Origin of the sequence: Shewanella sp. M-Br (assembly GCF_036245925.1) — a bacterium.
GTDB lineage: Bacteria > Pseudomonadota > Gammaproteobacteria > Enterobacterales > Shewanellaceae > Shewanella > Shewanella oncorhynchi.
On record NZ_BJBV01000029.1, the window covers coordinates 1 to 50,999 of the forward strand.

The window sequence follows — 50,999 nt, forward strand, 5'->3', positions numbered from 1 at the left end:
TCAGATGAAACTCTTCCGATTAGCCGCATTGGCGACACTTTGCTTACCAATACTTCCAATATCCACCTTTGCAGCCAATAGCTCCAACGCGAATGCGTTATCGCAAGCACAGTTATTCAGCAAAGGTGATGAGTACTCGGATGTAAAAATATCACCTACTGGTAAATATTTAAGCGCTATCACAAGTGTCGAAGGTAAAAACGTTCTCTTAGTCTTAGATACCCAAACCAAAAAACTCCTCAATGCGATACGTTTTCCCGATAATGCTCAAGTCGGCGACTATGAATGGGCCAACAGTGAGCGACTGGTACTGGCAAAAGAATACCTAAAAGGCTGGCAAGACACACCTATCTACTACGGTGAATTGATGGCGGTAAATGCCGATGGTTCACGAAAAGCGTATTTATTCGGCTTCGAGAGTGGCGAGCAACAAACAGGTTCAAATATCAAGAAAAATACCCCTATGCGGGCGAGCGCGTTTATCCTCGATCCTCTGCCAGATGATGAACGCTACATGTTAGTTAATGCTATTCCATGGAATGATAGGATCAATCTTGACTTTGAACTATCACAAGATGTCTATCGCGTAGACTTGTTCAATGGCACACGTAAACGCATCACAGGCTCACCTATCGGCAGAGCCCGTTTTATGACAGACCATGATGGAGAGGTTCGCTTCGTTGCAGGTGAAGACAATAAAAACATTACTAAAGTGTTCTACCGCAAAGACGGTAACTGGGTAAATACCGATAAACTAAATCTAGGTCTTGCTGATTTTAAACCACTCTCCTTTGCCGATGACAAAAATACGATTTATGCCGCCGGTCGATCCCAAGGTGAAACCTTAGGGGTTTACAAAATTAATCTCGAAACGGGCGATAAAACTGAAATCATTCAGGATGAAAACGTTGACCCTAGCAACTTTTGGATTAACGGCACCAATAAACAACTTTACGCCGTCGAGTTTGAAAATGGTTACCCAAGTTATGCCTTTGTCGATAATGAGGATTCGCACGCTAAATTGCTAAAAGATCTGCTTGGTGCTCTCCCCGGTCACCAAGTACGAATTGTTAGCGAAACCCGAGATGCAGCAAAACTCGTCGTACTTGCGTTTAACGATCGAAACCCTGGCGATTACTACATATTTGATACGAAAACACTAAAACTTGAATATCTAGCCGCCGCTAAAAAATGGCTCAACCCAGAGCAAATGGCTGATGTTAAACCCATCAGTTTCACCAGCCGTGATGGTAAACAACTCCATGGATATCTAACGCTCCCCTTTGGTAAAGAAGCTAAAAACCTACCCTTAGTCGTCAATCCACACGGTGGTCCACACGGTATCCGTGACTGGTGGGGCTTTGACCCACAAAACCAATATCTAGCAAGCCAAGGCATAGCCGTTCTACAGGTCAACTTCCGTGGTTCAGGCGGATATGGCGATCAATTTGAACGCGCTGGCTATCAAAAATGGGGCTCAGATATTCAGCATGACATTATCGACGCAACCCAGTACGTTATTGACCAAGGTTTTGCCGATAAGGAACGCATTTGTATCGTTGGCGGCAGTTTTGGTGGTTACAGCGCCTTGCAGAGCGCAGTGCTTGCGCCTGATATGTTTAAATGCGCCATAGGTGTAGCTGGCGTATATGATCTTGAATTGATGTTTAATGAAGGCGATGTCGCCAACAGCCGTTCTGGTACTAGCTATCTCAAGGATGTGCTTGGCCAAGATAAAGCGGTACTCAAAGCAATGTCTCCTTCTGAAAACGTCGATAAACTCAAAGCAAACATACTATTGGTGCATGGTGGTGAAGATGATCGAGCGCCAATTGAGCAACTCGAATCCCTCGAAAAAGGCCTAAAAGCTCACCATTATCCTTACCAAAAACTGGTGATGGACAATGAAGGCCACGGTTTTTATAACGATGAGCATAGAGCGAAATACTATGAACAAATGCTCAGTTTCCTAAAAACCAATCTAAAACTTTAGAATTGACTCAAACTTGCCGTCACTGCCAGTCTAAACTCGATTGGCAGTGGCTGATTTAAAGCCGATATCCGATAAGGACTATCGGCTTTTTCATATGGCCTATGCGCGTTTTTCGGTATGAATTGTCTGCAATTCGCGCTATCCTCCTCCCCCTATTCTTGCCCTAGCGAGAATAACAATAATTTGTATCTGATGCTGAACAGCCCTAGTACTACACGATGATCAGCATAGGTTTTCTGTTATAGCCGCTACGACGTAGTGGAGGATAAGATGGCATTAAGTGAAGCAGCAGTAAAAGTACAAGCCGCGTTATTAGAACGTGGACTTGAAACCCCAATGCTCCCAAGCGTTTACAGCAGTGAAGAACGTAAAGACAAGATTGAACATCATATGAAAGAAATCCTGACATTAATGTCATTGGATCTGTCAGACGATAGCCTTGCCGATACGCCGCGCCGCATTGCTAAAATGTACGTCGATGAAATCTTCTCCGGCTTAGATTATGCGAACTTCCCTAAGATAACTGTGATCGACAATAAGATGGGCTTCGATGAAATGGTGCGAGTGCAAGACATTAGCCTCACCAGCACCTGCGAACACCATTTAGTGACGATCGATGGCACTGCCACCATAGCTTATCTACCACGCAAAAAAATCATTGGTTTATCAAAGATTAACCGTATAGTACGTTTCTTCGCCCAACGTCCACAAGTGCAAGAGCGTTTGACTCAGCAAGTGTTAGTCGCACTGCAAACCTTGCTCGAAACCAAAGACGTTGCCGTTAAAATGGATGCGGTGCATTATTGCGTCAAATCCCGTGGCGTGATGGACTCCACCAGTTCAACCACCACCACAGCGCTGGGCGGTATTTTCAAATCTAACCCTGCGACCCGCGCCGAATTTTTGCACCAGTCTAAATAAATGTCTTGAAACTTAACGCTATTTAAAACGTGTCGAAATCAATAGCAACCAATACAGCTCAATAAAAAACGCTGCGATTCCTTCTATAGAATCGCAGCGTTTTTTGTTTTCATACCAACTCAATCAAACCCTTCTCAACCTAGCTAAGATCAATGCTGGCTGATTAACTGATTTCACCAAGCCTGCGATAGCCGCTTGATCAATACCAGCCGTCAAACACTAGCCTTAAATGCCATATTGCTCGCGATATTGACTCACGGCGGCAAGTTGCACTTCCATCCCTGGTTTTTCAGACAAATAACTGATTAGGTCGGCGAGTTTAATAATTGCCACTATGCCACAACCAAAATCACGCTCAACTTCTTGGATGGCCGATAACTCGCCCTTGCCTTTCTCTTGTCTGTCTAAAGCAATCAACACACCGGCTAATTGTGCTTTATGGGCTTCGATGATTTCCATCGACTCACGAATTGCAGTACCTGCGGTGATCACATCATCCACCAACATAACGCGGCCTTTCAGCTCGCTTCCGACTAAGCTGCCACCTTCGCCGTGATCTTTTTTCTCTTTGCGGTTAAAGCAGTAAGGGATATCGATATCGTGGTGTTCACACAGGGCAACCGCCGTTGTGGTGGCAATCGGAATACCTTTGTAAGCAGGGCCAAACAGCAAGTCGTAATCAATGCCAGAATCCACTAACGCAGCGGCATAAAAACGGCCCAGACGCGCTAAATCACGGCCAGTATTGAACAAACCCGCATTGAAGAAATAAGGACTGATACGACCCGATTTAAGGGTAAATTCGCCAAATCGCAACACCTGACGTTCTAGGGCAAATTCAATAAACTCACGTTGATAGGCTTTCACAATATCTCCTTACGACTTTGTATTTTATTGGTTTTTTATTATGGGGAATTTTTATTCGGTACAGGGCTTGCACTACACTAGCATCTTGCTGCAGATAAAAAGCTGCAGTTAATAAAAAGCCCCGCACTCTATAACATGACGGGGCTTTTTCATCACCACAATATTAGTTCAGTGCGGCTTTCTGCACATCGACGATTTCACGAATACTGTTCTTCGCCAATGCCAACAGTTCGAGTAATTCTTCGTGGCTGAATGGCTCGCCTTCGGCGGTGCCTTGAATTTCGATGATCTTGCCCGTTTCTGTCATCACGACGTTCATGTCCGTTTCGGCGGCGCTGTCTTCGATATATTCTAAATCGCTTATCGCTTCACCCTTGTAAATACCTACGCTGACAGCAGCGATAAGGAATTTCAGCGGGTTAGATTTAATGATGCCTTTACCACGCGCCCAGTTCAACGCATCCACTAAGGCCACACAGGCGCCAGTGATAGAGGCAGTGCGTGTGCCACCGTCAGCTTGGATCACATCACAGTCGATCACGATAGTGTTTTCGCCTAGGGCTTTCATATCCACACAGGCGCGTAGGGCACGACCGATAAGACGTTGAATTTCTTGCGTACGGCCAGATTGCTTACCGCGAGCGGCTTCACGATCCATACGGCTATGGGTCGAACGTGGCAACATGCCGTATTCCGCCGTCACCCAGCCTTGACCCTGACCTTTAAGGAAACGTGGCACACCTTCAGTAAAACTGGCGGTACAAAGCACTTTCGTTTCGCCAAATTCCACTAACACAGAACCTTCGGCATGGGCCGTAAACTGGCGAGTGATAGTGATGGGACGAGTTTGTGCTGGCGTTCTGTTACTTGGACGCATGCGAGATTCCTGTATTCTGAGTCATTGACCGATTTTGGCTGCATATTATAAGGGCTTGAGCCTTAGGATGCCATGCTTAGGGTGATTCTCTGGCAAACTCATCACACAAACACCTAATCCCGGTCGCTATTGGCGGTATGCCTTTAATCCTAAAGCCATTGACTCTATAATCGCCTCTCATTATGACGATTAAACCATTAGGACAACCCATGATCCAAAGCATGACAGCCTACGCTCGCATCGAGCACAAAGCACAATGGGGCACAGCCTCCTGGGAAATTCGCTCAGTCAATCAACGTTATCTCGAAACTTACCTACGTTTACCCGAGCAATTCCGCAGTTTCGAACCCGTACTGCGCGACCGCTTACGTAAACGCTTAAGCCGCGGCAAAGTTGAAGTCAATCTGCGCTACGAACTGGCAGACAACAGCAATAACGAGCTGCAGTTGAATCAAGCGCTGGCCAAACAGCTATTGGGCGCCGCCACTTGGCTCAAGCAAGAAGCGGGACAAGGCGATGTCAATCTTACCGACATCCTACGCTGGCCGGGCGTGCTAGCGAGCGGTGAACAAGATATGGATGCCATCGGCGCCGATCTCATGGCAGCCTTCGATTCAGCCATAGATCAATTTATCGAAGCCCGCGGCCGTGAAGGCGAAGCCATCAAAGACATGCTGTTAAGCCGCTTAGAGGGTGTGAGCGAGCAAATCGCCATCGTACGCGAGCACATGCCAAAAGTGATGGAATATCAGCGCGAAAAGTTAACCAATCGCCTAGCCGAAATCAAAGGTGAACTCGACCCTGCCCGCATCGAGCAAGAAATGGTGCTTCTGGCTCAGAAACAAGATGTCGCCGAAGAAATGGATCGCCTCGAAGCCCACGTAGCCGAAGCTCGTCGTATCCTCAAAAAAGGCGGCAGCGAAGGTCGCCGTTTAGATTTTATGATGCAGGAATTTAACCGCGAATCGAACACACTCGCCTCTAAATCCATCAGCACTGAAATCACTTCAGCCGCAGTTGAACTTAAAGTGCTCATAGAGCAAATGCGCGAGCAGATCCAAAACGTTGAGTAATGATAGTTAACGCGTTTTAGATACCCAAAAGCCCTTAATGTAAGGGCTTTTTGTATTTTATGACACTGAGAGAATATCAGTTAAAGCACTCACTCTGATTCACTAATATCGAGTGCGAAGTGCTGAGCGAGGCTCAGTGAACAATTGTTTACGGTAACAGGATTTTTTGCAGCTCTTGGTGCGAGCTCACTTGATAGTGCGGGACGATACCGGCGGGCACATCGTGGCCGTGGACGTTATACCAACAAGTATGAATACCGGCATTGATGCCGCCTTGGATATCTGAATGCGGGTTATCGCCGACCATGAGCACAGCATCGCGCTCAGGATGGCCCATGAGTTCGAAGGCGTGATCGAAGATACCTACATCGGGTTTAGCTATGCCGACTTTTTCTGAAATCACTAAAATATCAAAATGATGCTGCAAGCCTGTACGCTCTAATCGCACGGTTTGTAGTTCAGTGAAACCGTTGGTGATGATGCCTAGTTTAGCTTTACCTTGCAGCGCGGCTAATAACTCGCGAGCACCAGGTAGCGGCGAACAAATTTCGGCCATTGCTGATAAAAATGCACTATTGAGCGTCATGGCCGTGATAGATAATTTGGCTGCCCAAGGTTCGAAACGTATGGCTTGCAACTCGGCGGCAGTTATCTTGCCATCTTGATAATCAACCCAAAGTGGTTTGTTAACTAACTGATACTCGTCAAAATCGGCTTGGGTAAAATCGACCCCAAACTCACTAAACATCAACTTAAGCCCTTTTAAAGCATCGAAATAAAATAGGGTTTCATCGGCATCGAACAAAATCCATTGGTAAGGCAAGGACATAGGAACTCTCTTTCTGACAAAATAGCTAAGACCCATCCCCATGCCATTCAGTGGCATCGAGAATGGTACATCGGCGATTGCGGCAATGCTGTGGCTAGCTGCCTAGCAGTAATCAAGATAAGCGATAAACATGAGCGATGAGCCCGAAAATAACTAGGCTTCACAGTCGACACCCGCAATCAGCAAGTGCATTAGTCTACCTTGCATCAAGGGCAATGATAACCACGATAATAAAAACTGACTGTTGAGGTATCATCAACAATAATGGCAGGGGAACGCGATAATCTAAGGACACCATGGAGCACTTTTCGGCACTACCTATCTTTGTCACTGTAGTGGAATGCGGTAGCTTTTCATTGGCAGGTCAAAAGCTTGGACTGAGTAAATCGGCGGTGAGTAAACGCATTACCCTATTAGAACAAAGTCTGGGTATTCAACTCCTGCACCGTACCACTCGCAGCTTGAGTCTTACCGAGGCGGGCGCCCGCTACTTCGACTACGTTCGCCCTGCAGTTAAACTCGCAGCAGACGGATTGGACGCCATTTCCGAGCTACAACAAGCGCCTCAGGGCAATTTGCGCATCGCTATCCCTATGGTATTTGGCCGCTTGCATATCGCCCCTTTAATCCCCGAGTTTCTGCGTCGTTACCCGAAAATACAGCTGCAAATGCAGATGGATGATAAGACAACCGATTTAATTGCTGGCGGATTCGATCTGGCGATTCGCATCGGCGAACTGCCAGATTCAAGCCTGATTGCTCGTAAAATCGCCCCTTGTTTAAGTGTCATTTGCGCTTCTCCCGAATATATTGCTCGCCACAGCGCACCACAAACGCCGCAGCAACTCAGCCAACATAACTGTTTGTTCTACTCATATTTTCGTGATGGTGTTGAATGGACCTTCTTAAGCCTGCAAGGCTCCACTCGCATTCAGCCGAACGGTAACTATCAAGTCAACAATAGTGATGCAATCCACCAAGCCACACTAGATGGTGTAGGCATCGCCAACCTGCCCCGCTTCATGGTCGACGCCGACTTACAAGTCGGCCGCCTACAAGCCTTGCTCGCAGACCATCCACTCCCCGAACATGGCATTTATGCTGTTTACCCGCAGCGAAAGTATTTGCCGACCAAGGTGAGTGTATTGATTGAGTTTTTGATGGAGTTGTTAGCAGAAAGACTGGGGAAGTAGTACTTAGCCCACTGCCAGTTTAGCCGCGTCATGCCACATTACATCAGGGATTGGCTGTTCTAATCGCCATGTGACATTCATGGGTTGTGAACCGTTATGACTGACATAATGTACTTTTCCAAAATTAACAAATCCCATAGTGCGGCCATTTTCATCTTTTGATTGCTCTCGAACAAACAACAGCACGGTTTTCCCCAGCTTTTGTTGCTCAATATAACTTAAACCCCTACCTCGTTCTGGCCGTGCGCTATTTTGCGATTGCCAGTGGAATAGATGTTCGCTAATGGCATAGTCGTGATACATGGTTGTCGGTGAAAACTGCTTCTCCGATTTGTTTAACGTGACAAATAAACACTCAAGGTTTTGCTCATTAATCGCAAGCACACCCTCCCTAGAAGGCGATTTAGCTGTAAATGTGCTTGCTCCTATCGCCGCTAAAATTTGCTCACGGGTATAACGAGAGTGCACTTTCAACGCTGTGGGTTGGAGTAATTCCAAATCCATTTCTTGATGGTGTATCCGGTTGATCAGTATCGCCAATACAGCCAATAACTCTTCCTGTAATGGCTTGTTGCGTAGCATCAGCAAGCTAGCTGCTAAACTTTTAACGTTTAAAGCCGTACCTGATTTATCCCAAAAGTTGTAGTGGCACATCAAAGCAAACTGATGTTGAATAGGATCTAGCCCGTCAAATACAAAATTATTTTGGCATAACTGTTTGATAAAGATTAAATAGGATAGTGAAGTACAACTGAGTAAATGAAAGTTAATCGCGCGATAATAGGCTTTGGCTAAATCGGACTGCGCAGTAGGTTCAGCAATTTGATTACCCTGAACAGCCTCGACTAATAAAGTCCATCCACATTGGCCATTAATCTTTATTCGATAAACATCTTCCAAGGTCACTTGCGGGTTAAGGCGTAAAAAATTGCTTAGCGTGAGCGGCAAGTTAGTCTGATGTTTAAAGCTTGCTATTAGACTGGTTAATCGATTGGCATTGAGCGTTGCGCGGCTAATATTACGCAAAATCATTGACTGCGCTTTTTCCTCAAGCTCAATTCGACACCCTAGCGGTAGATGCGGAAAGTCATTGAGAATTTCATCTTTTATCGACTGATTCGTTTTACCGACTAATGCTCTAAATTTTTGCGAGAAATCATATTCATCACGTGAATTTCCGACAAAATCTAATATTGTGCAGCACTGCTTATCATCGGTGAGACGCAAGCCACGGCCAAGTTGCTGCAGGAATATGGTCAAGCTTTCCGTTGGCCGTAAAAACAACAAGGTGTCCACTTCTGGAATGTCGACACCTTCGTTAAAAATATCCACCACACACAAAATGGATAATTTGCCACTGACCAAGCTCTGCCGTTTTTGTTGCCTTTCAGAGCTATTATGACTGGTCAGCACATCGGCGCTGATCCCAGCCAAATTGAACTTCTTCGCCATGTATTCGGCGTGTTCCTTGGTTACACAAAAGGCTAACGCCTTAATATTGCCAATATCAGTTACAGTTTCAGCTAGGCTGCGAATAATGCGCGTCACGCGTTGTTCATTGTGAGTGTATAAATTGCTCAGCTCAGCGACGTCATAACGACCACGGCGCCAATTTAACTTGCGAAGATCAGTCTCATCATCGATCGCAAAATATTGAAATAGACATAAATGCCGTTGATTAATAGCTTCTGGTAGACGTATTTCTGCGGCAATGACACCGCAGAAGTCAGCCAAAATATCAACACCATCATGACGCTCTGGTGTAGCGGTAAGCCCCAATAAAACCTTAGGTTCAAAATGAGCTAAGAGCCCACGGTAACTGCTCGCAGCAACATGATGGACTTCATCAATAACAATATAATCATAAAAATCAGCCGCTAATGGCAGGTTATCAAGTTGCAGATTCAAGCTTTGGATAGAGGCAAATAAGTGTTTGTAACTATTTGGTTTATGCTCTGCCACCCATAGCTCGCCAAATTGATTATTCTTTAACACACCGCGATAAGCACTGAGGGCTTGCTGTAAAATTTCTTGCCTGTGGGCAACAAATAGAAAATTGGCATCTGGATGCAGTTTATAAAACCGCGCGAAATCGAACGCGGAAATAATAGTCTTACCCGTGCCTGTTGCTGCGACGATGAGATTTTTAAAACGGCCATGAACGCTTCGCTCTACTGCAAGCTGTTCGAGGATTTCTCGCTGATGCGCAAACGGCTTAATGTCAAAATGAAATGAGCTCGATTCAGTGCCACTGCCTTTCGCTTCTTTGAGCGCATTGTTTAACTTTTCTTTACTGTTCGCATCACCGCTAAAAAGCTCAAATTCGTTCGATTCCCAGTAAGTTTCAAAGGTACTGAGTGATTTCTCAATGATGTGGGGAATTTCTTGGGTGGTGATCTTAAGGTTCCACTCAAGCCCGCTGGTCAATGCAGAATGCGATAAATTTGAAGAACCGATATAACCGGTATGAAAACCCGTATTTCGTAGAAATAAATAGGACTTTGCATGCAGCCTTTCACGCTTAGTGTTGTAACTTAATTTAACTTGGGTATTGGGTAAACTGGCTAGAAACTCGACGGCTTTAGCATCAGTCGCGCCCATATAAGATGTAGTGATGATGCGTAACTCTTTACCACTGCGTGTAAATTCCTCAAGTTCATTTTTGAAGATGCGAATCCCCGCCCACTTGATAAATGACACCAGCCAATAGATTTTATCTGATGATCGGATCTCACGTTTAAGCTCACTTTCAAGTGATAATCCCGCATTACTACCGCAAAAAAGCTCACTCTGAGTGAGCCCCGTTAATGGAAATATGGCGGCCGTATATTTAGGTAAATCAGTCGCTATCGGATTTTGTTTGTTAAAAAGAGCCGTGAGTATCCGACCTTGGCTATCGATGAGATTTTCATCGATAAAGTCATCATCGTTGATGTGCTCCTTTAGCCACATCACTAACCGATTAGCCAAACTGATTTGATTGATAACTTGGTTTTCATCTGCTGGAACAGAATTAATCACATATTCAATTACTTTAGTCAGAAAACGTGAGAGCCAAATACTTGCTTCAGCAACCTCTAGCTTCCTTTCTCCAACAAAAAATATGTCCTTATCTAAGCGCTGCTCAACGAGTTGAGTAATAAGCTTTTCGTAAATCCCGACCTGTTCCATAGCCAGATATGCCCCAAGACTAACAATCAAAGTTGTAGCGAATATATCACATAACAATTTGATTCAAATTGCGATTTGTAGAATGGTTTTGTCTTTTTCGATAGGGAGTTAATACTGCTTGGCTTTAGTGGAACATATTACCTATGACTGACTCAGCAGCAACACTTTCAAAAGCGCTTTAGGCTATTGATAATTGAGCATCCAACACCAAGGTAAACTTGCCGCTATTTCCCACTCGGCAATAAGTACCTTGTACTTCGGCCACCGGCGTCGGCTTTTACTAAAAAGCGCTGTTCAACCATTTGCGCAAGATGACGGGTGGCGGTGGCGCGGCTCACCTTCGCGACTTTTTGGTACTGGCTACTATTAATCCCTAGTTCAAAATCGCCGTCTAACATCCGATTGAGTACTTTGGCTTGCTCCTGACTCAATAAAGATTGGTCGACACTTTGCCAATACTGAGTTTTCGACAGCGTTCTGCTAACATCTGCCATCGCATTGAGTAAGCAGTCATTGAGGGTTTCAAAAAACCAGACTAACCAAGGAGTAATATCTACATCGCCCCTTTGAGTGGACTCTAAAATGTCATAGTAGGCTTGGCGACGGGCAAGAATACTGACCGACATAGCGTAAAAATGAATCGAGCGTTTCTCCGCTTGCGCCAGAGCTAAATCAGTCAATAAGCGCGTGATGCGCCCATTACCATCATCAAGCGGATGCAGCGTCACAAACCAAAGGTGAGTTATCGCCGCGCGGATAAGCGGATCTAAAACCTGCGCTTGCCGTGATGCATTAAACCATTCGATAAACTGCGAGAGTTCAGCATTCAATGCCGCTCTAGAGGGTGCCTCAAAATGTACTGTTGGTTTATCAATGCGGCCAGAGACAACCTGCATAGGTGTATCGCCACGCAGCGCTCCGCCAATAACAGGGTTAAACAGCGTATAACCCTGGGGAAATAACTGTTTATGCCAACCTAATATCCGCTCAAGGGTTAACTCTGTATCTAAATTTTTTAAGGCATCGAGCATAATGTCAGCCAAACCATCGGTTTGCGCTGTTGTCGGATACGGTTTATCTTCAGTCACGCCGAGTTTTTTAGCTAAGGATGAGCGCACCGAAGCAGCATTGAGCTTTTCACCTTCGATGGCACTGGAATGGATAATGTTAGCGAGTAAAGTGTCGAGTGCAGCGTCTGAAGTTAATAAGCTATCGTCGTGACTTAGCATTTGCTTGCCAAGCAACTGGCCCTGATTGAAATAGACCTGACGCAGCAAGGCATCAATGCTGCTGGTGTTCCAATGAAACTTAGGCCAATCAGCTTGCTGCCAAATCCACATATCTACCCCATGAGTCGAATAACAAGCCTATTCTACTCACATAATGAGGCGATTCACAAACCTATTCGACTCACTTTATGAGTCGAATAGCACTAATAATCGCCTCATCAATACCAACATGGCTATGCCATGCAGGGAAATGAGCCTTGTTGGTAATCTGGGAGCTCGTTTCTAAGCCTTGCAGTCAGCCATTTTTATCGTACAGCGGCCATACAATACTGTGGCGCCTTTACTGTGGTGTATTGCCGTTGTTCGTGACTTTTATGTATATACCCAAGCTACCTGAATATACGAGTTTCAGAGCGTCTAGGGGGGTTCAATTCAAGGCGCATCAATGACAGAATGTCGGCCACCTTTTGAATTGATGCAACACGGAAGTGGAGTACCCTAGGCGCTCCGTCCCGGCGGGTTTTAACGCACTTTATGCGGTGTTGATTATTTTTAACTTAGCCCGCTAGGTCTGCAAATAACCGCCTTGCCTAAAGTGCGTTAAACTCCCGCTGAATCCTGCATCTTCAGGTTGTTTGGGTATACTACCGACAAAGCCTTCGCGCTGAGATATAATGCCGCCGCTGATTTGATACGCCAATGTGAAACGCCGAGGTTAAAACTTACGGCTTTACCGCACCGCTGACACACATTCTGAGCCTAACCTATGCCTGATAACGCCAACAATTCACCAACCTCTACTCACGTACAATGTACTGCTAATGCACAGCGTATCGGCAATGCGCAGCATATTGGTCATTCACCGATTGCGACGCCAGATGCAATGCATCCAGTCCAATCGAATGCGCTCAGTGACGAACAGGTAAAGGTGAAAAAGCAGAAGGTCTTTATCATAGGTTTGCCACGCACGGGCACCACGAGTGTGAGTGTGGCGCTATTGGAGCAAGGGCTAAAAGTGGCGCACATGGCCTTTACTAAACAGGCATTTATGCTGGCCGACGCCGTGTCTGACACGCCTTGTTTCAGCGATTATAAGCAGTTGGATTTATTATTTCCCGAGGCTGTGTTTGTCTATCTCGACCGCGATATCAATACTTGGTTGCCGTCAATGCAGATGTTACTTGGTAAAATGGCGCCCCATTTGGATGAAAAAACGGGCCGCTTCCATCCAATATTAAAGCGCAGTTTTAGGCATACTTTCGCCATAGATAAAGTGGCGGAACCTGCCAGCAGTGAGCACTTAATTGCTTGTTATCAAAAGCATCAGCAAGAAGTGTTCGCTTACTTTAATGGGCGGGAAGACTTTATTTCAATCGATGTTAGCCATGCAGGAAGCTTAAGTCAGTTACTGCAATTTTTGGGAATGGAAGCAAACGCGGAGAATAGCGATGTCGCATTAGGTTTAAGCGAGCCACTGAGTTTCCCTAAACTTAACGTGGGCCGCAACGTGGCAAGTTGGGGCGAATATAAACACCCCAACAAGGTCAACACCAATAGCGCAGGCCCACAAAGCCGTAAGTTTTTCGACTACACGCTTTAACAATGCATTGGATCAGTACACAGATACCAATACACAGATATCCAAGCGCTGAATTAGAAATTAGCTTTAAGCACAGTCTCTTGGTCGAGCAAGCTTTGGTACAAGGTAAACTGGTTCGCGGCGCGGTCTAAATTATGGCCTTCGCGGTGGATATGGAAATACACATCACCGTTAAGATAATCCGTTAAAAAACGAACACCTATCATCAAACAAATCACCCGAGCACCGAGCCACAGACTGCGCTTTTCGTCTTCCGTTAAAACGTCACCCAACTCGCTCAAGTAGCCACGGCAAATCGCGGCGAAGATGTCTTGGCGCACTTGGACTTTATCCAAGGTCGTAGAGTCTTCTTCCTCTGGCGAGCAGAAAGTGCGGACCATGTCGCCGAAGTCATACATAAGATGACCTTTCATACAGGTATCTAAATCGATAATCGCCATGCTGGACATGTCGCGTTTATCAAAAAGCATGTTATTGATTTTAGTGTCGTTATGACAAATTCGTAGCGGCAGCTTTGGCGATATTTCTGCAAGTTCATCCAGCAAAGCCTGCTGAGATAACGCGTAATCGACCCAATGACGGCAGAGCGCTAAGCGATGTTGACTATCGAGTTCAGCGGCCTGCTTTAGTAAGGCCATGCGTCCCGGTAAATGGTGAAACTGGGGGATCACATCTTCAAGCTCTGTCGCATCAAAATCACTCAAGGCTGAGGCAAAATGCCCAAAGGCCTTAGCCGCCATTTCCGCTTCTTGTTCCGACTTAACCACTTCAATGCTGAGACTATGAGGCAAGTAACTGATCGCGCGCCAAAATCCTTGCTCGCCTAAATCGATAGCCAGCTCACCCTCTTGGGTTAAACATGGGCTAACGACTTTAAGGCCGTATTGTTGCTGCAATGACTTAGTGCATAAATGATGGCTAATTTTATCGGCATTGCAGACCAAAGCGTTGGGTGTTTTAAATACCTCAGTGTTAATTCGCTGCAATACCAATTCGCCCGCAGGCCAACGCACTAAAAGGGTGTCATTGATGTGGCCATTACCGAGGGCAGAAATTTTCGCCTCGGCAGATTCAATACCAAAATGAGGCAACACTGACTGCCTGATGAGTTTAATCACTCAATAACTCCGTTAATTTTTGTTTTACCCAGACAGTGTCCTGCGGATAAGTCACACCAAGCCATGGCTCACAGGCAACATCGACATACACAGGCAAACCTTGCTCAATTCCCGCTTGTACTATGGCGGGTAAATAGCATTCAGACTTAGGTTGTTGACCCTGTTGCCCGATAAATTCGGTTAATTCACGTTTAATAACATCAAATATGTTTGGGGAGAAGCCCCAGCATGTCATAGAGACCAAGGACTGCGCCGGCAAATTAGCATGACCCTGCGGGCCATCACCCATTAAGTGGCCAGCTTGCTCGGCGATATTGAGCCATTCGGCGACCGATTTAAGCTGACCATTTTCAACCTGACACAAACCACGATTAACGCCACCGTGTTCCGACAATGTGAGTTCTATGGGATAGGCCACCATCATCCACTCGGTTGGCCTCGTGCTTAAGCCTTTGGCTAAGGAAGCAAAAGCGCTATCACCATAAAAATCATCTGCATTGATAACGGCCATTGGCCCTTTAACGAGATAGCGCGCACTCCAGAGTGCATGGGCCGTACCCCAAGGTTTAAGCCTATGGCTAAGATCCGCCAACTGCGCCGCTTCGGGTAAATCCGTTAAGACTTGATAGCAAAAATGATATTCAAAATCGACTGGCAAAAATCGTGTCAGGATCTCAGTTAATTCACTTTCTAACTCTGGGCGGATCACCAGCACAGCACGCTGAAAACCACTGCGAATGGCCGACATGATTGATAGCACCAACATGGGTTCACCCGCGGGGCCGAGTGCCGCCAATTGCTTATCGCCGCCGAAGCGACTACCTAGCCCCGCAGCCATAATGACTAAGGTCAATTCTGTATTCATGCTGGATTGATATATTCAGTTCAAATTTAAAGGTGTTCCCCCAAACCGCAGCGACCTAAACAACCTAAAGTACGGTTTGAGAAAAAGAGGAGCAAAAGTGTAATCTACCCCTCTAATTGTGACTAGCATTTAAGCAGAATTTTTATCGACTTAGCTGCAGACTTTTTTAACGAGCAATATAATCGCCAAAGGTGCGATTTTGTTCCAATATCGCTTGGCTGCCCTTAAGACTGAACTTATAACCACACAGGCTAATATTACCTCGACGAGCGAGATCAATAATGATGGCCTGAGTATCGAGTGGTGAGAATCGCGCCTCTGAAGCGGAATCCGCTTTCAGATCCACAGTCACAGGGCGATAGTCAGTGCCATTGTTAAAGGATAAGACGCTGCAAGTTTTATCTCCCTTTGCCGTCGCTAAGGACCACAGGTTTTGTGCTTTACCTTTCTCACCGAGCCAACGCATGATCAAGATGTCATCCTCCAGCGCCACAGAAAAACCGTCCGGTAACGCGAGCGTCACCCGCTCACCCGCATAGGGCGCAATCGCGTTAACTGTGACAACTTCTGCACCATCACCCGTCTCTGCATCACCATTTGGCCAAAGTCCCCACACCAAGGCAATCAATAGCACCACACCACAGCCAATTCCTGCTGGGCGCCAATAACGGCGTTCCACTTTCGGCAGTTTAATCTTAGGCAACACCAAGAAACGCTTTAGTGGCGCCAAAAACTCAAATAAACCGCGAAATAGCTCAGTCATCGAACCAGAATCTTTTGCTTCGGCGCGGCGCTGACGCACTTCTTCGGCATGATCTCTATCGTTAAAGCTGTCAGGCTCGTCATCTTCTTCGGCGGTAAAACGCCAACCGGGTTCAGCACTACGCTCGGCAGGATCTAATTGCGCCGCAGTAAAGTCGACATGTTTCAAATTAACATTGTCCACATCGACATCGACCAACTCAATGTGGGTCTGTTCAACGCGGCTAGTATTAGCGGGACGGAAATCTGCATGGCTGCCTGGTATCACAAAATCGGCAGGATTCTGCGTCATTCGAGTTAACGCATCAAAGCGCAGCTCATCTTGACGCAACGCCTCTCGCTCTGCCTCCGCCGCGCTAACACTCGGCTCAACCCTCGGCGATGTTAAAACAGATTCAACATGGGTAGACAAATCGACCTCTGGCTCAGACACAGTCTCAGCGCTAATGGTTTGGGCATGAAGCTGCTCAACATGCGGCTCACGCCTTTCAGCTTGAGGTTGTGCTTGAATATGAGAGGTAGATTTTGCCGATTGTCTTACGGCAACGTCTTGAGCAACAATAGGTTTAGGGTCAATGATGTTAGGATCTATGGCAGTTTTAGATGCCATGGCTTTAGGGTCTATAGTGTTAGGATCTACTATTTTAGGATCTATGGTTTTAGGAACGATAGTCGGTTCCACACGGCGCCTAGGCATTGCCTGTGATGTTGGTGCATCCAGCTCAGGACCGAAATAACCGTAGCGATAATCCACTATCGTTGGTGCAGGAAAGCGCCAGCCCCAAAATGTCAGTCCCGCGGCTAACACTAAACTCAATCCAATTAAGGCAATATGCACACCGGCCGCTAGCAGGCCGATGAAAATTATTAACGGCAATAGAAATACGCCAATCAAGCCTTTTGACTTATCGGCATCGGCCAAACGACGCAAACTGGTGAGCCCTAATAAAGGTAGACCCAACAATGCCAGCAAATACATCAGAAAATTAGCCCCAAAAGCAGCGGCTGCAAATGCAATACAGACGTAAACGCCAACACTGATTGCGACAAAACGGGGACGAGAATCACGCCCGTGAAGGCAGAAAAGAGATTTTAACAGCACGACCCTTCCTTTATTGTTATAAAAACGAGATACAAAAAGACACTCATTGCCTTATTCGCACGAGCGTAACCAATTTACCCGCAATTGTCAGTGCCTACGACCCAAGTCGGATAAAAATGCACATAATATCGAAGTAAATCTAAAATAGGCTTAAATTGCCAGCCAACAAGCCCTAGTATTTCTATGGTCAAAATCGGTATAATACTCGGCTTTCTGGGCCCTTCTTGCGTTAACCCATTGGATATTTAGCTCATGACCGCACGCGGAAATTTATTTATTGTGTCGGCGCCAAGTGGCGCAGGTAAATCCTCGTTGATTTCAGCCTTGCTTAAAGACAAGCCAGCCGACATGCAGGTTTCGGTATCTCATACCACCCGCGCACCACGCCCAGGCGAAGTTGATGGTCAACACTATCACTTCGTTAATGTTGAGCAATTCAAAGCCTTAATTGCTGAAAATGCCTTTTTTGAATGGGCAGAAGTGTTCGGCAATTACTATGGTACCTCGCGCCATGTGATCGAGCATACGCTCACCCAAGGTATCGATGTTTTCCTCGATATCGACTGGCAAGGTGCCGAACAAGTTAAAGCCGTGATGCCAGAGGCCGTTGGTGTGTTTATTCTACCACCCTCTAAAGCCGAGCTAGAGCGCCGCCTCACTGGTCGCGGACAAGACAGTAGCGATGTTATCGCCAGCCGTATGGCACAAGCCGTATCGGAAATGTCCCACTATAAAGAATATGATTTTATTATCGTCAACGACGATTTTGACACTGCCTTAGCCGATTTGCGTGCCATCATTCGCAGTCAGCGCTTAACAGGTGCTAGTCAGATCCACGCGCAAAATGATATGCTTCACGATCTGTTGGCAGGATAGCTGTCATAGTGTACAATTTTGCGTCATTTTTTCCCTAGATAAACTGGAGTTTCAACACATGGCTCGCGTAACTGTAGAAGACGCCGTAGAACAAATCGGCAACCGTTTTGATATGATCTTGGTTGCGGCGCGTCGTGCTCGCCAAATCGCCGTGCAGGGTAAAGACCCTATGGTTGAAGAGATGAACGACAAACCCACGGTTATCGCCCTGCGTGAAATCGAACTAGGTTTAGTTAATGCTCACACCTTAGATGCCGATGAGCGTCAAACGGTGCGTGAACGTGAAGCAGCTGAAATTGCAGCGGTTGCAGCCATTGCTGAAGGTCGTTCATTATAGTTTTTGAGTAAAAACCTATTTAGGTAAAAGGAGAGCTGCCACTTGTATCTGTTTGAAGGTCTAAAGGAGTCTGCTTCCGGTTACTTAGAACCTGAACAGGTAGAATTGCTCAAGCAGGCGTACCAGATTGCGCGCGATGCCCACGAAGGGCAAATGCGCACGAGTGGCGAACCTTATATTACTCATCCGGTTGCGGTTGCCCGCATCCTTGCTGACATGCGTCTTGATCATGAGACGCTGATGGCAGCACTGCTCCACGACACTATCGAAGATACCCATGTCACCAAAGACGATTTAGCCGAACTATTCGGTGTCGCGGTGGCCGAACTCGTCGAAGGCGTGTCAAAACTCGATAAGCTTAAATTTCGCGACAAGAAAGAAGCCCAGGCTGAAAACTTCCGTAAAATGATGATGGCGATGACGCAGGATATCCGCGTTATCCTCATCAAGCTTGCCGATAGAACCCACAACATGCGTACTTTAGGCGCACTGCGTCCCGACAAACGTCGCCGTATCGCCCGCGAAACCTTAGAAATCTACGCGCCCATCGCTAACCGTCTCGGTATCCATAACATCAAGACCGAGTTAGAAGACTTAGGTTTCCAAGCTTATTATCCCATGCGATATCGGGTGCTTAAAGAAGTCGTTAAAGCCGCCCGTGGGAATCGCAAAGAATTGATCCAAGGCATTGAAGCCGCTGTGTATACGCGCTTAAACGATGCGGGTATTCCAGGGAAAGTCAAAGGTCGCGAGAAAAACCTCTACTCCATCTATAACAAGATGCAGAGTAAAGAACTGCAATTCCAAGAAGTGATGGATATCTACGCCTTTAGGGTGATAGTCGATTCCATCGACACTTGTTATCGCGTACTCGGTGCCATGCATGGACTTTATAAGCCTCGTCCCGGTCGTTTCAAAGATTATATCGCTATCCCTAAAGCCAACGGTTATCAGTCACTCCATACCTCTTTATTTGGTCCACATGGCGTGCCCGTTGAGATCCAAATTCGTACCGAAGATATGGATCAGATGGCCGACAAAGGGGTAGCTGCACACTGGGCCTACAAAGGCGGGGCGCAAACAGGCCAAGGCACGACGACTCAAGTGCGTGCCCGTAAGTGGATGCAAAGCTTGTTGGAATTACAACAAAGCGCCAGCACCTCATTCGAATTCGTTGAAAACGTGAAGACTGAACTCTTCCCTGAAGAGATTTATGTGTTCACCCCTGAAGGTCGCATTCTGGAATTGCCCGTGAATGCAACCGCGGTAGACTTTGCCTACGAAGTGCATACGGACGTGGGTAATACTTGCGTCGGAGCCCGCGTTAACCGCCAAGCGTATCCGCTTAGCCAACCGTTAATTTCAGGCCAAACCGTTGAAATCATTACCGCCAAAGGCGCGCGTCCGAATGCCGCTTGGTTAAACTTTGTGGTGACTGGCAAGGCTCGCGCTAAAATCCGCCAAGTGCTGAAAAGCCTTAAAGGTGATGATGCGATTGCACTCGGTCGCCGCCTGCTCAACCATGCGCTAGGCAAAACTAAACTCGATAGCATTGCGCCTGAGCAGATTGAAAAAGTGATCCGCGATACTAAACATACCACGCTCGATTCGCTGCTCGCCGACATCGGCCTTGGCAATGCCATGAGTATTGTTATCGCCCAGCGTTTGATTGGCGATAATCTTGAGAATCAAGAGAGTCGCGACGGCCACATGATGCCAATTCGTGGCGCCGAAGGCATGCTCGTTACCTTTGCTAACTGTTGCCGCCCCATCCCAGGTGATGCCGTGATAGCCCACGTGAGCCAAGGTAAGGGCTTAGTGGTACACATGGAAAACTGCGCCAATATTCGTGGTTATCAAGGCGAGCCAGACAAATATATTCCCGTACAATGGGATAATGTTGAAGGCGTTGATTACCAAGCCAATCTGCGGGTGGAAATTGTTAACCACCAAGGTGCACTGGCGAAGATCACCTCGATCATTGCCGCCGAAGGTTCAAACATTCACAACCTCAGCACTGAAGAACGCGATGGTCGCGTGTATTTGATCAACCTGCGGATTTCGGTGAAAGACAGGATCCATTTAGCCAACGTGATGCGCCGAATTAGGGTACTACCCGAAGTACTGCGCACATCCCGTAATCGTTAATTAACTCAACACTAGAGAGAGCGTCATGGCAGAAAAAATCATCATAGCGACCGAAAACGCCCCAGCGGCCATAGGCACGTATTCACAAGCGGTTAAAATCGGCAGCACAGTGTATTTATCTGGCCAGATCCCGCTCGTGCCAAGCACAATGCAAATTGTCAGCGATGATTTTGAAGCACAAGTCGTGCAAGTATTTGAAAACCTAACGGCGGTTTGTACTGCTGCGGGTGGTTCAATCAACGATATCGTTAAGCTCAACATCTTCCTGATTGATTTAAGCCACTTCGCTAAAGTAAATGAAATCATGAGCCGTTACTTCAGCCAGCCATACCCAGCCCGTGCTGCTATCGGCGTGAAGCAATTGCCGAAGGATTCTCAAGTTGAAATGGACGGTGTGATGGAGCTGTAAGCGCTAGCATTTCACCTTCTATAAACGAAAAGGCGCTACGGCGCCTTTTTGTTGCCAACACAATCCAACACTCCGCTCGCCACTCTCTTCATCTTGCTTTCATACCAATCACATTAAATATCTAATCAGTTCAGAGCCTCACAGGCATTTCAATCCAAGGCGCATTGACGCAGAAATGGTTATTCCCTTTTAAGTCAATGCAACACCGGAGTGGGATGCCTGTGTGGCTCCCGAAGGGCGGCTGATGTTCACTACATGGCAACGCGCTTTATACTGCGTTTAAGGCTTTCGACAGAGCACCACTATGCCTTCAAGCCTTCGCCTTGTCTAAAGCGCGTTGAACTCCCGCTGAATGAACAGATATTTAATACGATTGGTATAACACTCAACTTGTAGGCTTTGCGCTCCATTCTCATATTTTACAATCTTGTAAACTATTTGCGCGAGCTCACAAAACTCGCCATACTGGGTACAGCCAAAAGAACAATAAATAACAGGGAATTGCCAATGGATACAGCGATTAAGACGCCAATTGAAATGCTGGCGCACTGGGCTAATACTCAGGGGGACCAAGTCTATTTACGCCAACCGATCAAGGGTCAATTCCTTGATTTTACTTGGGCTGAAGTTCAAGAAAAAGTTCAACAACTTGCCGGAGCCTTACATCACTTAGGCTTAGAGCGTGGTGATAAAATTGCCGTTCTCTCTAAAAACTGTGCCGAATGGTTTATCACCGACCTCGCGTTGATGCACGGCGGCTATGTCAGCGTACCTATTTACCCTACCGCCAACACAGATACTATTCGCTATGTGCTGCAACACAGTGGCGCAAAAGCCATTTTTCTCGGCAAGCTTGACCATTGGGCAGACCAAGAGGCTGGTGTCGGCGGCGAGCTACTTCGCCTTGCCATGCCCTATGATACGATGCCAGCACAATATCAATGGGAACAATTACTTAAGCTAGGCTACCCCTTAGTTAATGCCCCGCTGCCTACTCCAGATCAAGTGATGACACTCATCTATACCTCTGGCTCAACTGGCCAACCTAAGGGCGCGATTCAAACCTTCGCGAGCTATGGCTGGACTTGCCAAGCGGTAGTCCGTGACCTGCGCACCGATGGCGACGATAGACTTTTATCCTATTTACCCTTAGCCCACATCACTGAGCGCGTTGCGATTGAAGGATCATCCTTCTACTCAGGTAGTGTGGTGGCTTTCGTTGAAAGTCTCGACTCCTTCGTTGTCGATGTTCAACGGGCAAAACCAACGGTATTCTTCTCGGTACCACGGTTATGGAGCCTGTTTCAGAAAAACATTATCGACAAAATTGGGGTCAGTAAACTTAATCTATTGCTGAAAATCCCACTGCTTAGCAGCTTTGTGAAATACAAAATCCATAAGGGTTTAGGTTTAAACCATTGTCGTCTACTCGGCTCTGGCTCGGCGCCTATTCCGCCATCACTGATCCACTGGTATCACAGTATTGGTCTTAATATCTGCGAAGCTTGGGGTATGACAGAAAACTGTGCCTATTCGATCATCAACTATCCTTTTGATGCGCGTAAAATTGGTACTGTTGGCCGCCCAGTTGAGGATTGCCAGATCCGCCAAGGCGAGGATGGTGAGCTACTGCTCAAGAGTCCAGGATTAATGACAGCTTATTATCTGCAGCCTGAAGCTACTGCAGCGGCATTCGATGCTGATGGTTTCTTCCACACAGGCGATCTCTGCTCAATTGATGCCGATGGTTGTGTCACTATTACTGGCCGAGTGAAAGACAACTTTAAAACCGCCAAGGGCAAATATGTAGCGCCCGTGCCTATCGAACGTAAATTGGCGCAGGATCCCCATGTTGAACTGATCTGCGTGATTGGCTCTGGTCTGCCACATCCCGTCGCACTAGTGCAGTTATCCGAAGGGGCAAATCTACAAGCCCGCGAAGAAGTCCGCTCCTCACTCAAAGCGACACTCGATAGCGTTAATCCGCACTTAGAGTCACACGAACATGTCGATGCGATTGTCGTGGTCAGTGATCCTTGGACGATTGAAAATGATGCGCTCACACCTACCCTCAAAATCAAACGCCATGTGCTTGAAAAAGCCTTTAGCGAACGAGTTGACGGCATTCGTGGCGCCCAAGTCCGCTGGGAAGATGAATTAACTCAAAAATAACTAGGCCAAACAATCAGTTGGCGAGTATGGTCATCAGCTAAAACTAAGCACGCCTAGGGTGTGCTTTTTTATGACATATTCTGTCAAAATCCGATAAAACCACGTATCATGTGCGCCAGTCGGCCAAGGGGCAATTCCCTTGTACTTTTCCATTCAATATTAGGTTTAACAGAGTCTAACGATGCTAATTACACTATCGATTATTGGCGGTTTTATTATTTTAACCTTAGGCGCTGAAGCCCTAGTTCGTGGCGCGAGTTCTATCGCTCTACGTTTAGGTATTACGCCACTTATCATAGGCTTAACTATTGTAGCCTTTGGTACTAGCGCACCAGAACTGGCTGTGAGTGTAAAATCTGCTCTAGCAGGAAACAGCGGTATCGCCTTAGGTAACGTTATTGGCTCTAACATTGCTAACATAGGTTTGATTTTAGCCATCACGGCACTTATCCGCCCTATTCAAGTGCAATCTCAAGTCGTAAAGCGTGATATCCCTTTGATGATATTGGCTTCCATGTTGTTCTGGGCACTCTTGTTAGATGGCGAGCTCAGCCTAATTGACGGTGTGATATTGCTGTCACTACTGTTCGGTTATTTAGCCTTTAGTTACATCAGCTCGAAAAATGGTAATGAAGAGGAAGAGATTGAAGCGGGTCCAAATAATCCGCTACTTTCAGCCCTATTTATCTTAGTCGGTATTGGTATGTTAGTCGGTGGCGGTATTTTGTTTGTCAACGGCGCAGTAGATTTAGCCAAGACCTTCGGTATCAGTGAAGTCATTATCGGCTTAACGATCGTGGCGATTGGTACCAGTATGCCAGAGTTAGTAACTTCTGTTCTAGCGGCACTGAAAGGTCAGAGTGACATAGCCATAGGTAACGTTGTCGGTTCTAACATATTCAATATTTTGGGTATTTTAGGTATTACTGCAATAGTACAGCCGGTATCATCACTTGGCTTCCAACCCTTTGATTTCATCGTGATGTTGGCATTTGCCATCATGATTTTACCTTTCGCTTGGACAGGATTTCGTATTGGCCGCCGCGAAGGTTCAGTATTACTACTGTGCTACTTAGGTTACTTGGGCTACCTAATAAACCAAGCGAGCACTCAAGCTGTGGTATAACACTTAGCTGCTCATTTACGATAAAAAAACACCGGAGCCTCTCCGGTGTTTTGCTCTCTAGGTATTGCTGTCCTTTATTCATCACGCACCTTCTTTAAAGCACACCTCATAAAAAATATAAGCACACAACTCAACTGATGACATTTGTCATGCCAAAGCCATGACCTTTGTGTCTGCACTTCTTCTATCGAATTTCTGATAATGAGCCCGTACCCAAACATTGGGAAACTCACTCAATAAGGAAATACCATGAAAACATTACTCCTCGCCTCCAGCTTTGTGCTTATCAGTACTCACTCGTTTGCAGCAACGCCATCAAACACTAGCATCACCAACGTAGACGCGGCCTCGAATGCGATGAATCTAACGCAATTACAACAACTCAGCGGCAGCACTCAAGATTATGATAAAGCCTATGCGAACTATCGCTTAGCCATCAGTGCCAATGTAATGGGGCAGAAAACACTCGCTAGCAGCGCACTGAGTGCAGCGCAAACCACATTAGAAGCACTCGAAACCAGCCAAGCGAATGCAGAATCCCTCGCGCTATTATCGTCGGTTTATGGCATGCAAATCGCCTTAGACAATAGCAAAGGTGCAACGCTCGGCATGAAATCCGCCAAGGCGATTGCCAGTGCCGAACAATTAGAACCACAAAATCCACGGGTAGCGCTTGTTAAAGCCATCGCCGCCTATAACACGCCAGCCATATTTGGCGGCAGCATGCAAAATGCTAAGACCTTAGCCACTACAGCCATAGAAAGATTCGCCCAGCCTTGCGACAACATTTGCTGGGGTGAAGCCGAAGCTTACACGTGGCGCGGGCTCGCTAAACAGGAATTAGGCGATAGCCAAGGCGCGATTGAAGATTGGCAACAAGCGATCAAAGTACAAGCAGATTACGGTTGGGCAAAATTTTTGCTTCAAAAAAATCAGCAATTAAGTGCAAAATAGACAAAGTTGTTAACGGGGATCTATGGCGCTGACGATAGCGCCAATCCCTAAAAAGAATAAATTAAAACAAGATGCCATCGGTGGGCATTCAACAACCAACTCAGTGACACAGAGGCATCATGATAAGCACTCCCCTTCAGCTCGAACGAAAACTTGCTTGGGTGTATTTGATAAACTTAGTGTTTTATCTGATCCCACTTGCCATAAATCCCTATCCAAGTTGGAAAATCGCCCTCAGTTTTGCTGTGTTAATCCCTTTTATTGCCAGTTATTTTTGGACTTATAAGTGCAATAGCCGTAGCGCCTATCTGCCCATTCTCATTATGGTGGCCATAGCAATAGCGATCACACCAATCAACCCAGGCTCTATCTCGCTATTTACCTTTGCCGCTTTCTTCATTGGCTTTTTTTATCCTCTCCGGACCTGTCTGTTGGCTATTACAGCACTCATCGGCCTGTTGTTTGCCCTCAATGAGATTTACCACTTTAACAGTTACTACTTTCCGCTTTACGGCTCGGGATTAGTGCTCGGCGTGGGCATGTTTGGTGTCGCCGAACGCAGACGTTATCGGCATAAATTGAAAGAACAGCAAAGTGCCCAAGAAATTACCACCTTGGCCACTATGCTTGAGCGTGAACGTATCGCGCGGGATCTACACGACATTATGGGGCATAGCCTTTCTTCCATCGCCCTTAAGGCTGAGCTAGCCGAAAAGCTTATCGCAAAACAAGAATATGAACTCGCATCAACCCAATTGATTGAGCTAGGACAAATTGCGAGGGAAAGTTTAAGCCAGATCCGCCACACAGTGTCAGACTACAAACACAAGGGCCTAGAGAGTTGCGTGACGCAGCTTTGTAAATCCTTAAGGGATAAAGGCTTAAGTGTCGAGCTCAGTGGTGAGCTACCCAAGCTAGGTGCAAGCACAGAAAGCCAACTGAGTTTGATCCTCACCGAACTTATTAATAATATTCTCCGCCATAGCGGTGCAAGTGAATGCTCTATCCACTTTTCTAAGCAATCAGACCGCCTGCTGCTCGAAGTCAAAGACAATGCCGCGGCCAAACCTTTTATAGAGGGTAATGGCCTCACAGGTATACGCGAGCGTCTCGACAGTTTAGGTGGCAGCTTGAGCTATAATCTCGAACAGGGATATACCTTTACCGTCAGTTTACCTTTGCAGGGAGCAACACATTAATGAAGATTTTATTGGCGGAAGATCAAGCTATGGTGCGAGGAGCACTCGCCGCACTCCTCACGCTTGCAGGGGGTTTTAGTATCACCCAAGCGAGTGACGGCGACGAAGCTCTAAGCTTACTCAAACAGCAAAGCTTTGATCTCTTGCTAACGGATATCGAGATGCCCGGCCGCACAGGCTTAGAGCTGGCGACATGGTTAAAGGAGCAACATAGCCAAACCAAGATAGTGGTCATTACCACCTTCGGCCGTGCGGGCTATATTAAACGTGCCATCGAAGCGGGTGTGGGCGGCTTTCTGCTTAAAGATGCGCCCTCGGAAACCTTAGTCAACGCGATTCAACAAGTGATGGCGGGAAAACGAGTGATCGATCCTGAACTTGCCATGATGGCGATTGGCGATGTCGACCCGCTCAACGACAAAGAACGCCGCGCTCTTCGCCTCGCTAGCGAAGGCAAATCCACCTCCGACATCGCCGAAACTCTTTTTATCGCCGAAGGGACTGTTCGCAACTACCTCTCAGAAGCCATAGCCAAACTCAATGCCAGCAATCGAATCGATGCAGCGCGCATCGCCAAACAAAAAGGCTGGTTGTAATAACACTCACAGTTAACCACGCTTTCAGCCTAACGATATCTTATCAACAATTTTGCAGCCTTAAGGTCGCAGAAAGATATTAGCTATGCTTCCAAACAAAATTTGATAACACCCTAATTCCCCTTGAGATTGCCTTAAGCTTATTCTCTGTTAATATATGTATAAATTCACAGTGATTGAGTGCTAACGACTTGCAGCAATTGGATCTTGTTCCGATCACCGACCTCAAAGGCGTCGCCAAAAAGGTCGCGGAGAAACTCGCAAAGCTCGGCATCACAACAGTACAAGATCTGCTGTTTCACTTACCCCTGCGCTACGAAGATAGAACCCAAATCTATCCCATTGCCGCCCTCAGCCTAGGCGGTTATGGCACTATAGAAGCTGAAATCCAATCGACACAAATCATCCAAGGCCGCAAGCGCATGCTGGTCTGCAATGTGCGCGACGATACGGGCAGCTTAAGCCTGCGCTTCTTTAACTTTTCCGTTGCTCAGCGTAATGCCATGCAAAATGGTTTGATGATCCGCGCCTACGGTGAAGTGCGCCGTGGTAGTCATCAAGCTGAGATAGTGCATCCAGAATATAAAGTGGTGTATCCCGGTGAAGATGTTCACCTGAGTGATACCCTAACGCCGATTTATCCCACGACTGAGGGCTTAAAACAGGCGAGTTGGCTAAAGCTGACGGAGCAAGCCTTGGTATTGCTGGAAGAGGGTGGCTTAACTGAGCTGCTGCCACCACAATTGCAACCTAACAACATCAGCCTTAAACAAGCGCTGCAGACGCTACATCGTCCTCCTGCGGGGATCTCTCAGTTCGATTTAGAGCTAGGCCAACACCCAGCCCAGCAACGACTCGTGCAGGAAGAATTACTCGCCCACAATCTCAGCATGTTACGCCTAAGGCAGCGCAGTAATTTAGATGCCGCTGTCACCATGCAGGCCACGGGGCAGTTGCTCAATCCCTTCCTCGCGGCTTTGCCCTTTAAGCCGACTGGCGCCCAGCAAAGAGTCGTGGCTGATATAGGCAAAGATTTAGAAAAACCGCACCCTATGATGCGCTTAGTGCAAGGGGATGTGGGCTCAGGTAAAACCTTAGTCGCGGCGATGGCGGCATTACAAGCGATTGAAAACGGGTATCAAGTTGCCATGATGGCACCGACCGAGTTATTGGCCGAGCAACATGCAACTAACTTTGCCGCTTGGTTTGAGCCACTCGGACTTAAAGTCGGTTGGCTGGCGGGAAAACTTAAAGGCAAGGCCAGAACCCAATCCCTTGCGGATATTGAATCCGGCGCAGCCCAAATGGTGATTGGCACCCATGCCATCTTCCAGCAGCATGTGGTCTTTAGCAAACTCGCGTTAATTATTATCGATGAGCAACACAGATTCGGCGTACACCAACGCTTAGGCCTGCGGGAAAAGGGCGTGAACCAAGGTTTCCACCCGCATCAATTGATCATGACAGCCACACCCATTCCCCGCACGCTGGCGATGACGGCCTATGCAGATCTCGACACATCCATTATCGATGAACTGCCGCCGGGGCGAACTCCAGTAACCACAGTGGCGATTGCTGATTCACGCCGCAACGAAGTGCTTGAACGGGTGCGTAACGCCGTCATCACAGATAAACGTCAGGCCTATTGGGTGTGTACTCTGATTGAAGAATCCGAAGTGCTCGAATGCCAAGCCGCCGAAGACACAGCCGAAGAACTGCGCCTCGCCCTGCCCGAGCTCAATATTGGCCTAGTGCATGGCAGGTTGAAGAGCGCCGAGAAACAGCAAATCATGGCTGACTTTAAGGCAGGCATTATTCATCTACTGGTAGCGACAACCGTGATTGAAGTGGGCGTCGACGTACCTAATGCCAGCCTGATGATCATTGAAAACCCTGAACGTTTAGGTCTAGCACAACTACATCAACTGCGCGGACGAGTCGGTCGAGGCGCCATCGCAAGCCATTGTGTGTTACTCTACAAGGCGCCATTGAGCCATACCGCCACCCAAAGACTGAGTGTACTCAGACAAAGCAATGATGGTTTCATCATAGCGCAGAAAGATTTAGAAATTCGTGGCCCAGGTGAAGTGCTTGGCACTAAGCAGACGGGACTGGCTGAGCTCAAAATTGCCGATCTGGTGCGCGATCAAGCTTTGATCCCACACATTCAGAAATTAGCGAGCCATGTAATGGCGCAAGCCCCCGAAAAAGTCGATGCAATTATTTTACGTTGGCTCGGGCACAGACAGCACTATGTGCAAGCTTAAGCCGTAAATATTAAAGGGTAAAGAACGAGGCGTAACATCTGCCTTTACTCGAAATAAATTGTTTATGTTCAGCTAAGCGCTATAGACAAGCGCATGGAAACTTGCAAAATGAACCTGCGGCCTTCAAATAGCCCGCTCTTGCACTTTAATGTTAGCTGCATGTATTCACCAAGTTACCTTGACACTCAAGCGAAGGATGTAAAATGCAAGTTAATCAAGATGATAGAATAACACCTCAAGAGACTTCTTCTAGCAGCAATCGCTTTGCGCTTTTTGCGATAGTGCTCGTCGTGCTACTTTCTGCCGGAGGATATTATTACTACAGCGGTGATTCTGACTCACCTAAACTCATCCCTAACGCCCCTATTGTATTGCCTGAAACACCGCCATCTGAACCTATGACGCTCGAAAGTGCGCCAGAGCCTGAAACCACTGAGACGACGCCTGCCGTTACAGAAACGAACACCAATAGCACTGAAACCACTGCAGTGGCAGAGCCTGAAGTTGTCGTAGAACCTGTGCCTGTGCTGGCTGAAAGTGATGCATTTGTGCAACAAAAAGCCCTCGCCATGATCAATAACAATGTGCTGAGTTCTTCGTTAGTGCAGCAAGATCTCGTCCGCCAATTTGTGGTATTCGTGGATAACCTAGCCCAGGGTGAATTAACCCGTAAAGTTAGCCCACTTAAAGGACCAGAGAAGCTGTTCTCAGTCTCAGAAATAACCAACAAAGTGTATTTAAATCCTGAGGGGTTCCACAGATACGACGCCTATGTTGACTCGATTGCTAAAATGGACGAACAGAGCTTAATCACAACTTACAAGCAACTGACGCCGCTCCTAGAAGAAGCCTTTACTGAACTCGGCTACAGCAACGCCAAATTTAACGACAGAATGCTGCAAGCGATTAAAATGTTACTCGCAGCACCTATTATTGAAGATCCGATTGAGCTGAATTCAATTAGCGTTAACTATCAATTCGTTGACCCTAACTTAGAGGCACTACCCAGTGCACAAAAACTGTTGATCCGTATGGGTCCAGAAAATACTCGCAAGTTGAAAGTAGCGCTGCGTAAAATCGAGAATCAATTGTCGCAATAGGTTATCAAGCTCATGCCCAAAGGCGCTCAGTGCGCCTTTTTTCATTTTAACCTGTAAGTTAAAGCGTCTGCGAAATCAGATAGCCACTGCGATGTTTGTTACTCAATGTCGAATAAGTGCTGTAAATCACAGCACTTGATCCCATTCCGTTAACCCGCACAATGCAAATGGCTTCATAAAAAGAAAGGGCATAGTGTAGAATGACCACGCTGTAGAGGGCATTTCGAGCGTCATTCTTCTAACGCGTATACTCCTCACTATGGTATGGCAATCCATTAATGTTCTAACTTAGTTAGGGATAACTAAGACAGCTTAAATTTAGTGTCGAGGCAAAGTAGTGCAACTAACATTCAGCATTCTCTCTTGGGGCGCTTGGGCCCCCCAATATCAGCACCATCAAAGTTGGCAAACTTGGTGCGAGAGTTCGGCTGAGCTCAATCTCGATACGCCACCACAGTCGGATACCACCGCTCCCGCACTCAAACAAATTCCCGCCATGCAGCGCCGCCGTTTTAGTCGCTTGACTAAGATGATGTTAGAGGTGAGTTTTCAGTGCGAAATGCCTGCAAATTGTCGCTCTATTTTTGCCTCGCGCCATGGAGAGTTGCAGCGCACCATTGGCCTACTCGAAGACATTATCGCCAAACAGCCCTTATCGCCCTTAGGTTTTAGTCAGTCAGTGCACAACACCGCCAGCGGCATTTTTGGCATAGTGGCGGCCAATACTGCGCCTTCAACCTCAGTTGCGGCGGGCACAGAAACCCTGTCCCAAGCTATGGTCGAAGCCTTCGCCCAATTACATCAATCGCCAGAACCATTGTTATTGGTCTTCGGTGATGATCCAGTGCCTCCTGTGTACGATGAGTTTACCCAAGAATTTGAATTACCTTTGGCCCTAGGCCTACAGCTCGCGCCCTTCGATACACCCGCTTCGGCCAAGCTCACAGTGAGCCGTATTTCTAAGGCAACAGCTTTAAATCCGCTGACCTATGGTGCATTTATCCACGCCCTAGCAACGGCGCAAAATATTTCAGGCTGCTTATCCCAATGGCATTGGAGACTTGAGCATGTTTGATGCAGCCCACAGCCATGACGCCGCTAAGGGCCATGAAGATTCAATGCTCAATGCCGCATATACCTTGCCAGAAACTCGCCGCGAAGGGCTGAATTATGTGCCACGTTGGCTAGGTGGCGTAAGTTGTTATATCGCCTTTGGCTTAGGCGGCTTATTAAGCTCCTTGACCATTCTGCCGCTACTGCGTTTTTGGCCAGGCACACCAGAGGCGCGGATTATTCGAGTCCAAAAAGCCGTGCATTTAATGTTCAAAGGCTTTGTCGCCATGCTCACTTGGGCAGGTGTGATTAAGGTCAGCAGCCACGATGCCCAAAAATTACATGATGCCAGAGGCGTTATCGTCATAGCCAATCACCCCAGTTTAGTCGATGTGGTGGTATTGATAAGTCTCATGCCCAATGCGGGCTGCATAGTCAAACAAGCTTTGTGGCGTAATCCATTTTTGCGTGGTGTGGTGTCCTGCGCGGGTTATATTCCCAATCGCGGCGCCGAACTCATGCTAGAGGATTGCCGCGAAGTGCTCGCAAGAGGCACCAATTTAATCATCTTCCCCGAGGGCACGCGTACGGTGGTCGGTGCGACCATTAACCACTTTGCCCGCGGCGCTGCCAATATAGCCTTAAGGGCCGAAGCGGATATTTTACCTGTGGTGCTACGTACCAATGTGCGTGGTTTGACAAAGGAGCAACCTTGGTATGAAATCCCAAGGCAAACCATGGGAATGGCCGTTGAAATCGGCACAATCGTTTCTTACCAGAAGTACCAAGCGGCTTTAGGTGAGCATGCAAAAATGGCCCGGCAGCTGACGCGGGATCTTGAACATTACTATAAACAACAACTCGAAAATAATTATGAACTTAAACAATGAAATAAAGCAGTTAATCATCGACTGTCTCGATCTAGAAGACGTCAGCATTGATGATATTGAAACCGATGCGCCGCTATTTGGCGAAGGTTTAGGCTTAGATTCTATCGACGCCCTCGAGCTCGGCTTAGCCATCAAGAAAAAATTTGATGTCAAAATCGAAGCCAATTCGGATGCCACTAAGGCCCATTTTCACAGTGTTGCCAGCTTAGCTCGCTTTATCGAATCACAGCGTCCATAGGAGAGGAATATGCAAAATCGTGAACAAATCCTCGCTATGCTGACCACTATTTTAGTGGACGAATTCGAAATTGATGCCGAGGCGATTACGCCTGAAGCTAACCTGTATGAAGAGCTCGATCTCGACAGCATTGATGCAGTCGACTTAGTGATAAAACTGCAGCAACTGACAGGTAAAAAGATCCAACCCGATGAATTTAAATCAGTTCGCACAATCAATGATGTGATTAATGCTATCGAAGGTTTAGTTAAAACCTAATGCGAGCCTTGCTACAGGTCTTAACCGCCCTAACTTTGCTGGCCTACCCCGTTGCCGTGTATTTAGGGCTCAGTTACTTGCCTGCTGGCACCATAGCGCTCGTGCTGTGTTTATTGCTGATAGTGCGGCTAATGCTACAAAAGCAAAAGGTTAAGACATTAGTTTTACCACTATTGGTGGGGATTGTGCTCACGGCAGGCAGTTATCTTACCAAGCGCAGTGACTGGCTGCTGTATTACCCAGTAGTGATAAATCTCACTATGCTGGCGCTGTTCAGTTATTCACTGCACACTGGCCCTAGCATGATCGAACGTTTAGCCCGTTTGAAAGAACCCGATTTACCGGATGAAGCCACTGGGTATCTTAAAAAAGTCACGCTACTTTGGTGCGGCTTATTTATCTTCAATGGCACTATGGCGGCTTACACCGCTGGCTTTACTAGCTTAGCAACCTGGACCTTGTATAACGGTTTGATTGCATACGTACTCATGGGACTGCTCCTCGGTGGGGAATGGTTATATCGCAGCTTTTGGTTGAAGAAAACATGACACAGCTACTCAAAAACTGGTTAACCCAAGGGCCCTTTGCCCAACAACTGATCAGCTTTAATCACCACGACATAGTCACAGGTGCATTATTTACCAATCAGGTGGCGTATTTTTACGAGCAACTGCTGGCCGCGCCAGAGAAAAAATGGCTGCTCGCGAGTGATACCAGCGATCTGTTTGCTGTGGGTTTATGTGCGGCGCTGTTAGCCGGCAAGGAAATTATCTTACCAGCCAACACCCAAACGGGCACGCTGAGCGAGTTAACCCACCAGTTTGAAGGCATATTGTCGGACAAGCCATTGTGTGAAAGTCAGGCCTTTATTCTACTGAGAAAAGAGCTGAGCCTACCGAGCAAGCCTTGGCCGGCGAGCGAGGCTATCGGCGAACTTGTGCTATTTACCTCCGGCAGCAGTGGCGAACCTAAGGCGATCCGTAAAACACTTCAGCAATTAGACGTTGAAGTCTCAGTGCTCGAACATACCTTTGCCGAACATTTACCCCATTGCAGTGTGGTTTCAACGGTTTCCCACCAGCATATCTATGGCCTGTTATTCAAGATTTTGTGGCCACTCGCCGCCAGTCGGCCATTTTTAAGCGAGCAGATTGAATACCCAGAAACCTTAAGCTATTACACCGCCTTACTGCCAAACCTGTGTTTGATCAGTAGCCCTGCCCAGTTATCGCGTTTACCTAAGGCCTTAGAGCACGAGCGGCAGCTGCGCTCACCCAGCTTAGTGTTTAGCTCCGGCGGGCCCTTAAGTTTTGCGGCGGCTCAGGGGATCAGCCAATGCTATGGCCATCTGCCCATCGAAATTTTTGGTAGCACAGAAACGGGCGGCATCGCCTATCGCCGTCAGCATGAGGCCGATGAACCTTGGCAAGTGTTTGACAGAATATCGATAGATCAAGATCCTAGCGACGGAGCCTTGCTACTTAAATCACCCTATTTAGCCGACGATGAATGGTTGCGCTGCGAAGATAAAATCGAACCAACCGAAAATGGCCAGTTTAGACTCAAGGGCCGACTCGATCGCATCGTTAAGATTGAGGAGAAGCGTCTATCGCTGGCGCAAATGGAAACGCTACTCTGCAGCCACGCCTATGTTGAGCAGGCCGCACTTGTGGTATTGCCGCAGTTTAAATCCCAACTGGGCGCAGTGGTAACCCTCTCCGCACTGGGCCGCAGCGTGCATCAAGAGCAGGGAAAACTCAGTATCAACAATGCGTTAAAAGCACATTTACTGACGCAATTTGAGCGAGTCACCCTGCCACGCCGCTGGCGTTATCCCGATATTTTGCCGCTGAACACTCAGGGTAAGCGTGTCACTGCCCAGTTAGTCGAGTTATTTGATCATGATTAAATCGAGTTTACCGCCGATCCTGCATTCCAATATCGGCATGGATAACATTGAATTACGTCTGTTAGTGGCGGCCGACCTTGAATCTTTTAAGGGACATTTTCCCGAGCAAGCCGTGCTACCGGGCGTGACACAATTAGATTGGGCGGTGCGTTTAGGCTGCCAATATTTCGGCTATTGCGAAGCCGTAGCCAACTTAGAAGTGCTTAAGTTTCAGCAACTCATACTGCCGGGGCAAGAAGTCACCTTAAGCATTAGCAACAATGCGGCTAAGGGAAAACTCACCTTCGCCTATAGCGATGGTGAAAACCGCTACGCGTCAGGTCGTATCGCCTTCGATATCTCGCCAGTTAACAGCAGCGATGGGGCGAGCCAGTGCTAACACCTCCCAGCGACTTAGTTGAGTCGGCGCCCATCAAGCTCGCCTTAGTGATCCCCAATTACAATCACAGTGCCGCAATTGCCCAGACCTTGGCCGAACTCGCCCAATTTAATCTGCCCTGTTATTTGATTGATGATGGCAGCAATGACGAAACCCGTTATCTACTGCAATCCTTAGCCCAAACCTATCCTTGGGTGACTTTGCTGCTGCATCCTTACAACCGTGGTAAAGGCGCTGCTGTGATGACGGGCCTACGCCGAGCCTACCGCGATGGCTTTAGTCATGCACTGCAGGTCGATGCCGATGGTCAACACAATCTGGCCGATATTCCAGCTATGGTAGCCAAGGCGCAGGCTAAACCCGATGCGCTGATTTCAGGCAAACCCGAGTACGATGAATCCGTGCCTAAGGGCAGGCTTTATGGCCGTTATATCACCCATTTTTGGGTGTGGGTCGAAACCTTAAGCTTTGATATTCAAGATTCTATGTGTGGCTTTCGCGTTTATCCCCTCGCCGCCACCGAGCGATTACTGTGCCAGCAAGCATTAACGGAGCGAATGGATTTTGATATTGAAATCCTCGTCAAACTCTACTGGCAAGGGGTAGAAATTTTATTCCAGCCGACTAAGGTGATTTATCCCGAAGGTGGTGTTAGTCACTTTCAAGGTGTGGCCGACAATGTGCGCATCACTAAACTGCATACCAAGTTATTTTTCGGCATGCTCAAACGCCTGCCTTGGCTGTTGCAGCGTAAATCACAGCAACAAGCCGCGCAAAACTCCCATTGCTCGTCAGCAACACAATTGACTTCAGCAACATCATCAACTTCAGCCACCCATTGGTCGGGCATGAAGGAGCGCGGCAGTTACTGGGGCATCAAACTGTTAGCCGAGAGCTATCGTATTGGCGGCCATTGGTTGTGCCGCGCCATTATGTATCCTGTGATTTGCTATTTCTTTCTCACGGGCAAAGTCACCCGTAACGCCTCGTTAGACTTCCTGCGCCGCGTACAAGTACTTGAGCCGCAACATCCTAAGCTCAATCAGCCCATAGGCTGGCGCGATAGCCTGAATCACTTTTTAGCCTTTGGCAATGCCGCACTCGATAGAATCGATGCCTGGTGCGATCGCATCCAATTGAGCCAAGTGGATTTCCCCGATCGCCAAGTGCTGGCCGACCAGCTCGAAAGCGGCAAAGGCGCCGTGTTATTGGTGTCGCACCTTGGCAATTTAGAACTCTGCCGCGCCATTTCCATCCACCAGCGCAAAGTCAAAGTAAACGTCATGGTGCTAACGAGCCATGCGGAAAATTTCAATAAGGTACTCAAACAGTTAAACCCAGATAGCACGCTTAATCTTATTCAAGTGACCGAGCTTAACCCCGCGACGTCTATGCTGTTGCAGCAAAAGATAGAAGCCGGTGAACTGGTGGTGATCGCGGGCGATAGAACCTCGCCGAATACCCAAGGTCGCGTCATGTATGCGCCCTTTATGGGGCAAGACGCAGCGTTTCCCCAAGGGCCGTTTATTTTGGCAGGTTTACTCGATTGCCCTGTATTTTTAATGTTTTGCCTGCGGGAACAGGGCCGTTATCGGGTGCATTTAGAGCACTTCGCCGAAACACTTAAAGGCCCAAGGGCGGGCAGAATGGACAGATTACAGCAGGCGGTAAATCGCTACAGCGAGCGTTTAGAATACTTTGCCAGACGCGAGCCTTTGCAATGGTTTAACTTCTTCGATTTCTGGCGTAAAGACAGCGAGTTAGAACGCGCATCAACCAATTCAGTACAAGCCGATGCTGTAACAACAGAATCAGCATCACAGCAGATCCCAGTGCAGGATCATAAGACAGACAGGACTAGTCATTCATGAGCCACACCCAAGCCGCCGACTCAAAGAATCAATCAGACTTAAAGACTGTTGAGTTCGGCCGTCAATTTCTTACATTAGAACAAGTGGTTGCCGTCGCCAAGGGCGCACCAGTCAAGCTCTGTGATGCTGCGGATTATCAAGAATATATACAAAAAGGTGCGCGCTTTATCGATAGCCTGCTGCACGAAGAAGGCGTGGTTTATGGTGTAACAACTGGTTATGGCGACTCTTGCACAGTCAATGTGAGCTTAGATCTGGTCCACGAATTGCCACTACATTTAACCCGCTTCCACGGCTGCGGTTTAGGCGAGACCTTAAGCATAATGCAGGCCCGCGCTATGATGGCTTGCCGCTTAAACTCCTTAGCTATTGGCAAATCTGGCGTGACCTATGAGCTATTAAAGCGCATCGAAACTTTGCTCAATCTCAACATAGTCCCTGTAATCCCAGAAGAAGGTTCGGTCGGTGCCAGCGGTGATTTAACGCCGCTGTCATATTTAGCCGCCGTGTTAGTCGGCGAGCGCGAAGTGATTTACCAAGGTGAGCGCCAAGCGACTCAAGCTGTGTACGCTAAGCTCAACATTATCCCGCATGTCCTGCGTCCAAAAGAAGGCTTAGCCCTGATGAACGGCACGGCTGTAATGACGGCCTTGGCCTGTTTAGCCTTTGATCGCGCCCAATATCTTGCCCGCTTAAGTAGCCGCATTACCGCTATGGCTTCGTTGACGCTGAAGGGCAACTCGAACCATTTTGATGAAATCTTATTTGCCGCTAAACCGCATCCGGGACAAAACCAAATCGCCACTTGGATACGGGAAGATTTAAATCACCACGAACATCCGCGCAATTCGGACAGGCTGCAGGACAGATATTCCATCCGCTGCGCACCGCACATTATCGGCGTGTTGCAGGATGCGCTGCCGTTTATGCGTCAGTTTATCGAAACCGAAGTCAACAGCGCTAACGACAACCCGATTGTCGACGGCGAAGGCGAGCATATTCTCCACGGTGGCCATTTTTACGGCGGCCATATCGCCTTTGCGATGGATTCACTGAAAAATACTGTGGCTAACTTAGCCGATCTTATCGATCGCCAAATGGCACTGGTAATGGACCCTAAGTTTAATAATGGCTTACCCGCTAACTTATCCGGCTCAACCGGCCCGCGCCGCGCGATTAATCATGGCTTTAAAGCGGTGCAAATTGGGGTATCGGCGTGGACAGCAGAAGCGCTCAAGCACACTATGCCCGCCAGCGTGTTCTCGCGCTCGACCGAATGCCACAACCAAGACAAGGTGAGCATGGGCACCATTGCCGCCCGCGACTGTATGCGCGTGCTGCAATTGACCGAACAAGTCGCGGCGGCAGCCCTGCTCGCCATGACCCAAGGTATTGGTCTGCGTATCGTCCAAAATGAGCTGGACGAAGCCTCGCTCACACCTTCATTGGCGAAAACACTCGCCCAAGTGCGCGCCGATTTTGAGACCTTAATCGAAGATAGGCCGCTTGAAGCCGTGCTGCGCCAAACCATAGCTAAAATCCAAGCGGGCGAATGGGAAGTGTGCCGATGAAATCATTGCTCACTATTGATATGGAAATGCAAATCCCCTTCCACGATGTGGATTCCATGGGGATCACTTGGCATGGCAATTACCTACGTTATTTCGAGATTGCTCGCTGCAAACTGCTCGATGAGCTGGGCTATAACTACCGCCAAATGCAAGCATCTAACTATGCGTGGCCTATTATCGATTTGCAGATTAAATACGTCAAAGCCAGCACCTTCGAGCAAAAAATCACAGTGCGCGCCGAGTTAGTCGAGTGGGAAAACCGCTTAAAGATCAATTATCAAATTCGCGACGTTGAAACGGGTGCGCGCATTACTAAGGGTTATACCATTCAGGCAGCGGTCGATATGAGCACCCAAGAATTGTGCTTTGTTACCCCAGAGGTGTTCCGTAACAAAATAGCCATCCTGCTCGCTAAGGTTGAAGACTAATGAACTCAGTACTCGCGAAGAGCTCTGCGCTGACAAAGAATCCTGTGCTGGCGAATAATCCTGTGCTGGCAAAGTGTGCATTACTCCTCTGCCTTGCTTGCGGCTTGGCTTGTGCTTTGATAACCCTGCCACTCAAAGCAGAAACCTTAGCAGAGCCCGGCGCTTATCAAACACTCTTTAGCCAAAGTGCGGATACCGCGCAGCTTGTCGCCCTGAGCCAAAAGCTTAACTTGGGCAAAACGGTGCGAGGCCAGTTTGTGCAATCTCGGCAACTAAAGGTGCTCAAAAAGCCGTTAATCAGCCAAGGTCAGTTTATCTTCGATCAGACCCAAGGACTGATTTGGCAGCAGATAAAGCCCTTCGAATCCCTGCTGATTTTAAAAGATAAGCAGCTTATTCAGCGCGATAGCCAAGGTCGAGTCCAAGTCAGCAAGGCCGATGCCTCGGCGAGCGCTGCCGCTATGGGGGATTTATTGCCCAGCCTAGTGCGCGCTATGCTCGGCGGTGATATTTCCGGTTTAAGTGAGAACTTCGAACTGCACTTCCTCATCACAGACAGGTTAAAAATAGAAGGCTTGAGCACAGACGGCCAATGGCAATTAGGCCTAACGCCCAAAGATCCCTTAATGAAAAAAGCCATCGCCAATATGGTGTTAGAGGGGAGCGATGTGTTGCAATCCTTAGTGCTGCTGAGCGCAGCGCCGAATGTGAGCCCACAGGATATGACCCGCATCGACTTTAGTGCGCTTTCACAAGGTAAACTCAGCGAAACCGAATTGGCGCAGTATGCGTTGGCGGTAGAGGCGAATAAACCTTAACCATGGCCGCCAACTTCACCGCGCGCGCCAATCAAGCGCTAATACAATCATCCCCTAAATGGCGCCTCGCCATTTGGTTGCTATTGATGCTCTCTGCCAGTCTATGGACGTTGCAACTCTGGCAAAACGGCGCAAGGGTGCAGAGCGATATTCTCGCTATGCTGCCGCATTTACAGCAGGACAAACTCACAGAACGCGCCCTTAACCAAGTTGAAGCGACGCTCGCCGATCAAGTCTATATTGCGCTCGTCGCCAAGGATGAAACCACGGCAATCGCTGCGGCTAAGCTGTTGATGCAAAAGCTTGAAGCTGACCTTGTTGCAAGGGGTAAGCAAGGCGCGCTCACAGATATTCGCAGCGCCGATATGCAGCTCGGTGAAGCGTTGGGGCAATATTATTTCCACCACAGATTTAAATTACTGACAGCACCACAAGCTGAGGCGTTAGCAACGAAAGACATTGGAAATCTGATTGAAGCGGCCACGGCGCAGCTTTACAACGCCTTCAGTTACGCCAATAGCAACTTGCTCGCCCAAGATCCGCTGTTGTTATTCCCCGCCAATTTACTCGCCCTCGCGCCGAGTTCAAAAGTCAGGACCAGCCAAGGGATACTGCTCGCGAATCAAGGCGATAATGTCGCCGCGGTTGTTATGGCAAAGGGACGAGAAAGCGCTTTTAATCCCAATGCCCAATTAGCGCAGATGACGGCATTAACAGCGGCCTTGGATGCGGTTAAACAAAGCTATCCCGATATCAATGTGCTCAAAGCTGGCGCCCTGTTTCACGCGATTGCGGCAACGCAAACGGCTAAGAGTGAAATCTCGATCCTTGGTCTTGCATCCTTACTTGGGGTGATTGCCTTAGTCTGGCTGGCGTTTCGCTCTGTGATGCCGCTACTTTTGGCCATCGTTACCATTTCCAGCGGGCTGTTGCTGGCCGTAACTTTTACCTTAAGCGTGTTTGGCGAGCTGCATTTACTCACCTTAGTGTTTGGTACTAGCTTGATTGGCATTGCCATCGACTACAGCTTTCATTTTTACTGCGAGCGCTTAAGCGATACAGAGCGGAGCGCTCAGGCGACGGTCGCGTATATATTCCCAACGGTGACGCTTGCCTTTATCACCAGTGCCTTAGCTTATGTGGGCATAGGTTTAGCGCCGTTTCCCGGCATGCAGCAAGTCGCGATTTTCTGCGCCGCAGGTTTACTTGGGGCCTATCTCACCCTCATTCTCGCCTACCCACTGTTAGCGGGAAGTCGTTTGCCATCGGGCTCCCGCCCGTTAGCGCTCGCGGGGACTTATCTTTCCAGTCTCACTCAGTTATCGAAACGATTTACCACGCCGTTAGGCATGGGCATGTTTGCTTTAGTGATAGTAGTGTGGTGTCTGGTTGGCGTAACCAAGTTAACCGTCGATGACGATATTCGCCATTTGCAGCAAAGCCCCGCGAGCGTGACTGAACCTGAAAATCAGCTCAGGCAGCTGCTCAGCGGCGGCACAGATAATCAATTCTTACTGGTACGCGCCGCGAGTGAAGAGGCACTACTACAACAGCTTGAGCGAGTGTCGCCACTGCTCGATGCCGCTATTGCGAACCAAGAGTTAGGCAACTACGTCAGCCTCAGCCGGTATCTTCCCAGCCATCAAAGGCAAGACACGGCTTATCGCTTACAGGGCGAAATCTATCAAACTCAGATAGATACTGTGCTCACAAACCTTGGGTTGGATGAGAACTTAAAGCCAGAGCTGCAAGCAAGCTACTTAGCAGCTAAAGAGCAATATATCGCCCCAGCAGATTTCTTTAAGCTAGAGGCAGGCAAGCAACTCGCACCGCTGTGGCTAGCACCAAATAGCAAGGCCACCGACTATGACGCTCTAAATGATGGGGCGAGCGCTGAGCATGGTGCCATTGTCTTGCTTGGCGGCATTCAGCAGATCGACGCGCTCAAGGCGCGCTTTGCCCATGATGAAAGCGTACAACTTATCGATAAAGTCGCAGATATCTCCGCCGTCATGGGCCATTACCGACTGTTAACTCTAAAGCTGTTAGCGCTCGCACTCGGTATCGCACTCTTGTTGTTTAGCCTGAATTTTGGCATTAAAAAAGCCGCGGTTGTCGTTGCCGTTCCAGCCCTTGCTGCCTTGCTAACGCTTGCAACCTTAGGCTTAACGGGCTCGCCGCTGAGTCTGTTCCATGCACTCGCGCTCATTTTAGTTTTCGGGATTGGGATAGACTACAGCTTGTTCTTTGCCTCTGCTCAAAACCACGGCAAGGCAGTGATGATGGCGGTATTTATGTCCGCCTGCTCGACCCTATTAGCCTTTGGTTTACTCGCCTTTAGCCAGACCCAAGCGATTCATTATTTTGGTTTAACCCTGTCACTAGGTATAGGTTTAACCTTTTTACTTTCGCCACTGATTTTAACGACTAAAAAGTCCTGATAACGACAAGGAACGTACTTTACATGCCTACACCCGCTCACGATTTATCAACTATGCCAAATTCACTTGATATCGATGTGGCCATTATCGGCGCAGGGCCTTCAGGTGCCATCGCCGCTAGCCTGCTGCACCAGCAAGGTAAGCGTGTGCTGGTGTTAGAGAAACAGCATTTTCCTCGCTTCTCCATCGGCGAAAGTTTACTGCCCTGCTGCATGCAATTCATCGAAGAAGCCGGCATGTTAGACGCACTCAATGCCGCCGGATTCCAGCATAAAAATGGCGCCGCCTTTCGTCGCAATGGCACTTATACCACCTTCGATTTTACCGATAAATTTACCCCAGGGCCGGGCACCACATTCCAAGTGCAGCGCGCCAGTTTTGATAAACTGTTAGCCGATACAGCCCAAAGCCAAGGGGTCGACATCCGCTATGGCGAAACCGTCGAGGCGATAGATTTAACCGAGAATCCATGCTTAATGGTGCGCAATGAACAGGGCGAGCTTTATCAAATCAGCGCCCAATATGTGCTTGATGCCAGTGGTTTTGGCCGTGTGTTGCCACGCTTGCTCGACTTAGAAAGTCCATCTTGCCTACCACAGCGCAGCGCCATCTTTACCCATGTGGAAGACAACATCAGCGATCCTCACTTTGATCGAAATAAGATTTTAATCAGTGTCCACCCTGAGCGTAAAGACATTTGGTATTGGCTCATTCCCTTTAGCAATGGCCGTTGTTCACTCGGCGTAGTGGCAGAACCGCAATTACTGGCGCGTTTACAAGGTTCGCTTGAGCAACAATTGATGAGCATAGTCAATGAAGAACCAGGACTAAAAGCCCTGCTGGCCAATGCGAAAGTGGTGCAGGAATGCGCCACGCTCAAAGGTTATTCTGCCAATGTGTCACGCCTTGCGACCGACAAGTTCGCGCTATTGGGTAATGCGGGCGAATTCCTTGATCCGGTATTTTCCTCCGGTGTGACTATCGCCATGCAATCGGCGTCTATGGCGGCAAAATGCCTAACGAAACAACTCAATGGCGAAGCGGTTGACTGGCAAGCCGATTACTCAGCGCCTTTAATGCAGGGGGTGAATACCTTCCGCACCTATGTGCAAGCTTGGTATGATGGCCGCTTTCAGGATGTGATCTTCTATGAAGAAGCGAATCCACGCATCAAGCAAATGATTTGCTCGATTCTGGCGGGCTACGCTTGGGACCTCAATAATCCCTTCGTTAAAGACTCGGAGCGCCGCCTGAATATGATAGTCGAACTGTGCCGAAATCCAGCCGCCACTCCAGCATTCGCAGAGGTCTAATCGCATGCTGCTAAACCTTAACGCTAAATGGCTAATCATCCCCGCGCTATTGCTCGCAAGCCTTGGGCTAACGGGCTGTAGTGAACTGCTGTTCAGGCAGACCTGTGTCGGACTCGCTAAGGATATGCGTTATTGTTTGGCACCATTGCCCCATGATTTTGCTCCCGCGACCGATAAGCCGTTGACTCAGCCGACGGCAAAACCCTCAGTCATTAGCAGTCCGCAAACCGAGAGCAAAACGGGCGTATCTTCACCCCAATCCTTTAGCCAAAAAGTCAGCATTAAGGTGGGTGATGAGTCCCACGAACTGCTCACCCAATTGGAGTTAGAGGGAGAGCGCATGACGCTCGTTGGCTTAGCGCCACTCGGACAGGCTTTGTTTACCTTAGTTTATGATGGTAATACACTCAGCAGTGAGCAAAGCGTGCTGCTGGGGGACAATTTTAAAGCTGAGTATTTAATGGCGATGATGCAACTGATCTATTGGCCTGAGCAGAGTATTCGCGCCCATTTGGAAGGCGGCCATTTAGTCACAGGCCTTTGCGATACGGTTGCAGAAACGCTGGGCGATACCCAAGGGAGTACCATCCCCTGTCGCCAGATCTATAGCCAGGATACCTTGGTCAGTAAAAGCACTGAGCAAACCCAGGTTTTACAGATAAATTACCGAGAGGGCACGGGCGATATGCTCTGGCAAGCCCATATCAATTTGACCATGCCACAGGCAAAGTTTGAATTAGAAATACAACCCATTTAATCACTTAATAGATTTAGCCGCTGGATAAACGATACGCAATGAAGAACAGAGTCGCCATTACACAGATTGGATTGTGTACCCCGCTAGGGCAAGATTCCCAGCAGGTTTTAGACCGCCTGATCGCCGGTGATACCAGTGCGATGCTGCGCAGTGACACTCTCCTGTTCGAGCACCCAACCTTAGTTGCCCCCGTGACGGCAGCGCTACCAACCATTCCCGAAAAACTCATTCAGTTCGATTGCCGTAACAACCAATTACTGCTGTGCGCCGCACTGCAAATTGCGACCACAGTTGAACAAGCGAAACGGGATTTTGGGCATGCCCGTATTGGTGTTGTGCTAGGCACAAGCACCTCGGGGATTTCAAAAGGTGAAGCCGCGCTGAGCTACCGCAATCAACACGGATACTTTCCGGCGGATTACCACTATTTCCAGCAAGAGCTCGGCAGCACCAGCGACTTTTTACGCCAATATTTTGAGCTAGACGGCCCTTGCTACACGATTTCGACCGCCTGCTCATCCAGCGCAAAAGTGTTTGCCAGCGCTAAACGCCTATTACAGGCTAACCTCTGCGATATGGTGATTGTCGGCGGTGTCGACAGTTTATGCCAACTCACAGTCAATGGTTTTCACGCCTTAGAATCTGTCTCGAAAGGCCACTGCAATCCTTTTAGTATCAACCGTGATGGCATCAATATTGGCGAAGGCGCGGCGCTTTTCGTGCTGACGTTGGGCGAGTCCGAGGTCATGCTAGCGGGTATTGGAGAGTCGAGCGATGCACACCATATGTCGGCGCCACACCCCGAAGGCGCAGGCGCGATCAAAGCCATGCACGCGGCGTTGCAAGATGCACACATTGCAGCAAAAGACATTGGTTACATAAACTTACACGGTACAGCCACGCCTAAAAATGATGCGATGGAAAGCCGCGCCGTGGTTGAAGTGTTTGGCGTGAACACGCCCCCTTGTAGCTCGACCAAGCCCTTAGTCGGCCATACCTTAGGTGCCGCTGGCGCCATTGAAGCCGCCTTCTGTTATTTATTACTTTCAGCACATAATCACGGCAAAGCCCTGCCGCCCCACCAATGGGACGGACAAGTCGATCCACAGGATCCGTCCATTGCCTTAGTCGAGCGCCATCAAGTCGCCGCTAAGGGCGCGCTTAATTATGTGATGAGCAATTCCTTCGCCTTTGGCGGCAGTAATGCCAGCCTGATTTTCTGCCGTAACGAGGCCTAGTACTATGCAGTTACTTAAGATTAACCAACCCTTTGCCGAACAGGATATTGCCGATTTTATTCCCCATAGGGCACCGATGATTTTGCTCGATAAAATCATTGGCTATCGGCGCGATAACCTAGAGACCGAAGTCACTATCACGGCCAAGAGCCCCTATTTCGATGACAAACATCGAGCCGTACCCAATTATGTGGGTATCGAATATATGGCCCAAAGTATTGCCGCCCTTGCAGGGGTTGAGGCAAAGCTTCGCAATGATAAAATCCGCGTGGGCTTTCTATTGGGATCGCGCAAATTAACCTTGTATGCCAAGCAATATGAGCTCGGGCGCACCTATCGCACCCAAGTCAGCCGCCTCTATCAAGAGGAATCGGGATTAGCGGTATTCGATTGCCAAATTTATCTGCTGCCCGAAGCCGGCTCTAACCTAGAAAAGAGCTTAGTGGCCCAAGCCAATGTGAATGTGTTCCAGCCTCAGGACACACAAGCCTACCTTGCAGGCAATCAAGACGCGGCAAATAGAAGCCTTGGGCACTAAAGCTATGGTGTAGATAAAAAGCCTTAAAGCGCCTTGACAAGCGACCTTTTTACCATAAATACATGAAACCCCATACCGACACATAATGATAAAATGGGGTGGAGAAAACAGATGAATAACAGAGTATTAGTTACCGGTTCGAGCCGCGGTATTGGTAAAGCCATCGCCTTAAAACTCGCCGCAGCGGGTTTCGATATCGCCCTGCATTACCACAGTAACCAAGCAGCTGCTGATGACACTGCCGCGCAAATCCGCGCGCTTGGGGTAAATGTGAGCCAGCTGAAATTTGATGTCGCCGACCGCGTAACCGTCAGAGCCGCCATCGAAACCGATATCGAGGCCAATGGTGCCTATTATGGCGTGATCCTCAATGCTGGCATCAACCGCGACACCGCCTTTCCTGCTATGACAGAAAGTGAGTGGGACAGCGTCATCCACACTAACTTGGACGGTTTTTATAATGTCATCCACCCCTGCGTCATGCCTATGGTACAAGGTAGAAAGGGCGGGCGCATCATCACCTTAGCTTCGGTTTCTGGGATTGCGGGCAACCGTGGCCAAGTCAATTACAGCGCCTCAAAAGCGGGTATTATCGGCGCGACTAAGGCATTGTCATTAGAACTGGCAAAACGCAAAATTACCGTCAACTGTATCGCCCCCGGCTTGATTGAAACCGACATGGTGGCCGATATTTCTAAGGATATGGTAGAACAATTAGTGCCGATGCGCCGCATGGGTAAACCCAGTGAAATCGCCGCCTTAGCTGCATTTTTAATGTCTGACGATGCCGCCTATATCACTCGCCAAGTGATATCGGTCAATGGAGGCATGATCTAAATGAGCGAACCGACAAATCAAACCCGCTTAGGGAAACGAGTGGTCGTCACTGGCATTGGCGGCATTACCGCCCTGGGCCATGATTGGGAGACGATAGCAGCGAGCCTTAAGGCGCAGAAAAACTGTATCGTCACTATGGGCGAATGGGATAAATACGATGGCCTCAATACCCGCTTAGCCGCCCCCATTACCGACTTTGAAGTGCCAAGCCATTATTCGCGCAAGAAAATTCGTTCTATGGGTCGGGTTTCTATCATGGCGACCCGCGCCAGTGAACTTGCATTAATCGATGCGGGATTGTTGGACGATCCTATCGTGTCCTCGGGTGAAATGGGTATCGCCTATGGCTCGTCCACTGGCAGTACCGATGCCATCATCGCCTTTGGCGATATGTTGAAAACCGGTGATATGTCGGGCGTCACCGCCACGAGTTATATCCGCATGATGGCACACACCACAGCGGTGAATGTGGGGGTATTTTTCGGCTTAAAAGGCCGAATTCACACCACTAGCAGCGCCTGTACCTCGGGGAGCCAAGGCATAGGTTACGCCTATGAAGCCATCAAATACGGTCATCAAACCTTAATGTTGGCGGGCGGCGGTGAAGAACTCTGCCCCACAGAGGCTGTCGTGTTCGATACCTTATTTGCCACCAGCACTAAAAACAGCACTCCCGAACTCACGCCACGCCCCTTCGATGCGAGCCGTGATGGTCTAGTGATTGGCGAAGGTGCTTGTACGCTGGTGCTCGAAGAGCTAGAACATGCCAAGGCGCGCGGCGCCAAGATTTACGCTGAGTTAGTCGGTTTTGGCACGAATTCAGATGGCCAACACGTCACCCAACCGAATGCGCAGACCATGGAAATCGCTATCAGGTTGGCGCTCAAAGATGCCCAGCTTGAGCCTAGCGCCATAGGTTATGTGAACGCCCACGGCACGGCAACGGATCGCGGTGACATCGCCGAAAGCCACGCGACCCATGCAGTTTTTGGTGCTGGCATGCCGATTTCATCCCTTAAAAGCTACACGGGCCACACCTTAGGCGCATGCGGCGCGTTAGAAGCTTGGGTGAGTATTGAGATGATGAATGCGGGCTGGTTTGCGCCGACACTCAATCTTGAAAGTATCGACCCACAATGCGCTGATTTGGACTATATCCGTAACGAACTGCGTCCAATCGACACAGATTATGTGATGAGTAATAATTTCGCCTTTGGCGGCATTAATACCTCGCTGATTTTTAAACGCTGGAAAGATTAACAACAGATACAAACCCTATAAGGACATACCCATGAAACCACTATTTGCAGGTATTTTGCTTAGCATAAGCCTTTTAAGTTCACCCACATTTGCCCAAGATTACACAGTTGAAACCTATCAAGAAATTTTCAAGGGTGATAACCAGTACCAGCAAAAGCAAGCCATTGAATCACTGATCCTCGCAGGTCTATCCGACCCTGTTATTTACGACACGCTCGAGGCAAAACTTATAGAATCACTGCCCTTAGCGACAGAAAATAATGCTATCGATTACAGCGCTTGGTTAGTCAAAGGATTAGGTTATTCAGGTAATGAAAAATACAGTGGGACAATGAATAATATTGTTCAGGGTAACTATCACAAAAAGCTCAAAAAATACGCTAATCAAGCCTTAGAAAACCTAGATAAATACCACAAATGGAACGCTATATTAGGGGATAAGAGCCAATATGCAGCAAACCAAAGCCCACGAAACAATGCCTTTGCCAATGCACTTCGCTGTGATGATTTAGAGCTTATGCGTATCGCAGCCAAAAGAATCATGGATGATCGCAATTATGATGACTTTATCCTCGCCACTATCAGTAATGAATTGAAAACGCCGCGCTTACTAGCCGATGACAAACTCGCCATCGATACCTATGCCAACATGGCAAAAGCGCTAGCTAGTTCGGGGAATACCGCTTACCGCGATGTGATTGAAAATATGGCAACCACGAGCTCAAACAAAAAACTCAAAAACTACGCCGAGAGTTATTTGAAGAAATACTACTAAACCTACCCGTTTTACGCTTAATCGAGTAAATCATGGCCGAGCTTATCCTCGGCCATTTTTATATTCGCCTATACAGGCTTGCCATGGTAATCACTCACTACACTGTGAAAGAACCTAGAGGCTCTAAGTTGATAAACGAGAGTTACCGAAGGCGAAGAGGCAGTTAAACATAGATATTGTTCAGAGTGAGGCCAACCATGGTACCGGCTCGACGACACGCAGCAAGTCCATCCCTGGATGCTCGACCGCCCCGTCCATGGGGCGGACGGTCGTCTCGCCAATCACCATGGTTTACCTTTCGAGCATCTGCATAACCTTAGGTTCAAAGACTAGAGCTAACATTTAGCGATGACAATTTTAAAAAAATAACAAATGCCAATACCACACATTAACAGTTCACTTTTAGTCATCCAATTTACGCAAGTGTTACCACGTCTACTGGCACAACAGGCTCAAAGCCTTTTGTCGGCTTAAAGGACATGTTATGGATAAAATTTCGCATGCTGTCAGAAGGATCTATTAAATCCATATTCAAACTATCCAAAGTGCTCCTTGATACATACACCGACAATATAGTTTGCTCTTCAAGATATCCAGTAACCTTGTTTAACAGCTTATCGGTAGCATTAATCAACACAAACTCGTCAGGCAAGATTGCAAAAGTTTCTCTAGCTACGCGCAGAACTGAACTACATACATAGTCCTGATACAATTCGTTGAACTTACCTACAGGCATTTTCTTAACTGACAATTTACCGCTTTTAAGCAACGATTTTTGCTCATTTGGAATAATATCTGCGCCACGAATATTTATATTTATGGTTAGAAGATAATTCTCCAATACTGAAAAATGCAAACTAGAACCTAAAGTGTCTAACTCGCTAAAAGGATTAAGCTCTTTGATCGTGTTAATTCTTGCTTCTGGCTCACCAGCTATAAGCAAATTAGCTTGCTCAACACTTTCCGCCCACTCTTTATAATTCTGCTGCCACTTTTCAAGTGACAACTCAAAATTAATTTGATCTTGCTTTTTAGCAGACTCAATTGCGACATCTAGAACTCTCAGCTTGTTTTCAATACGTTTAAATAAACGGTCAAAAAAACTCGGTTGATATTGTTCTTTTTGACTAATCGCCTCCGACTCTAATCCTTTGATGAAAATAGGTTTATTCGGTTCTGCTATAACTGCAACTTTTTCCCAATTAATGCTATCACCACACTCTTTGTGCATTGATTGAACAATTTCTACATAATTTTCAAAAAATCCTACATCATACGCGGCCTGTTCTAACTCTTGCATTTTTGCATATTCTTTATGTCTAAGTGCTAGCTCTCTCTGAGACTTTTTAGCATTTCGTTCGGCTTTTTTAGCAGCTGCATTGATTGCTCTAACAGTACCTTTCCACCCCATATCCACCTCTGTTAATTATAATTATTGCTAACGTATTAGTAGTTATTCGCCGCGCTAAATTTGGGGGAATTCATGACGTTGATTTACTGCACTCCGCCCCTAAATTCAGGCTAAAACTCCTACCACAGGCAGAAACAGGACAACTACTCTTTTATGCTTTAAGGACGATCAGACAACTCTAAAGTCAAAAGAATATACCATCACCTCGGAGTTGCCGCAGGGCGAATAGA

At 47.9% G+C, this 50,999-nt stretch carries 44 protein-coding genes; 35 read left to right on the forward strand and 9 right to left on the reverse strand.

Going from position 1 to position 50,999, the window contains the following annotated elements; genetic code table 11:
- Positions 1 to 4: 4 nt before the first annotated feature.
- Both AAA952_RS19950 and folE read left to right on the forward strand, forming a co-directional pair.
- The gene (locus AAA952_RS19950; protein WP_338259168.1) at positions 5 to 1,993 is read left to right on the forward strand and encodes an alpha/beta hydrolase family protein; all 1,989 of its coding nucleotides are present in this window, start codon (positions 5 to 7) and stop codon (positions 1,991 to 1,993) included.
- A 270-nt stretch (positions 1,994 to 2,263) separates the two neighbouring features.
- Positions 2,264 to 2,914 (forward strand): GTP cyclohydrolase I FolE, encoded by a 651-nt coding sequence (gene folE, locus AAA952_RS19955; protein ID WP_006079864.1) that lies wholly within the window; start codon positions 2,264 to 2,266, stop codon positions 2,912 to 2,914.
- Between the two features lie 225 nt (positions 2,915 to 3,139).
- Here folE and pyrE read toward each other — a convergent pair whose 3' ends face one another.
- Both pyrE and rph read right to left on the reverse strand, forming a co-directional pair.
- Positions 3,140 to 3,781 (reverse strand): orotate phosphoribosyltransferase, encoded by a 642-nt coding sequence (pyrE, locus tag AAA952_RS19960; RefSeq protein WP_006079863.1) that lies wholly within the window; start codon positions 3,779 to 3,781, stop codon positions 3,140 to 3,142.
- A 163-nt stretch (positions 3,782 to 3,944) separates the two neighbouring features.
- On the reverse strand, positions 3,945 to 4,658 hold the full coding sequence (gene rph, locus AAA952_RS19965) for a ribonuclease PH (protein WP_006079862.1): 714 nt from the start codon (positions 4,656 to 4,658) through the stop codon (positions 3,945 to 3,947).
- A 209-nt stretch (positions 4,659 to 4,867) separates the two neighbouring features.
- Here rph and AAA952_RS19970 point away from each other — a divergent pair, with 209 nt between their 5' ends.
- Positions 4,868 to 5,731, forward strand: coding sequence for a YicC/YloC family endoribonuclease (locus tag AAA952_RS19970; protein WP_338259088.1), 864 nt, complete (start codon positions 4,868 to 4,870; stop codon positions 5,729 to 5,731).
- 148 nt (positions 5,732 to 5,879) lie between these two features.
- Here AAA952_RS19970 and yjjG read toward each other — a convergent pair whose 3' ends face one another.
- Positions 5,880 to 6,560 carry a pyrimidine 5'-nucleotidase gene (yjjG, locus tag AAA952_RS19975; protein WP_338259091.1) on the reverse strand — a complete coding sequence of 227 codons (681 nt, stop codon included), beginning with the start codon at positions 6,558 to 6,560 and terminating at the stop codon, positions 5,880 to 5,882.
- Between the two features lie 296 nt (positions 6,561 to 6,856).
- On the opposite strand from yjjG, the gene AAA952_RS19980 reads away from it, so the two are divergent.
- Positions 6,857 to 7,753: a LysR family transcriptional regulator gene (locus AAA952_RS19980; protein WP_338259092.1), complete on the forward strand. Its 897-nt coding sequence runs from the start codon at positions 6,857 to 6,859 to the stop codon at positions 7,751 to 7,753.
- Between the two features lie 3 nt (positions 7,754 to 7,756).
- Here the strand turns inward: AAA952_RS19980 and AAA952_RS19985 are convergent, their stop codons facing one another.
- Positions 7,757 to 10,924 carry a DUF3427 domain-containing protein gene (locus AAA952_RS19985; RefSeq protein ID WP_338259095.1) on the reverse strand — a complete coding sequence of 1,056 codons (3,168 nt, stop codon included), beginning with the start codon at positions 10,922 to 10,924 and terminating at the stop codon, positions 7,757 to 7,759.
- A gap of 224 nt (positions 10,925 to 11,148) precedes the next feature.
- A complete protein-coding gene (locus tag AAA952_RS19990) occupies positions 11,149 to 12,264 on the reverse strand; it encodes a Fic family protein (protein ID WP_338259098.1) in 1,116 nt (371 codons plus the stop codon).
- A gap of 655 nt (positions 12,265 to 12,919) precedes the next feature.
- On the opposite strand from AAA952_RS19990, the gene AAA952_RS19995 reads away from it, so the two are divergent.
- On the forward strand, positions 12,920 to 13,753 hold the full coding sequence (locus AAA952_RS19995) for a sulfotransferase (RefSeq protein WP_338259100.1): 834 nt from the start codon (positions 12,920 to 12,922) through the stop codon (positions 13,751 to 13,753).
- Positions 13,754 to 13,806: 53 nt separating this feature from the next.
- On the opposite strand, the gene AAA952_RS20000 is transcribed toward AAA952_RS19995, so the two are convergent.
- The 3 genes from AAA952_RS20000 to AAA952_RS20010 form a co-directional block, all read right to left on the reverse strand.
- Entirely contained in the window at positions 13,807 to 14,871 is a 1,065-nt protein-coding gene (locus tag AAA952_RS20000; RefSeq protein WP_338259103.1) for a phosphotransferase enzyme family protein, read from the reverse strand.
- A complete protein-coding gene (locus AAA952_RS20005) occupies positions 14,864 to 15,736 on the reverse strand; it encodes a nucleotidyltransferase family protein (protein ID WP_263164404.1) in 873 nt (290 codons plus the stop codon). The genes AAA952_RS20000 and AAA952_RS20005 overlap by 8 nt, the downstream gene beginning before the upstream one ends.
- Before the next feature lie 166 nt (positions 15,737 to 15,902).
- Entirely contained in the window at positions 15,903 to 17,600 is a 1,698-nt protein-coding gene (locus AAA952_RS20010) for a hypothetical protein (RefSeq protein ID WP_263164402.1), read from the reverse strand.
- Between the two features lie 252 nt (positions 17,601 to 17,852).
- On the opposite strand from AAA952_RS20010, the gene gmk reads away from it, so the two are divergent.
- The 30 genes from gmk (at position 17,853) to AAA952_RS20160 (ending at position 49,358) form a co-directional block, all read left to right on the forward strand.
- Positions 17,853 to 18,476, forward strand: a complete 624-nt coding sequence (gmk, locus tag AAA952_RS20015; protein ID WP_105251162.1) for a guanylate kinase — start codon at positions 17,853 to 17,855, stop codon at positions 18,474 to 18,476.
- Between the two features lie 58 nt (positions 18,477 to 18,534).
- On the forward strand, positions 18,535 to 18,813 hold the full coding sequence (gene rpoZ / locus AAA952_RS20020; protein ID WP_007651394.1) for a DNA-directed RNA polymerase subunit omega: 279 nt from the start codon (positions 18,535 to 18,537) through the stop codon (positions 18,811 to 18,813).
- 42 nt (positions 18,814 to 18,855) lie between these two features.
- Positions 18,856 to 20,961 (forward strand): bifunctional GTP diphosphokinase/guanosine-3',5'-bis pyrophosphate 3'-pyrophosphohydrolase, encoded by a 2,106-nt coding sequence (gene spoT / locus AAA952_RS20025; protein WP_105251161.1) that lies wholly within the window; start codon positions 18,856 to 18,858, stop codon positions 20,959 to 20,961.
- A 25-nt stretch (positions 20,962 to 20,986) separates the two neighbouring features.
- Positions 20,987 to 21,370 carry a RidA family protein gene (locus AAA952_RS20030; RefSeq protein ID WP_263164401.1) on the forward strand — a complete coding sequence of 128 codons (384 nt, stop codon included), beginning with the start codon at positions 20,987 to 20,989 and terminating at the stop codon, positions 21,368 to 21,370.
- A gap of 507 nt (positions 21,371 to 21,877) precedes the next feature.
- The gene (locus AAA952_RS20035) at positions 21,878 to 23,542 is read left to right on the forward strand and encodes an AMP-binding protein (RefSeq protein WP_131523995.1); all 1,665 of its coding nucleotides are present in this window, start codon (positions 21,878 to 21,880) and stop codon (positions 23,540 to 23,542) included.
- A 181-nt stretch (positions 23,543 to 23,723) separates the two neighbouring features.
- Positions 23,724 to 24,668: a calcium/sodium antiporter gene (locus AAA952_RS20040; RefSeq protein WP_105251158.1), complete on the forward strand. Its 945-nt coding sequence runs from the start codon at positions 23,724 to 23,726 to the stop codon at positions 24,666 to 24,668.
- 249 nt (positions 24,669 to 24,917) lie between these two features.
- A complete protein-coding gene (locus AAA952_RS20045) occupies positions 24,918 to 25,622 on the forward strand; it encodes a hypothetical protein (protein ID WP_131523996.1) in 705 nt (234 codons plus the stop codon).
- Positions 25,623 to 25,741: 119 nt separating this feature from the next.
- Positions 25,742 to 26,821 carry a sensor histidine kinase gene (locus AAA952_RS20050; RefSeq protein WP_131523997.1) on the forward strand — a complete coding sequence of 360 codons (1,080 nt, stop codon included), beginning with the start codon at positions 25,742 to 25,744 and terminating at the stop codon, positions 26,819 to 26,821.
- On the forward strand, positions 26,821 to 27,417 hold the full coding sequence (locus AAA952_RS20055; protein WP_113941110.1) for a response regulator transcription factor: 597 nt from the start codon (positions 26,821 to 26,823) through the stop codon (positions 27,415 to 27,417). Before AAA952_RS20050 ends, AAA952_RS20055 begins: the two co-directional genes overlap by 1 nt.
- Before the next feature lie 191 nt (positions 27,418 to 27,608).
- Positions 27,609 to 29,684 carry an ATP-dependent DNA helicase RecG gene (gene recG / locus AAA952_RS20060; RefSeq protein ID WP_338259120.1) on the forward strand — a complete coding sequence of 692 codons (2,076 nt, stop codon included), beginning with the start codon at positions 27,609 to 27,611 and terminating at the stop codon, positions 29,682 to 29,684.
- A 203-nt stretch (positions 29,685 to 29,887) separates the two neighbouring features.
- Positions 29,888 to 30,784, forward strand: a complete 897-nt coding sequence (locus AAA952_RS20065; RefSeq protein WP_219255063.1) for a DUF3014 domain-containing protein — start codon at positions 29,888 to 29,890, stop codon at positions 30,782 to 30,784.
- A gap of 337 nt (positions 30,785 to 31,121) precedes the next feature.
- Complete coding sequence (locus AAA952_RS20070; protein WP_113941113.1) at positions 31,122 to 31,859, forward strand: beta-ketoacyl synthase chain length factor; 738 nt, start codon at positions 31,122 to 31,124, stop codon at positions 31,857 to 31,859.
- On the forward strand, positions 31,852 to 32,727 hold the full coding sequence (locus AAA952_RS20075; RefSeq protein ID WP_173242769.1) for a lysophospholipid acyltransferase family protein: 876 nt from the start codon (positions 31,852 to 31,854) through the stop codon (positions 32,725 to 32,727). Before AAA952_RS20070 ends, AAA952_RS20075 begins: the two co-directional genes overlap by 8 nt.
- Positions 32,711 to 32,965, forward strand: a complete 255-nt coding sequence (locus AAA952_RS20080; protein WP_011787697.1) for a phosphopantetheine-binding protein — start codon at positions 32,711 to 32,713, stop codon at positions 32,963 to 32,965. The genes AAA952_RS20075 and AAA952_RS20080 overlap by 17 nt, the downstream gene beginning before the upstream one ends.
- 9 nt (positions 32,966 to 32,974) lie before the next feature.
- Complete coding sequence (locus AAA952_RS20085; RefSeq protein ID WP_011787696.1) at positions 32,975 to 33,223, forward strand: acyl carrier protein; 249 nt, start codon at positions 32,975 to 32,977, stop codon at positions 33,221 to 33,223.
- Positions 33,223 to 33,771 carry a hypothetical protein gene (locus AAA952_RS20090; protein ID WP_263147764.1) on the forward strand — a complete coding sequence of 183 codons (549 nt, stop codon included), beginning with the start codon at positions 33,223 to 33,225 and terminating at the stop codon, positions 33,769 to 33,771. The genes AAA952_RS20085 and AAA952_RS20090 overlap by 1 nt, the downstream gene beginning before the upstream one ends.
- Positions 33,768 to 35,132, forward strand: coding sequence for an AMP-binding protein (locus AAA952_RS20095; protein WP_263140738.1), 1,365 nt, complete (start codon positions 33,768 to 33,770; stop codon positions 35,130 to 35,132). Before AAA952_RS20090 ends, AAA952_RS20095 begins: the two co-directional genes overlap by 4 nt.
- Entirely contained in the window at positions 35,125 to 35,511 is a 387-nt protein-coding gene (locus AAA952_RS20100; RefSeq protein ID WP_173242763.1) for an ApeI family dehydratase, read from the forward strand. Before AAA952_RS20095 ends, AAA952_RS20100 begins: the two co-directional genes overlap by 8 nt.
- Positions 35,505 to 37,382, forward strand: a complete 1,878-nt coding sequence (locus tag AAA952_RS20105) for a glycosyltransferase family 2 protein (protein ID WP_338259136.1) — start codon at positions 35,505 to 35,507, stop codon at positions 37,380 to 37,382. Before AAA952_RS20100 ends, AAA952_RS20105 begins: the two co-directional genes overlap by 7 nt.
- Entirely contained in the window at positions 37,379 to 38,953 is a 1,575-nt protein-coding gene (locus tag AAA952_RS20110; RefSeq protein WP_338259138.1) for an HAL/PAL/TAL family ammonia-lyase, read from the forward strand. Before AAA952_RS20105 ends, AAA952_RS20110 begins: the two co-directional genes overlap by 4 nt.
- The gene (locus AAA952_RS20115) at positions 38,950 to 39,381 is read left to right on the forward strand and encodes an acyl-CoA thioesterase (protein WP_173497420.1); all 432 of its coding nucleotides are present in this window, start codon (positions 38,950 to 38,952) and stop codon (positions 39,379 to 39,381) included. The genes AAA952_RS20110 and AAA952_RS20115 overlap by 4 nt, the downstream gene beginning before the upstream one ends.
- Positions 39,381 to 40,199, forward strand: coding sequence for an outer membrane lipoprotein carrier protein LolA (locus tag AAA952_RS20120; RefSeq protein ID WP_338259143.1), 819 nt, complete (start codon positions 39,381 to 39,383; stop codon positions 40,197 to 40,199). The genes AAA952_RS20115 and AAA952_RS20120 overlap by 1 nt, the downstream gene beginning before the upstream one ends.
- 2 nt (positions 40,200 to 40,201) lie before the next feature.
- Positions 40,202 to 42,640 (forward strand): MMPL family transporter, encoded by a 2,439-nt coding sequence (locus AAA952_RS20125; protein ID WP_338259146.1) that lies wholly within the window; start codon positions 40,202 to 40,204, stop codon positions 42,638 to 42,640.
- A gap of 23 nt (positions 42,641 to 42,663) precedes the next feature.
- Positions 42,664 to 43,953 carry an NAD(P)/FAD-dependent oxidoreductase gene (locus AAA952_RS20130; protein WP_338259148.1) on the forward strand — a complete coding sequence of 430 codons (1,290 nt, stop codon included), beginning with the start codon at positions 42,664 to 42,666 and terminating at the stop codon, positions 43,951 to 43,953.
- Between the two features lie 4 nt (positions 43,954 to 43,957).
- A complete protein-coding gene (locus AAA952_RS20135) occupies positions 43,958 to 44,710 on the forward strand; it encodes a DUF3261 domain-containing protein (RefSeq protein ID WP_338259150.1) in 753 nt (250 codons plus the stop codon).
- Positions 44,711 to 44,748: 38 nt separating this feature from the next.
- Positions 44,749 to 45,948: a beta-ketoacyl-[acyl-carrier-protein] synthase family protein gene (locus tag AAA952_RS20140; RefSeq protein WP_338259152.1), complete on the forward strand. Its 1,200-nt coding sequence runs from the start codon at positions 44,749 to 44,751 to the stop codon at positions 45,946 to 45,948.
- Between the two features lie 4 nt (positions 45,949 to 45,952).
- The gene (locus tag AAA952_RS20145) at positions 45,953 to 46,486 is read left to right on the forward strand and encodes a hotdog family protein (protein WP_338259155.1); all 534 of its coding nucleotides are present in this window, start codon (positions 45,953 to 45,955) and stop codon (positions 46,484 to 46,486) included.
- Between the two features lie 111 nt (positions 46,487 to 46,597).
- Positions 46,598 to 47,323, forward strand: a complete 726-nt coding sequence (locus tag AAA952_RS20150; RefSeq protein WP_338259158.1) for a 3-ketoacyl-ACP reductase FabG2 — start codon at positions 46,598 to 46,600, stop codon at positions 47,321 to 47,323.
- The gene (locus tag AAA952_RS20155; protein ID WP_338259162.1) at positions 47,324 to 48,583 is read left to right on the forward strand and encodes a beta-ketoacyl-ACP synthase; all 1,260 of its coding nucleotides are present in this window, start codon (positions 47,324 to 47,326) and stop codon (positions 48,581 to 48,583) included.
- 31 nt (positions 48,584 to 48,614) lie between these two features.
- A complete protein-coding gene (locus tag AAA952_RS20160; protein WP_338259164.1) occupies positions 48,615 to 49,358 on the forward strand; it encodes a hypothetical protein in 744 nt (247 codons plus the stop codon).
- Between the two features lie 415 nt (positions 49,359 to 49,773).
- Here AAA952_RS20160 and AAA952_RS20165 read toward each other — a convergent pair whose 3' ends face one another.
- On the reverse strand, positions 49,774 to 50,769 hold the full coding sequence (locus AAA952_RS20165) for a hypothetical protein (RefSeq protein ID WP_338259166.1): 996 nt from the start codon (positions 50,767 to 50,769) through the stop codon (positions 49,774 to 49,776).
- Positions 50,770 to 50,999 lie beyond the last annotated feature (230 nt).

Excerpts from the sequence above, each read along its gene's own strand:
- AAA952_RS19950 (WP_338259168.1), top strand. The coding sequence starts at position 5 with ATGAAACTCTTCCGATTAGCCGCATTGGCGACACTTTGCTTACCAATA.
- folE (WP_006079864.1), top strand. The coding sequence starts at position 2,264 with ATGGCATTAAGTGAAGCAGCAGTAAAAGTACAAGCCGCGTTATTAGAA.
- rph (WP_006079862.1), bottom strand. The coding sequence starts at position 4,658 with ATGCGTCCAAGTAACAGAACGCCAGCACAAACTCGTCCCATCACTATC.
- AAA952_RS19970 (WP_338259088.1), top strand. The coding sequence starts at position 4,868 with ATGATCCAAAGCATGACAGCCTACGCTCGCATCGAGCACAAAGCACAA.
- yjjG (WP_338259091.1), bottom strand. The coding sequence starts at position 6,560 with ATGTCCTTGCCTTACCAATGGATTTTGTTCGATGCCGATGAAACCCTA.
- AAA952_RS19980 (WP_338259092.1), top strand. The coding sequence starts at position 6,857 with ATGGAGCACTTTTCGGCACTACCTATCTTTGTCACTGTAGTGGAATGC.
- AAA952_RS19985 (WP_338259095.1), bottom strand. The coding sequence starts at position 10,924 with ATGGAACAGGTCGGGATTTACGAAAAGCTTATTACTCAACTCGTTGAG.
- AAA952_RS19990 (WP_338259098.1), bottom strand. The coding sequence starts at position 12,264 with ATGTGGATTTGGCAGCAAGCTGATTGGCCTAAGTTTCATTGGAACACC.
- AAA952_RS19995 (WP_338259100.1), top strand. The coding sequence starts at position 12,920 with ATGCCTGATAACGCCAACAATTCACCAACCTCTACTCACGTACAATGT.
- AAA952_RS20005 (WP_263164404.1), bottom strand. The coding sequence starts at position 15,736 with ATGAATACAGAATTGACCTTAGTCATTATGGCTGCGGGGCTAGGTAGT.
- gmk (WP_105251162.1), top strand. The coding sequence starts at position 17,853 with ATGACCGCACGCGGAAATTTATTTATTGTGTCGGCGCCAAGTGGCGCA.
- rpoZ (WP_007651394.1), top strand. The coding sequence starts at position 18,535 with ATGGCTCGCGTAACTGTAGAAGACGCCGTAGAACAAATCGGCAACCGT.
- AAA952_RS20030 (WP_263164401.1), top strand. The coding sequence starts at position 20,987 with ATGGCAGAAAAAATCATCATAGCGACCGAAAACGCCCCAGCGGCCATA.
- AAA952_RS20035 (WP_131523995.1), top strand. The coding sequence starts at position 21,878 with ATGGATACAGCGATTAAGACGCCAATTGAAATGCTGGCGCACTGGGCT.
- AAA952_RS20040 (WP_105251158.1), top strand. The coding sequence starts at position 23,724 with ATGCTAATTACACTATCGATTATTGGCGGTTTTATTATTTTAACCTTA.
- AAA952_RS20045 (WP_131523996.1), top strand. The coding sequence starts at position 24,918 with ATGAAAACATTACTCCTCGCCTCCAGCTTTGTGCTTATCAGTACTCAC.
- AAA952_RS20050 (WP_131523997.1), top strand. The coding sequence starts at position 25,742 with ATGATAAGCACTCCCCTTCAGCTCGAACGAAAACTTGCTTGGGTGTAT.
- AAA952_RS20055 (WP_113941110.1), top strand. The coding sequence starts at position 26,821 with ATGAAGATTTTATTGGCGGAAGATCAAGCTATGGTGCGAGGAGCACTC.
- AAA952_RS20065 (WP_219255063.1), top strand. The coding sequence starts at position 29,888 with ATGCAAGTTAATCAAGATGATAGAATAACACCTCAAGAGACTTCTTCT.
- AAA952_RS20075 (WP_173242769.1), top strand. The coding sequence starts at position 31,852 with ATGTTTGATGCAGCCCACAGCCATGACGCCGCTAAGGGCCATGAAGAT.
- AAA952_RS20080 (WP_011787697.1), top strand. The coding sequence starts at position 32,711 with ATGAACTTAAACAATGAAATAAAGCAGTTAATCATCGACTGTCTCGAT.
- AAA952_RS20085 (WP_011787696.1), top strand. The coding sequence starts at position 32,975 with ATGCAAAATCGTGAACAAATCCTCGCTATGCTGACCACTATTTTAGTG.
- AAA952_RS20090 (WP_263147764.1), top strand. The coding sequence starts at position 33,223 with ATGCGAGCCTTGCTACAGGTCTTAACCGCCCTAACTTTGCTGGCCTAC.
- AAA952_RS20095 (WP_263140738.1), top strand. The coding sequence starts at position 33,768 with ATGACACAGCTACTCAAAAACTGGTTAACCCAAGGGCCCTTTGCCCAA.
- AAA952_RS20100 (WP_173242763.1), top strand. The coding sequence starts at position 35,125 with ATGATTAAATCGAGTTTACCGCCGATCCTGCATTCCAATATCGGCATG.
- AAA952_RS20110 (WP_338259138.1), top strand. The coding sequence starts at position 37,379 with ATGAGCCACACCCAAGCCGCCGACTCAAAGAATCAATCAGACTTAAAG.
- AAA952_RS20115 (WP_173497420.1), top strand. The coding sequence starts at position 38,950 with ATGAAATCATTGCTCACTATTGATATGGAAATGCAAATCCCCTTCCAC.
- AAA952_RS20120 (WP_338259143.1), top strand. The coding sequence starts at position 39,381 with ATGAACTCAGTACTCGCGAAGAGCTCTGCGCTGACAAAGAATCCTGTG.
- AAA952_RS20125 (WP_338259146.1), top strand. The coding sequence starts at position 40,202 with ATGGCCGCCAACTTCACCGCGCGCGCCAATCAAGCGCTAATACAATCA.
- AAA952_RS20130 (WP_338259148.1), top strand. The coding sequence starts at position 42,664 with ATGCCTACACCCGCTCACGATTTATCAACTATGCCAAATTCACTTGAT.
- AAA952_RS20135 (WP_338259150.1), top strand. The coding sequence starts at position 43,958 with ATGCTGCTAAACCTTAACGCTAAATGGCTAATCATCCCCGCGCTATTG.
- AAA952_RS20140 (WP_338259152.1), top strand. The coding sequence starts at position 44,749 with ATGAAGAACAGAGTCGCCATTACACAGATTGGATTGTGTACCCCGCTA.
- AAA952_RS20145 (WP_338259155.1), top strand. The coding sequence starts at position 45,953 with ATGCAGTTACTTAAGATTAACCAACCCTTTGCCGAACAGGATATTGCC.
- AAA952_RS20150 (WP_338259158.1), top strand. The coding sequence starts at position 46,598 with ATGAATAACAGAGTATTAGTTACCGGTTCGAGCCGCGGTATTGGTAAA.
- AAA952_RS20155 (WP_338259162.1), top strand. The coding sequence starts at position 47,324 with ATGAGCGAACCGACAAATCAAACCCGCTTAGGGAAACGAGTGGTCGTC.
- AAA952_RS20160 (WP_338259164.1), top strand. The coding sequence starts at position 48,615 with ATGAAACCACTATTTGCAGGTATTTTGCTTAGCATAAGCCTTTTAAGT.
- AAA952_RS20165 (WP_338259166.1), bottom strand. The coding sequence starts at position 50,769 with ATGGGGTGGAAAGGTACTGTTAGAGCAATCAATGCAGCTGCTAAAAAA.